The following is a 57004-nucleotide window of genomic DNA, read 5'->3' on the forward strand; positions in this document are numbered from 1 at the left end:
ACCCATGACCGCTACTTCCTCGACAACGCCGCCGAGTGGATCCTCGAACTCGACCGCGGTCGCGGTATTCCCTGGAAGGGCAACTACAGCGAGTGGCTGGTCCAGAAGGAAGAGCGCCTCAAGCAGGAAGAGAACCAGGAGAAGGCCCGCCAGAAGGCGATCGCCCGCGAGCTCGAGTGGGCGCGGCAGAACGCCAAGGGCGGCCGCAGCAAGGGCAAGGCGCGTCTGGCCAAGCTCGACGAGCTGCAGTCGGTCGATTACCAGAAGCGCCAGGAGACGAACGAGATCTTCATCCCGCCGGGCGAGCGCCTGGGGAACTCGGTGATGGAGTTCAAGAACGTCACCAAGAGCTTCGGCGACCGCGTGCTGATCGAAAACCTGAGCTTCATCGTGCCGCCCGGCGCCATCGTCGGCATCATCGGCCCGAACGGCGCCGGCAAGTCGACCCTGTTCAAGATGATCACCGGCCAGGAGAAGCCCGACTCCGGCACGATCACCACCGGTCCGACCGTCAAGCTGGCCTATGTCGACCAGAGCCGCGACAAGCTCGAGGGCGACCACAACGTGTTCCAGGAAGTCTCGGGCGGCTCGGACATCCTCAACATCAACGGCATCGAGATCCAGTCGCGCGCCTACATCGGCCGCTTCAACTTCAAGGGCCAGGACCAGCAGAAGCTGGTCGGCACCCTGTCCGGCGGTGAACGCGGTCGCCTGCATCTGGCCAAGACCCTGCTGCAGGGCGGCAACGTGCTGCTGCTCGACGAACCCTCGAACGACCTCGACATCGAAACCCTGCGTGCGCTGGAAGACGCCATCCTGGAGTTCCCGGGCAACGTCTTCGTGATCAGCCACGACCGCTGGTTCCTCGACCGCATCGCCACCCACATCCTCGCCTTCGAAGGCGACTCGCACGTGGAGTTCTTCCAGGGCAACTACCGCGAGTACGAGGAAGACAAGAAGCGCCGCCTCGGCGAGGAAGGGGCGAAGCCCAAGCGGGTGCGGTTCAAGAAGTTGGTTTGAGAGCTGGGATTCGGGATTTGAGATTCGGGATTCGTTAAAGCCGGTTCCCGCGAGAGTGAAGGCCCCCGCCCTGTGCGGGGGCTTTTCTTTTTGTGAGCCACAGGTTGAGGCGGCCTGAGTTCGTGAGGCGCACTGCACCTCGCCGCCTGCGAATCCCGAATCCCAAATCCCGAATCCCGGAGGAAGCGACACGCTTCCTCCTAACGCCGCGAGGCGTTTCCCGCTAGTCTTGACGCCCTCTCAACGCCTGCCCACGCCCATGTCGCACCGCCCCGTTCCGACCAGCCAACGCCTTGAACAGGTCCGTTATGAGATCCGTGGTGAGCTGGCGCGGCGAGCCCGGGAGCTGGAGCAGGCCGGACGCAAGCTCTACAAGCTCAACATCGGCAACCCCGGCGCCTTTGGCCTGCATGCGCCCGCGCACATCCAGCAGGCGATCGTCGAGCACATCGCCGACAGCGATCCCTACTGCCACCAGCAGGGCCTGCCGCAGGCCCGCGAGGCCGTCGCGGCACTGCATGTCGCGCGCGGCAGCAGCGGCGTCACCCCGAACGACGTGTTCCTCGGCAACGGCGTCAGCGAGCTGATCGACATCGCCCTGCGCGCGCTGCTGAATCCCGGCGAGGAAGTGCTGCTGCCGAGTCCCGACTACCCGCTGTGGAGCGCAGCCACCCTGCTCAACGGCGGCAACCCGCGCTACTACCACTGCCGGCCCGAGCACGGCTTCCTGCCCGATCCCGAGCAGATCGAGGCGCTCGTCACCGCGCGCACCCGCGCGCTGGTGCTGATCAACCCGAACAACCCGACCGGTGCGGTCTACCCGCGCGAACTGCTGCAGCAGATCGTCGCGATCGCCGAGCGCCATCGCCTGGTGCTGATGGTCGATGAGATCTACGACGGTCTGACCTACGACGGTGCGGAGTTCGTGCCGCTGGCGCCGCTGTGCGGCGACGTCCCCTGCCTGTCCTTCGGCGGCCTGTCCAAGGTCTACCGCGGCTGCGGCTTCCGCGCCGGCTGGGTGGTGCTGTCCGGCCACCGCGGGCGACTGTCCGAGTACCACCACGCCTTCGACCTGCTCGGCGCGCTGCGCCTGTGCGCCAATGTGCCCGCGCAGTGGGCGATTCCGGCGGCACTGAACGGCCCCGACACCGCCAGCGCGCTGACCGCGCCGGGCGGGCGTTTGCACGCGGCGCGGCAGGCGGTGATCGACGCCTGTGCGGCGAGCCCGCGGCTGTCGGTGGTCGCACCCGGCGGCTCGATGTTCGCGTTCCCGGGGGTCGACACCCGCGACCTGCCGGGCTTCGACGACTACCGCTTCGCGCTGGAGCTGCTGGAGCAGGACGGCGTGCTGATCGTGCCGGGTTCGAGCTTCAACGTCGCCTACCGCAACCATTTCCGCGTGACCCTGCTGCCCGAGCCCGCCGACATCGCCGAGGTGTTCCGGCGCATCGATGGCGCATTGGAGCGGCAGGCGCAGGCGATCAAGCGGGCGGTCGCATGATGGGCCGCAAGTTCCTTGCGCTGGGCGACTCCTACACCATCGGCGAAGCGGTCGCCGCCGACCAGCGCTGGCCGGTGCAGCTGGTCGACCTGCTGAACCGCCGCGAATTCCGCTTCGACCCGCCGGAAATCATCGCCACCACCGGCTGGACCACCGACGAGCTGGCGGCGGCGATGGATGCGAAGTACCCGGTTGGCACACGCGCCGATTTCGATCTGGTCAGCCTGCTGATCGGCGTCAACAACCAGTACCGCGGGCGCCCGCTCGACGAGTACCGCGAGCAGTTCAGCGCCTTGCTCGATCGCGCTCTGGCGCTGGCCGGCGATGACCCGCAGCGGGTGATCGTGCTGGCCATTCCCGACTGGGGCGTGACGCCGTTCGGTGCGAAGAGCGGCCGCGACACCGCGCAGATCGCCCGCGAGCTGGACGCCTTCAACGCCACGGCCGCGGAGGTCGCGCAGGGCCGCGGCGTGCGCTTCGTCGACACCAGCGCGGTCTCGCGCGAGCGCGGCGCCGAGTGGGTCGCGGAAGACGGCCTGCATCCGAGCGCTGAGCTGTACGCCGCCTGGGCGAAAGCCTCCGAGCTCGCCCTGCTCGGCGCATAGGGTGGGCCCCGGCCCACCGTGAGCTTCACGTTCGCCCGGTTCCCGCTGCGCTGTCGTGCGATGCCGGGCTTCAACAGCGCTGCGGGCTTTGACCGGGATCGAGCCGGCACGGCGTCCGCACCCGCTTCGGTCAAGCCAGGGCATCTCTCGCACCCGCTGGCGGATGCGCTGCGCTTATCCGCCCTACGACATCGAATGACGCCTTGCCTGCACCGGAGCGACAAACCGCTGTGCGCGTAGGGCACACAAGCGAAGCGCATGTGCCAGAACATCGCTGCGGGCTTCGGTCCTGTCCGCGCTGCAAGCGCCAGTAGCGGCCCATCAGATTCCCGCGACCTGCCCGGCCGCGCTCAATGGAAATCGCGTGAGCCCGTCTGCAGCCCGCCCAGCAGGGGGCTCAGGTCGTGCAGGTCGCTGGCGATCACGTGGCCGACGCCGTCGGCGTATTCCCAGCGCCCGCGCACGGCCAGCAGGCGGGCGCTGAGCACCGCCTTGCGGCGGCGCTGCGAGACATGCGACCAGACCACCACGTTGACGCTGCCGTGCTCGTCCTCAAGGCTGACGAACAGGGTGCCCTTGGCCGTGCCCGGGCGCTGCCGCTGGGTCACGATGCCGGCCACGTGCACGCCGCGGCCGTGCGGGGTGGCGCGCAGCTGGCGCGAGTCCAGCACCCGCAGCCGCTGCAGCTTCTCGCGCAGCAGGCTCAGCGGATGCGCCTGCAGGCTCAGGCCCTGGCTGGCGTAGTCGGACAGCAGGTCCTCGGCCAGCGTGGGCGCCGGCAGCACGACGATGGCTTCTTCCGGGCTGTCGGGCAGCAGGGGCCGCTGCTGCTCGATGCCGGCCATCGCCCAGCGCGCGCTGTGGCGATGGCCCACCAGGGCCTGCAGGGCGCCGCCCTCGGCCAGGGCCTTGCGGGCTTTCTCGTCCAGGCCGGCGCGCTGGCAGAGGTCCTGCACGTCGGCGAAGGGCCGCTGCCTGCGCGCGGCAACGATGGCCTCGCCGCGTTCGGCGGACAGGCCCTTGAGCTGGCGCAGGCCCAGGCGCAGGGCCGGCTGCACGCCGGCGTCGTCGCCCCGTCGCGGGCGCCCGCCTTCGAGGCGGTTGTCCCAGTCGCTGTGCTGCACGTCGACCGGCAGCAGCTCCAGCGCCGCGCGCCCCGTCGCACCCGGCCGGCGCGCGTCGCGGACGATTTCGCCGGGTGAGTAGAAACCCATCGGCTGCGCGTTCAGCAGGCCGCAGGCGAAGGCGGCCGGCTCGTGCCGCTTCAGCCAGCAGCTGATGTAGACCAGCTTGGCGAACGAGGCGGCGTGGCTCTGCGGAAAGCCATAGGAGCCGAAGCCCTTGATCTGCTCGAAGATCTTGTCGATGAAGTCGGAGGCATAGCCCTTGTCTTCCATCAGCGCGCGGATGCGCAGCCGGTGCGGCTCCATGTCGCCGCCGCGGCCCCAGGCCGCCATCGAGCGGCGCAATGCATCCGCCTGGGCGGGCGTGTAGCCGGCATGGATCACCAGCTCCATCACCTGCTCCTGGAACAGCGGGATGCCCAGGGTCTTGCCCAGGATTTCCTCGATGCCCGGCGAGGGGTAGCGGATCGCCTCCTGGCCCTGCCGGCGACGCAGGTAGGGATGCACCATGCCGCCCTGGATCGGCCCCGGGCGCACGATCGCCACTTCCACCACGAGGTCGAAGAAGTCCTTGGGCTTCAGCCGCGGCAGCATGCTCATCTGCGCGCGCGATTCGATCTGGAACACGCCGACCACGTCGGCGGCCTGGATCATGGCGTAGGTGTCGGGGTCGCCCGGCGGGATGCGCGCGAGGTCGACGCGGTAGCCGCGATGGCGCTCGATCAGCTCGAGCGTGCGGCGGATGCAGCTCAGCATGCCGAGCGCCAGGCAGTCGACCTTGAGCAGCTTCATCGTCTCGAGGTCGTCCTTGTCCCACTGGATGATGGTGCGGCCCGGCATGGCCGCGTTCTCGACCGGCACCACGCTCGACAGCGGTGCGTCGCTGATGATGAAGCCGCCGACATGCTGCGAGAGATGCCGCGGATGCCCGCGCAGCTGTTCGGTCACCGCGAGGATGCGCGCGATCAGCGGGTTGTCGGCATCGAAGCCGGACTCGCGCAGGCGCTGCGCCATCGGCGTGTCGCCATTGCCCCAACCATGGCACTCGGCCAGCAGGGCGATCTGGTCCGGCGGCAGGCCGAAGGCCTTGGCGACGTCGCGCACCGCGCTCTTGCCGCGGTAGCGGATCACCGTCGCCGCCAGCGCCGCGCGCTCGCGGCCGTACTTGGCGTAGACGTACTGCAGCACTTCCTCGCGCCGCTCGTGCTCGAAGTCGACGTCGATGTCGGGCGGCTCGTCGCGCTCCTTCGACAGGAAGCGCGCCATCAGCAGGCGGCTCTCGGTCGGATCGACCACGGTGATGCCCAGCACGTAGCAGACCGCCGAGTTGGCCGAGGAGCCGCGGCCCTGGCAGAGGATGCCGCGCGCGCGGGCGAAGCGGACGATGTCCTCGACGGTCAGGAAGAAGGCCTCGTAGCCCAGCTCGGCGATCAGGGCCAGCTCGTCCTCGATCTGCGCGACCACCGCCGGCGGCGTGCCTTGCGGCCAGCGCTGGCGCATGCCTTCGAAGGTGAGCTCGCGCAGCCAGCTGGTCGGCGTATGCCCGGCCGGCACCAGTTCTGCCGGGTAGCGATAGCGCAGCTCGTCGAGACGGAAATGGCAGCGCCGTGCCAGCGCGACGCTGGCCTGCAGCAGTTGGCCGGGATAGATGTTGGCAAGCGCGCGCCGGCTGCGCAGATGGCGCTCGCCGTTGCGGAACAGGTGGGCGCCGCAGTCGGCCAGGGTGAGGCCATGGCGGATCGCGGTCATCGTGTCCTGCAGCACGCGCCGGCGGCGCAGGTCCATGTGCACGTCGCCGGCGGCCAGCGCCGTCAGGCCGAGGGCTTCGGCCAGGTCCAGCAGCTGGCGCAGGCGCGCGGCATCGTTCTCTTCGCGAAGCAGCTCGACGGCGAGGAAGGCGCGCTCGCCGAAGCAGCTGCGCAGCCAGCGGCCTTCCTCAGGATCGGGCCGGGTCGCCGGCAGCCACAGCGCGAACAGGCCGCAATCCTCGACCGGGAGGCCGGCCAGCAGCTGCTCCAGGTCGGCCCGCAGCAGCCGGTAGCGGCCCTTGTCGGCGGCGCGGCGGGCGCGGCTGATCAGCTCGCAGAGGCGGCCATAGCCGGCCAGCGTTTCCACCAGCAGCACGCACTTCAAGCCGCAGTCGAAGCGGAACTCGCTGCCGACGATCAGCTTCAGGCCCGTCGCGCGCGAGGCCTCCAGCGCGCGCACGATGCCCGCCAGCGAGCATTCGTCGGTGATCGCCAGCGCCTCGTAGCCGCAGCGCTGGGCGCGCTCGAACAGGGCCTCGGCGCTGGCCGCCCCGCGCAGGAAGGAGAAGTCGGACAGGCAATGCAGCTCGGCATAGGCCGGCAGGTCGGCCGCGCTGTCGTCATTGGCGGCAGCAGCGTGCAGGCGCTGCGCCACCTGCCAGGCGCGCGGCGGCGGCCCGGCCGGGCCGTCGGCGTTGCGGTCCTGCTCGCTCACGCGAACCAGCCGTGCAGCATCCAGCCGCCCTGCTCGCCTGCCGGCGCGAAGGCCCAGGCGCGCTGGCCCTGCGAGGTTTCCAGCACGTAGTAGTCGCGGCGCGCATCGGCGCCGTCCCACCAGCCGCTCTCAAGCCGCTCGGGGCCTTCGAGCACGCGCAGGCAGGGGTCGCGCAGGGGGATCGGATGCGGCAGCAGCCACAGCGGCCGCGGCGGTCGCGCAGGCGCTTCGCCGATCCGCGCGGCATCGCCCTGCAGGCGCCGCCAGGCGTGCTCGGGGCGCGGGTCGGCCGCCGGCGCGATGCGGTAGACCGCGGCATCACCCAGGCGCGCGCGCAGGCGCTCGCGCAGCTGCGGCCAGGGCAGCTGCTGCTGTTCGCGGCGGTCGAACAGGTCGCGGGTGGCCGGCACGAAGGGCGGCAGCTCGCGGGCCAGGAGGCGCAGGGCCAGCACCGGCGCCGCAATCCGCGCCCGCTCCATCCGGCTGCGGCTGAACTCGAACAGCCGCGCGGCTTCGCGCTCGGCCGACAGCAGGCCGACCTCGACCTCGGTGAAAGCCGAGCCCTCGTGCTCCAGCCGCAGCAGGAAGCGCTGCACGCCGCCGTCGCGGATCGAGAGATAGGTGGCGAGGTCGTTGACCAGCCGGCGCAGCGGAAACAGCAGGGCGCCGTGGTTCTCGACCTCGAAGCCGAGCTCGACGCGCATGTCGAAGTGATCGGGCGGCGCGTAGTAGGGCAGTGCCTCCTCGGCCTGCCCGTACAGGCGATCGAGGTGCTCCAGCAGGGCCAGCCCGAAGCGCCGGCGCAGGCTGTCGCGCGGCAGCTGGCGCAGGCTGCCGAGCTCGCGGATGCCCATCCGCTGCAGGCGCTCGCCGGCCTCGTCGGGCAGCCGCGCCTGCCGCACCGGCACCCGGTCCAGCAGGTCGGCCATGGCCTGCGGCTGCAGCAGGGCGAGGCCATCGCGCAGGCCGGCGAACACATGCGCGGCGCGGGCGGTCGGCGCCAGCGCGATCCGATGGGCGAAGCCCAGCGCCTGCAGCTCCTCGCGCAGGCGCGCCTCGATCCGCGGCCAGGGCCCCAGCAGGCTGAAGCTGCCGCGCACCTCCAGCACCAGGCAGCCCGGCCACTGCGCGCATACGAGCGAGCTGTAGCGGTAGGCCCAGGCCGCCAGGAAGCGCTGCGCCTGGGCCTCGTGTTCGGGCTGGTATTCGGCCAAGGCAAGCTCAGGCAGCAGGGCATGCGCGGCGGTGAGCCGCATGCCCGCATGCAGGCCAGCCTGCGCCGCCGCCGCATTCACCGCCTGCAGGCTGCGCAGCTGCGCCGGCCCGGTGACCAGGGCGAGGGCGCGCTCAGGCCCGGGCAGGCGCCGCTGGACGGCATCCAGCGCCAGTTGCGGCAGCAGTACGCAGGCCCACAGCATGGCGGCGGCTCAGCACGCCGCCAGCACGAACGGCTGCGCGGGTACCGGGCCGCCCCGGCATTTGCGCACGTGCCAGGCTCCGCGCGACTGCTCCAGGCGCAGGGCGGCCGGCGAAGGGTTGGCGGCATGCCGGCGATCGCGCAGGGCGAAGCCCAGGCAGGCACCACTGTCGGCCGCCACCTGCAGGCGCCGCAGGGCGGCCGCGTCGGCTCGCTGCGGCCAGCCGATCACCGCCGCACAGGCGCCGCTGCGCAGCCCCTGCTCGAAGGCCCAGAGGGCATCGACGGGTGCGGCCTCGACGATGTCGAGCGCGGCCAGATCGACCCCGGCCTGCTGCCAGGCCGGCGCATAGGGCAGATAGGGCGGCGCGATCAGCAGCACCCGCTCGCCGGCCTGGCTGAGGCGCGCCAGGGTGGGCATCAGCAGGGACAGCTCGCCGACGCCGTCGGCCGGCAGCAGCAGCTCGGTGAGGGCGCGGCGCGGCCAGCCCTGCTGCGGCAGCAGAGCGTCCAGCCCGGGCAGCCCGGTCGGTTCGCCCTCGACCGTGGCCAGCGCACGCCGCCCGGCATGCCAGAGGGTCTGGGCCTGCAGCAGGGCATCGAGACTGGCGGCGGCCATCTCAGGCGCACCGCACCAGGCCGCAGTACAGGCCTTCGATGGCGAAGTCCTGGCCGGGCTCGACCACGATCGGCGCATGCGCGGGATTGCGCGGCAGCAGCAGGATGCGGCGGCGCTCGCGCTGCAGGCGCTTGATGGTCAGCTCGCCGTCGACGCGGGCGATCACGATCTGCCCGTCGCGGGCATCGGCGCCGCGCTGCACGCCGACCAGATCGCCGTCGAGGATGCCGTCGTCGATCATCGAATCGCCCTGCACGCGCAGCAGGTAGTCCGGGCTCGGACTGAACAGGCGGCGGTCCAGCCAGCGCTGCTGGTCGAGCCCGATGTCGGCGCCGATCGGCACGCCCGCCGCGACCCGTCCCAGCACCGGCAGTTCCAGCAGGTCGGCGCTGCCGCCGGGCAGGCGCAGACCGCGCTTGCGGCCCGGATCCTGCTCGAGCAGGCCTTCGGCCAGCAGGGCCTGCACGTGCTTCTGCGCGGCATTGCGCGAGGCGAAGCCGAAGGCCTCGGCGATCTCGGCTAGGCTGGGCGCCCGCCCCGCCGCCAGCTCGCGGCGCAGGAAGGCCAATACGGCGGCGCGCTGGGGCGGCAGGTCGGGCGGCGGCAGCGAAGGATCGACGGGGCTCATAGGTGTACATTTGTACACCCTCTCTGGGCCGGAATCGAGCCCCCGCGAGGACGCGCAGCGAGGCCGCATGCCAAGGATCCCGCCATGCGCCTCGCGCGATCGGGCGCCTTGTGATACGGGTCCACCATTCACCCGGGCAGTGCGTGTACGGTCGCGCGTCTTGAGGCGACACGGATCAAGTCCCTCCTGGCCTTGATCCGTGGTCGCGAGTCCGGCACGTATCCGGACTCGCTTGCGCTGGATCCTGCACTGGCGTGCTCGATCCGCGGGCGCGCCCTCCATGGCGCGCGACAGCGCTGAATTCTTCAGCGTTGTCCTAAGGGAGTGCCGATGAGCTTCGACCCGCAATCCGTGGCGCTGATTGCCCTGCTGATCTGCCTCGCCTTCGGGACCAGCCTGATCGGACTGTCGCGCCACCACGGCGCTGCCCGCGCCCTGCCGCTGCAGATCTGGTCGCGCGCCCTGATCCTCGCACCGCTGGGCTGGCTGGTGCTGGAGCTGTCGCGCAGCTACGGGCCGCTGTGGCTGGCGGTGCCGGGCAAGGCCCTGATCATGGCCGGCTTCGTCGAATACTGGCGAGCCCTGCGCGCCTTCTGCGGGCGCCCCGCCGGCGCCGCCAGCTTCGTCCTGCCGGTCGCCCTCGTCGCGCTGGCCAGCCTGGCCTGGCTGCTGCTGCGGCCGGGCGAGCCGATGAGCACGCGCACCCTGCTGCTGCTCAGCGCCGGCTACGCGATCGCCGCCGGCCTGCTGGCCCTGCGCCTGGCGCAGCCGACGCGCTCGATGCAGGCGCTGCTGGTCGCCTTCAGCCTGCTCGGCGCCGGCCTGCTGCTGGGGCTGCGGGTGGTGCTGATGCTGGTCGCGGACTGGACCCCCGGGCTGGACTGGATCCGCGCGCCGCAGTCGCACAGCCTGCTGCTGGGCATCGCCCTGATGGCGCCGGCCCTGGCCACGCTCGGCTTCGCCCTGCTCGACAGCGAGCGCAATCTCGATGACCTGAAGCGCCACGCCAACGTCGACGGCCTGACCGGGCTGCTGAACCGGAGCGCCTTCCTGCGCGAGGCGGGCCAGCGGCTGGAGGCCTGCAAGGCCAGCGGCAGCGCCTGCGCCCTGCTCATGCTCGACGTCGACCACTTCAAGCGCGTCAACGACGACTACGGCCACGAAACCGGTGACCGCGCGCTGCGCCTGGTCGCGGACGCCATGGCCGCCCCGCTGCCGGCCGATGCCCTGCTCGCCCGCTGCGGCGGCGAGGAATTCGTCGCCCTCATCGCCGGCGGCGACGCGACGACCGCCCAAGACCTGGCCAACCGCATCCGTCTTGCGGTCAAGCAGGCGACGCTACTCGTCAACGGCACGCCGCTGGAGCTCAGCGTCTCGGTCGGCGTGGCCCAGCTCAGCGACTCCAGCGACGACCTCTCGCTGCTGATGCGGCGCGCCGACCAGGCGATGTATCGCGCCAAGCAGAGCGGCCGCGACCAGGTGCGGCTGCACCTGCTGGGGTAGACGCGTTCGGCATCGCGGGGGAGACGCCGGCACCTGGCGATCGATCCAGCGGCCCCCGCCCTCCGAGTACGCAGCGCACGCCGCACCGGGCCCTTGCCACATTGATCCGGCGCTTGCGCAGTTCGCGAGCGCACGGCTAGACTGACAACAGTTAACTAATTCACTAACTCTCCATGAGCATCGATCGCGTGTTCGCCGCCCTGGCCTCCACCCCGCGCCGCAAGATCCTCGCCTATCTCAACGGAGGCGAGTTGACCGCCGGCGAGATCGGAGAGCGCTTCGAGTTCAGCAAGCCCGCGCTGTCCGGACACCTGCGGATCCTGGAGGACGCCGGGCTGATCCGCCGCGAGAAGCGCGGCCAGTTCGTGTTCTTCCAGCTGGTGCCCGAACGCCTGACCAACACGGTCTTCGCCTGGGCCGCGGAAGTCTGCCCGGTGGCACGCCCGCTGAAGCGCGAGTCCGCCGCACGCTCGGCCCGGAACCCCAAGTAGGAGCGCATGACCATGCACGCCACGCACGAGGTGAGGAAGGGTTTCCCGACCCTGCGCATCGCCACCGGAGAAGCTTCGCAGCCGATCGAGGTGCATCTGATCGCACAGCTGGCGCCGGGCAGCGGCGACGCCCTGTTGGCGCAGGCCACCGAGCGGCAGCGCGAACACCCCGGGTTCCTCGACGCGCTCGACGAGCCTTCGGTTCGCCTGGCCGGCATGCACCTCGCCCATGGCGATCCTTCCTCGCTCTACAGCTTCAGCGTGGGGCCCACTGGCCACCCCTTCCATCGCCACGCCAGCGCGCGGATCTTCACGGCGATCGCCGGCAGCGCCGGGGCACGGCTGCGGTTCTCCTGCGCAAGCGATGCCGAGATCGCGGTCGATCCGTGCAGCTTCGTACGCAAGCTGCATGACGTCCACATGCCTGCCGACAGCCTGTTCACGGTGCGCTTCGGCGGCGGCGTCTGGCACCAGTTCCTGCCGGCCCGGCAAGATGGCGGGCACGGCGCGCTGTTCGCGCTGTCCTGCCATCCCGATGAGCTGGGCGGCAGCCTCGATGCCGCAGCGCGGGCCCGCGTCCTCGCCAACGAGGCCAGCATTCCAGGCCTGACCGAGACCCTGCCGGACTCGGTGCTTCCGCTCATCAGCACCAGTACCCCGGCGCAGGCGAACCACTACCTCGGCGTCCAAGACGGGCCCGATGGCCTGCTGCAGGGTCTATGCGCCCGCGTGCGACGAGCCGCAGGCCGACTGCGCAGCCGACTGCGCCTCGGTCACCGCGCTGCCGGCTTCGTGAGCACGGCGATCACCCCGCTGCGTGCGCGCCACGAACCCGCCCTGCCCGCCCGCAGTCGACTGCCCGAGGCGCTTGCGACAGGCCACGACGACTGCGTCGTGCTTGAGCTCGCTGCCGGGCGCTGGCCGGCGACCTCGGCCCGCGGTCTCCTGCTGCAGGTACTCGCGGGCTTCGTCGAGAATCCACCCACCAGCGTTGGCCTGCTGATGAGGCTGCGCAATCGGCTGGTGGGCCCACTCGGGCTGAGGACCGCAGAACTTGGCTGTCCCGTCTCGTCCCTGCAGGCCAAGGACTGCGCCCAGCGGTTCGGGGGACGTTTTCCGGTGCTTGCCCGCCATGTCGACGAGGACGACCGCTGGGCGGAGGTGATTCTCGGCGCCGATGATCGACACCTCGTGTTCCGCTCGAGTGTCAGCGTCTGCCTCACGCCGGAAGGCAGCTGGCAGATCCGTCTGGCCTCGCGCGTCCAGACCCGCAACCTGTTCGGGGCGTTCTACATGTTCGCGATCCGCCCCGTGCATGAGCGCCACGTGGCACCCACCATGCTCGAGTTCGCCGTTCGCCACGCGCTGGGAGAAACGCACGCGACGCAGCTCCAAGCGGCGGGCGCGTGAGGCAGAGCGGTGCGCCACGGGCGCACCCTACGCCGAGGTCACGCATTCCAGGCACACCCTTGCGGGCAGAAGGGTCGGAAGCCTGCGCTGCATCCGGCGCATTCGAGCCCCTCAACGCGCCCTCGGCATGCCGCGCAGCTCGATCGTGAACTCGACGCCGCTGCCGTCGGCGAGGTTGGCCGCACGCGCGCTGCCGGCATGGCGCTCCGCCACCAGCCTCACGATGTGCAGTCCGAGGCCGAGATGCGGCGCGCTGCCGGCGGCCGCACCGCGCGGACGCTGGCTGACCAGGGCGTCGAACAGCTTCTCGTGGCGGCCTGGCGCCAGCGTCGGGCCGGTGTTGGCGACGGCGAGGCGCGGGCCCTGCACGCCGCCACCCAGCTCGATGCGGATCTCGCCCTCGGGCGGACAGAAGCTGCGCGCATTGTCGACCAGTTTGTCGAGGGCCTGAACGATCAGGTCGGGCGCGCCATGGAAGGGCACAGACTGGGCCGGCACCCGCACCGCGAGCAGGCGCGGCGCCAGCAGCTCGCGATAGCCCTCGCCGCAGGCGCGCACCAGCGCGGCGAGGTCGAAGTCCTCCGGCTCGGCGCTGGTGATGGCGCGCTCGATGCGCGAGCTTTCGCCCATCGCGCGCACGATCGCCGCCAGCCGCTCGCTGCCGGCGCGGGCGCGGTCGAGATAGACGCGGCTCGCTTCAGGCAGGCCCTGGGCTTCGAGGTTGTCGAGCGAGCCGCGCACCACCGCCAGCGGCGTGTGCAGTTCATGCGACAGGGTGCCGGCCAGGCTGCGCAGGTAGGCGGTGTAGCCGGCGACCTCGTCGAGCAGGGTGCCGAAGCTGCGCGAGAGCTCGCCGAGCTCGTCGACCGCAGCGCTGCGCTCGAAGCCGCGCGCGGCATCGGCACCACCGCGGGCCAGCGCTGCCTCAGCCTGCTGCGAGAGGCGGCGGATGCGGGCCGACAGCCGCCCGGCGAACACGTAGAGCAGGCCCGCCAACAGCAGGATCACGGCCAGGCTGACGGCGAGCACGCGCAGCAGGGCGCGGTCGGCCAGCAGCAGGGCTGCGCTGGCCTGGCGCAGCACCAGCACGCCGCGCGCCTCGGCCTCGATCTGCAGGCGCGCCCGCGTCGACAGCTGCAGCCGGTTGCCGTCCTCGATTGCGCGCCAGCGCGCGGACGCAGCCCCCTCTGCGCCGTCCATGACGGCCTCCGTGTCGATCGGCTCGATGCCGCCGACCACGGCGGTGAACAGGCGTCGCCAGCCGGACACCTGGCCGGCGTCGGCGGCGAGTTCACCGACCTGCAGCAGACCCTGGCCTTCGGCGTCCTGAAGCTCGCAGACGTGGGCCAGCGGGCACAGCGCCGCCAGCAGTTCGCCCAGCGCGGGCTCGGGCTCGCGCAGCGGCCGCAGCAGGCCGTCGCCGAGCCGCTGGCCGGCCTCGCCGGGACGCGCGTGGTCGATCGCCTGCACGCCCAGCGCCAGCGGCCGCAGCCCCGGCGGCAGGCGCAGCTCGATGCGGTAGCCGCGCGCGTCCTCCTGCCAGTAGCCGCTGAGGCGCGGCGCAGGGCCGCCCAGGCCCTGTACCGACAGCGCGCCAGGAGCGCTGTTGGCAAGCCGCAGGCGCGCCCTGCCCTCGGGCGTATCGAGATCCAGCTCGACGCGGTCCGAGTACTGCGCCTCCGGCTGGGTCGCCTCGGCGCGCACGCGGCTGGCGTCGTCGACCTCGATCAGCAGGTGCAGGGCCTGCTCGCTGCGCGCGGCCCGCAGGCGCAGGCGCCCGCCGCCGTCGAGCACGCGCGCCGCGGCCGCCGGCTGCGTCCATTCGCTGTCGTAGCCGTCGATCTCGATCGGACCTGCATGCGCCGGCACGTTGAGGCCGCCGGGCGCCAGCGGCAGCAGGCCGGGGTCGCGCAGCAGGGCGCGCTCGATGGCGCTGCCCATCACTTCGAGGGTGGCGGTCTGCTGGGCTTCCTGGCCGCGGCGCAGCTGCGCTTCCAGCTCGCGCACCAGCACCCAGCCGGCGGCCGGCAGGGCCAGCGCGGCGGCGGCGAGCAGCACCAGCTGCTGGCGCAGGCGCATGGTTCAGGCGCGGAACGTGTGGACCATCACGGCCGCCAGCGGTAGCCGGCGCCGTGCACGGTGTCGACCTCGTCGAACTTCGCGTCGATGGCCTCGAACTTCTTGCGGATGCGCTTGATGTGCGAGGTGATCGTGGCCTCGTCGACCACGACCTCGGCCTCGCGCATCAGCTGCTCGCGCGAGCGCACGTGGCCGGGGTGGCGGGCCAGCGCGTGCACGATCCAGAACTCGGTGACGGTGAGCGGCACCGACTCCCCGTTCCAGCTGACCTGCATGCGCTCCAGCTCAAGACGCAGACCGCGCAGAGTGAACACGGTGTCGCGCGCGGCCGGCGAGCGCATCGCGTCGATGCGGCGGAACAGCGCAGCGACGCGGGCGGTGAGCTGCGGCAGCGAGATGTCCTTGCTGAGGTAGTCGTCGGCGCCCAGGCGCAAGCCGGAGATCACGTCGATATCGGCATCGCGCGCGGTCAGGAACAGGATCGGCAGGGTCGGCGCGCGGGTGCGCAGCTCGCGGCAGAGCTCGAAGCCACCCTCGGGCTCGTCGCCGAGGCCGACGTCGATCAGCACCAGGTCCGGCAGCTTGAGCGCGAAGGCGGCACGCGCCTCCGGACGGCTGGCGAAACCGTGCACCTGATAGCCGTAGCGGCTCAGCGCGTCGATGTAGTTGGCGCGGATGGCCGGCTCATCCTCGACGATGGCGATGGTGCGCGACATGGGCGGCGTCCTTGCGTGGCCTTCAGTGCAGCGCGTCGGGCGCGCCGTGGCACTTCTTGTACTTCTTGCCGCTGCCGCAGGGGCAGGGATCGTTGCGCCCGATCTCGGACTCGCGGCGCGCCGGCTGCGGCTTCAGCTCCTCCAGGCGCACGAAGTGCAGTGTCTGCAGCACACCCGGCAGGTCCATGATCAGCTGCAGGCGTTCGGCCGGGGTCAGCGGCGCCAGCATCTCCTCGTCATCGAAGGTTCCGTCGTCGAAGTCCTCGTCGTCGAAGTCCTCATCCTCGGAATCGGGCTCGGCCATGACCTCGCGCAGCGAGGCGTCGATGCCTTCGCGGGTGATCGGGCTGCCCGGCACCGGATCACCGCCGCGCACCACGTTGAGGATCTCGTCCAGCGCCGCGCGCACCTGGGTGTCGGGTACGCCGGCCTGCTCGATCAGGCGCGCGGTGCGCGCCAGCTCGGGATCGCGCATCGCCGCTTCGAAATCCTCGGGCGACAGCGCTTCGAGTTCCTTGGCCTGCGTCTCGCCTTCAAGCGCGTCGACGTCCTCGAAATCATCGTCTTCGAGATCATCCTCGAGGTCGGCCTCGTCGAACTCCTCGTCCCCGGGCTCGGTCAGGGCGAAGATCACGCTGAGCGCTTCCTCGAGATCGGGGTCGGCCTCCAGGCGCGCGTCCCAGGCCTCCTGCTGCAGGTACATGCCGTACTCGAAGCCGGCGGCCCAGTCGGCGCCGTAGGGCGTGTCGTCTTCCAACGTGTCCAGACGGCTCTCGCTGACCGCCTCGAACAGCGCCTCGCTCAGCTGGATGGCGGGGATGTGCGCGCTGGCGTCGTCGAGATCGGTCTGCGCGATACGGCGCCCGACCGAACGCCAGAAGGCCAGCAGCAGGCTGCGCAGCTCTTCGTTGCGGGCGGCGTCCTCGAAGGGCGCATCGCCACCGCCCCAGATGCCCGGCAGCACCTCCTCGATGTCGACCGCGACCGGCGACACGAACAGCGCGCTGAAGAAGCCATCGACCGCTTCCAGGTTCATGCCGTCGCGCGGCACCGCCCCATCCCACAGCAGATCATCCAGGCGCTCGAAGTCGGCGTCGGAGAACGGCGCGTTGGGCGGCGTGATCGAGGGCATGGTGTCGGCCTTTGGAATGCTGGGGTCGACATGGTAACGCCGCAGGCGCCTGGCGGCGTCTGCGGCGTGGGATTCGAGATTGGGGATTCGGGATTCGTTAGGAGCCGGTCGACTCAACACTGTGAGCAGGCGAAGCCTGCGCAAGGTTGAGCGCATCGATACGAACAGCTCTGTACTTCAACCCACGGCAGGCATTGCAGCCAGCACCCCCTCGGTCAAGATCGCGCGAGCGGATGAAGCATCGACGCAGAATGGAATCCTCGGCTCTTACGAATCCCCAATCCCGAATCCCGAATCCCGGCTCAATACGCATACTCCCGGAACAGCGGATCCACCGAGCCGCCCCACTCGCCGTGGAAGCGTTCGAGCTTGCGCTCGGCGGCGGTCTGGCCGCTGTCGACGATCTCGATCAGGGATTCGAGATAGATGCGCTCGTCGACGCCGTTGCAGTTGAGACGCGCGCGGCGCTGCAGGCCGTGGGCGGCGATCTTCAGCGACTCGCGGGCGAGCTCCAGCAGGTTGGAATTGCGGAAGGGCAGCTTCAGCGCCTGCCGCGGCACGCCGTCGCGCAGGGCGTTGCGCTCCTCCATGCTGAAGTCGCGGACCAGGTCCCAGGCGGCATCCAGCGCGGTGTCGTCGTACAGCAGGCCGGTCCAGAACGCCGGCAGCGCGCACAGCCGGCTCCAGGGGCCGGCGTCGGCGCCGCGCATTTCCAGGTAGCGCTTCAGTCGCACTTCCGGAAACGCGGTGGTGAGGTGATCGCCCCAGTCGCTCAGGGTTGGCTTCTCGCCCGGCAACACGCTGAGTTCGCCGCGCAGGAAGTCGCGGAAGCTCAGGCCCGCAGCGTCGATGTAGCGGCCCTCGCGGTAGACGAAGTACATCGGCACATCGAGCAGGTAGTCGACGTAGCGCTCGAAGCCGAAGCCGTCCTCGAACACGAAGTCGAGCATGCCGGTGCGATCGGGATCGGTGTCGGTCCAGATGTGCGAGCGGTAGCTCAGGAAACCGTTGGGCTGGCCCTCGCGGAAGGGCGAGTCGGCGAACAGCGCGGTGGCGATCGGCTGCAGCGCCAGCGAGACCCGGAACTTCTTGACCATGTCAGCTTCGGAAGCGAAGTCGAGGTTGACCTGCACGGTGCAGGTGCGGGTCATCATGTCGAGACCGAGGCCGCCCACTTTCGGCATGTACTCGCGCATGATCTTGTAGCGGCCCTTGGGCATCCAGGGCATGTCCTCGCGGGTCCACTTCGGCTGGAAACCCATGCCGAAGAAGCCGATGCCGAGGCGATCGGACACGATCTTCAACTCACCGAGATGGCCGGCGGTTTCGCGACAGGTCTGGTGCAGGTTCTCCAGCGGCGCACCGGACAGTTCAAGCTGGCCGGCGGGCTCCAGCGTCACCGAGGCGCCGTCCTTCTTCAGCGCGATCAGGTGCCCGCCTTCGAGCACCGGCGTCCAGCCGAACTGGGCCAGGCCCTCGAGCACGGCGCGGATGCCCTGCGGGCCCTCGTAGGTGGGCGGGCGCAGGTCGGAGAGGCGGAAGCCGAACTTCTCGTGCTCGGTGCCGATGCGCCAGGCCTCGCGCGGCTTGTTGCCGGCGGCGAGGTCGTCGATGAGCTGCTGCTTGGATTCGATCCGTGAACCGTGCGCGCTGCTGGGGCTGGACACGCGGGACTCCTTGGGTGCGATGGGCCCCGGCACATGGCCGAGGCGGTGGCGGGCGCACTGCGTCCGCCGAATGCTGGCAGGTGGGGCCGGCCGGGCCGCCGCACAAGCGGCGCGCACACTGCGCGCGGCTGCGTGAAGCGGCAGCGAGGCCGCCTGCGCTTCAGCCGCCCAGCTTCTGCCAGAGCTGCCCCAGCGCCAGGCCGCCCGCACCGATCAGCACGCCGAAGTAGATCACGGTGGCGATCTGGGCGACATGGCCGATCAGGATGGCCAGGCCATCGCGCTGGATCAGGCCGACCGCATAGAACAGCAGGGCCAGCGCCGGCAGGGTATTGCTGAAGGGCACGAAGCCGAAGGGCGCCATCAGCAGCAGGGCCGCGCTGATGAAGGCGAGGTTGTTGAGCAGGTGCATGCCGCGGCCGTCGGCGATCCTGCCCAGGCGATGCGGGCGGCTGATGCGCTCCAGCCGATGCACCCAGACCAGGCCCGAGCTCAAACCGGCGCGCACGCGCTCGGCCGGCAGCTGGCGCTGCTTCAGCCGCGCCGGAATCCACAGCGGCCGGCCCGACAGCCGGCTCAGGCCCACCAGCAGGATGGCCGCGCCGAACACCGTGCTGACGCCGGGGATCGACACCGGGATCAGGAACACCAGCACCAGCAGCAGGCTGAGCAGCAGCAGGCCTTCGTCGCCGACCGCATCCAGCAGCACGCCGAGCGCGAGGCCCTCGTCGGGCAGGCCATCGATCAGGGCCTGCAGCTGTTCGGCGAGGCTGGCGGAATCATCGGCGACTGTGGAGGAAGAAGTCGGACTCAAGGGAATGCCATCATGCGCAGCGCGCGGAAGATCGCGCGGGGCCGCGAGCTTAGCAGCCCCTCATGGAAGCCTCCCGACCTCGCCGATGCGCCCACCCCGCTCCTGCATTGCTGCCTTCGCCCTGCTGCTCGCCTGGGCCCTGCCCGCTCGCGCCGCGCAGGCCGTGGCCGCGGAGACGCTGGAGCGCGGCAATGGCCCCGAGCCTTCGACGCTGGACGCCCATCGCTGCCAGGAGATTGCCTGCGCCAACGTGCTGCGCGATCTGTACGAGGGCCTGGTCGCGGAAGACGCGCAGGGCGCCCTGATCCCCGGCCTCGCCGAGATCTGGCAGCGCAGCGAGGATGGGCTCGCGTGGACCTTCACCCTGCGCGAGCACGCGCGCTGGAGCGATGGCCAGGCCATTGATGCCGCGCAGGTGGCTTCCAGCTTCCGCCGCGCCTTCGATCCGGCCACCGCCGCGCCGCTGGCGCCGCTGCTGTACGCGATCGAGAACGCCGCCGAGGTGCAGTCAGGCCGGGCGCCGCCGGACGCGCTCGGCGTCGAGGCCCTCGACGCGCGGACCCTGCGCATCCGCCTGCAGGAACCCATCGACCTGCTGCCGCGCCTGACCCTGCCGATCGCGTTTCCGCTGCGCATCGACGCCGTCGAGGCCCACGGCAGCGGCCACACCCAGCCGGGCCGGCTGATCGGCAACGGCGCCTACGCTCTCGAAGCATGGCGGCCGCAGTCGATGATCACGCTCACGCGCAATCCGCACTTCCACACGCCCGCAGCCATCGAGCGCGTGCGCTTCCACGTCACCGAGGATGCTGCCAGCGAACTCAAGCGCTACGCCGCCGGTGATCTGCACATCACCGAGACGGTGCCGCCGGGCCGGCTGGACCGGCTGCGCGCGCGCTTCGGCGACGAGCTTCGCATCAGCCCCTACCTCGGCGTGTTCTTTCTGGGCCTGAACATCGAGCGCGCGCCTCTCGATTCCAAAGCTCTGCGCGAAGCGCTGAACCTCAGCCTCGACCGCGAGCTGCTGGTGCGCGCAGTGACGGGCATGGGCGAAGCGCCCGCCTACACCCTGGTGCCGCCGGGCGTGCGCGGGCACAGCCCCGTCGAGCCCGAGTGGACGCGGTGGACGCCCCAACAGCGGCTTGAGCGCGCCCGTGCGGCCTATGCAGAGGCCGGCTACTCGGCGGAGAACCCGGCGCGACTCACGCTGCGCTACAACACCTCGACCGTGCATCGCCGCGTCGCGCTGGCGGTGGCGGCGATGTGGCGCGAGCAGCTCGGGGTGATCACCGAATTGCGCAACGAGGAGTGGAAGGTGTTCGTGGCCAATCGCCGGCAGCGCCGCGTGACCGAGGTCTTCCGCGGCGGCTGGATCGCCGACTACGACGACGCCGGCAGCTTCCTCGACCTGTTCGCCCCCGGCAGCCCGCTGAACTGGAGCGGCTATGCCGACGCCGGGTACGAGCGCCTGCTCGGCGCGGCGCGCGCGGCCAGCGATCCGGATGCGCGCGCACGCCTGCGCGGCGAAGCCGAGGCGCGTCTGCTCGACGCCTATCCGATCGTGCCGCTGTACTTCTACACCTCGAAGCATCTGGTCAGCCCGCGCCTGCGCGGCTTCGAGCCGAACCCGCTGGACCGCCAACCCAGCCGCTTCCTGCGCTTCGCCGAATGAAGCTGCCGCGCCTCGCCTCACGCCTCCTGGAAGCCGCGCTGACCCTGTGGCTGCTGCTCAGTCTGTGCTTCGTGCTGCTGCGGCTGGCGCCGGGCGGGCCCTTCGACGGCGAGCGCGCGGCACCGCCCGAGATCGAAGCCGCACTGGCCCAGGCCTATCGGCTCGATGCGCCGCTGTGGCAACAGTACGTCGACTGGTTCGGCGGCCTGCTGCGCGGCGATCTGGGGCCGAGCTTCACCTATCCCGACCAGCAAGTCGGCGACCTGATCCTGCAGGCCCTGCCGGTGACACTGATCACCGGCGGCCTCGCCCTGCTGCTGGCGATCGCACTGGCCCTGCCGCTGGGCTGGCTGGCAGCGCGGGCGCACGGGCGCTGGCCGGATCGCCTGCTGATGGGCGTATCGGGTCTTGGCCTCGCGCTACCGAAGTACGTGGTCGCGCCGCTGCTGGTGCTGCTGTTCGCCGTGCTGCTGAAGTTGCTGCCGGCCGGTGGCTGGGGGCGAATCGATCAACTGGTGTTGCCGGTGCTGGCGCTCAGCCTGCCCAACCTCGCCTACGCGGCGCGGCTGGTGCGTGCGGGCCTGCTCGAAGCCTGGGAGTCCGACTGGTACCGCGCGGCGCGGGCACGCGGCCTGCCCTCGTCGAGCCTTCTGCTGCGGCACGCAGCGCCGGTGGCCCTGCTGCCGCTGCTGGCCTGGATCGCGCCGGCGGCGATCAACCTGCTGAGCGGCTCGGCGGTGGTCGAGCAGATCTTCGGCCTGCCGGGGCTGGGGCGCTATTTCGTGCAGGGCGCCCTCAATCGCGACTACACCCTGGTGCTGGGCGTGGTGGCGACGGTCGGCGTCGGTATCGTGCTGGTCAACGCAGCGGTCGACGGCCTGCGTGCGCGCATCGAACAGCGCGAGTCATAGGGTGCGCCCTGGCCCACCACAAGCTCGGCCGACACAAAACGCTTGCGCGCACGCACTTCGGTGCAACGGTGGGCCAGGGCTCGCGGTATGGCAGCCGCGATTCGGCTGCCCGCGCGGCTGAGCGCACGCTCATGTTCTTCGCTTCGAGCAACGCAGCGAATTGGCGAAACCGAGGCGAGGGTGGAGCCCATGGTGGCCCAGGGCCCACCCTATGAGAGGGCGTTGACTCAGGGCGACGTGGCGCCGAGCCGGTCCTAGCCCTGAGCGGGGGGTTCAAGCGGCCAGCGCAGCAGGTGCTCCTCCTGCGGTCGGGCGAACAGGTAGCCCTGGCCGGCGTCGCAGCCGAGCGCGCGCAGCACTGCGGCTTCCTCGTGGGTTTCGACGCCCTCGGCGACAGTGGCGAGGCCGAACTCCTCGGCCAGCGCGAGGATCGCCTTGACCACGCCCTGGCTGGTGACCGAGCGGCCCATGCCGCGCACGAAGCTCTGGTCGATCTTGAGGCGGTCCGGCCGCAGCCGACCCAGGTAGGCCAGCGATGAGAAGCCGGTGCCGAAGTCGTCGATGGCGAGCTTCAGGCCGCGTGCGCGCAGGCGATCGAGACGCCGCAGCACGGCCTCGGCATGGTCCATCAGCACCGACTCGGTGAGCTCCAGCTCCAGCGCTTCCGCCGCCAGGCCGCTGTCGCTGAGCACGGCCTCGACCGTCGCCTCGAAATCCTCGCGCTTGAACTGCAGGGTCGAGACATTGACCGACACCGGCACCGCCGGCAGGCCGCTCGCGCGCAGGCGCATCGCCGCGGCACAGGCCTCGCGCAGCACGAATTCCCCCAGCGGCACGATCAGGCCGGTGTCTTCCGCCAGCGGGATGAACTCGGCCGGCGAGATCAGGCCGCGCTGGGGATGCCGCCAGCGCACCAGCGCCTCATAGCCGGCCAGTGCATCCGTGCGCAGATCGATCTGCGCCTGGTAGACCACGAAGAACTCGCCGCGCTGCAGGCCGGCGCGCATCTCGGATTCGAGCGTCAGCGCCTGCAGGCTGCGCCCGGTGAACTCGCTGCGGAAGGCCTGCACCAGGTTGCGCCCGGCCATCTGTGCAGCGCCGAGCGCGAGCTCTGCGGCGCGGGCCAGGCCCTCGGCATCGGCGCTGTCCTGGGGACCGAGGGCGAAGCCGAGGCTGATGCCAAGCACCAGCTCACGGCCATCGACCTCGATCGGCTCGCACAGGGCGGCGTGGACCCGCATGGCCAGCGCCTGCGCATCCACGGATCCAGCGGCCGGCGCCAGCACCAGGAACTCGTCGGCGCTGATCCGCGACACCCAGGCTTCGGCGGGCAGCACGCGCGCCAGCCGGGTCGGCACCGCCCGCAGCAGCAGGTCGCCGGCGGCATAGCCCAGCGACTCGTTGATCTGGCGGAAGCGGTCGATGTCGACGTGCATCAGCACCACGCCCGAGCCACCGGACTGCAGCTCCGCCTGCAGCGCCTGCATCAGCCGCTCGCGGCGCGGCAGTCCGGTCAGCAGGTCGTGGGCGCCGAGATACTCGATCCGCGATTCGAAGGCCTTGCGGTCCGAGGTCTCGACGAACTGGCCGATGTAGTGCAGCGGCTGGCCTTCGGCGTCGTCGACGCGGGTGATGGTCAACCACTGCGGATACACGCTGCCGTCGGCGCGGCGGTTCCAGATCTCGCCGTCCCAGCGGCCGCGCACGCGCAGCTCGGTCCACATCGCACGGTAGAAGTCCGGCGGATGCTGGCCAGACGAGAGCAGCTTGGGCGAGCGCCCCAGCACCTGCTCACGCGGGTAGCCGGTGATGCTCTCGAAGGCGGCGTTGACATCGATGATCAGGCCGTCGGCGCTGCAGATCAGGATGCCGAGCTGGCTGCTTTCGAAGACCTCGCTGGCGAGCCGCAGCGCCGACTCCGCGCGCTTGCGCGCATCGATGTCGATCAGCACGCCGGCCAGCGCGCGGGGGTGGCCTGCGGCATCGCGTTCGACCACGGTGCCGCGACCGAGCAGCCAGCGGTAGCCGCCTTCGCTGCCGACGCGGAACTCCTCGTCGAGCAGGCTGGGACAGGGCTCGCCGGGGCGCAGGCGGCTGCGCAGTCGCTGCGCGTCATCGGGGTGCAGCAGGCGTTCCAGCAGGAACAGTGGGTCCGGACTGCCGTCGCGCGACTGCCCGAACTCGATGCTGGCGCTGGCGGCCGCGTGGCCGTCAATGAGGGCGGGCAGGTCCAGCTCGCTCGCACCCAGCATGCTCGCCGCCCGCGCCGACAGGCGAACCCGCGGCGGCGCCAGCTCCAGCTGCCAGGCCCCAAGTTCGGCTGCGTCCATCGCCAGCCGCTCGCGGCGCTCGGCGCCGCGCCGGGCGTGCTCGGCGCGCAGCCGCGCGATCTGCTGCTCCAGGTCGCGCGCCAGCACTTCGAGCGCCGGCTTCCAGTCGTGCTCGCCGTGTCCGGCCTCGCTGGGCCAGGCCTCAAGCGTGGCGGGCTCCAAGGAATCGCCGATGCTGAAGACCTGCATCGGGAAGCGCCAGACCTCGTTGCCCGGGCCCGGCAGCTGGCCGGCGCCGAACAGCGGCGTGGCTGCGGGATCCTCGGCAAGGATGCGCGCCGCATGGAAAGCCTTGCTTTGCACCAGCAGCTCGCAGACGGTCTGCAGGCGCTCGGGCAGCGGCCGCTCCTCGACCAGGCAACGACTGCTGGCCAGGGCGAGCTGCTGGATCGATTGATGACGGCGAAGGCGGGCGAAGCCGGCGTCCAAGGCACGGCCGATGGCGCCCAGCTCATCGCGACCACCGACCTCGGACGACAGGGGCACGTGGCCGCTGCGCAGGGCCTCGGCGGCGGACTGCAGGCGCGCGCTGCGGTCGAGCAGCTGCAGTCGCAGCCACCACCAGGCGAAGATCGCCGCGACGCCGAGGATCAGCGCCTCGGTGCGGAACACCCGGCGCAGGTTCCAGTGCGCTTCGGCCTCGGCCGCCGCGCTGTCGCCAATCAGCACGAGCAGACCGCGCTCGGGCGGATCGCTGCGCACCAGCACCGGCTCGACCTGCAGGCGCAGGGTGCCGTGCACCTGGCTGGCGCCCTGGTCCAGTCTCGCCGCATCCCATCCGGACAGCAGGGTGAGCAGCGGATCGGGCAGGCGCTGCCGCACCTCTTCGAAGGGTCGACCGGTATCGGAGCGACGCAGGCTGTGCACCACCCGGCCGGACGCATCCAGCTGCCAGGCTTCGACCACCAGCGCATACAGGCCGAGGCGGGTGACGATGCCGCGCGCGCCGCCGTTGTCGCCGAGCTCGGCGTAGCTGTCCAGGCGGCGTGCGGTGAGGTTGGCGAGCTCGCCGAGGTCCTGCCGCATCTCGGCGCGGGCGTGCTGCGTGGCCTGTCCGCTGCGCAGGTTGAACATCAGCAGCAGCGCGACCGCACACAGCGCGCTCAGCACCAGCGGCAGGCTGAAGCGTGCCGGCCAATGGCTCAGCAGGCGACGCAGTCCGCGCTCAGCGACCATCGCGCGAGGTCCCGGTCGACTGCGGCTGCACGCCTGGCATCAGCAGACCGCCCGCCTGCGGCGTCGACGGAGCCTGCGGCAGCTGCAGCAGCGTCGCGAACCGTGGCAGCAGTCGCTGCAGGGCGGTATCCGCGCCGGACAGCAGGGCCTGGCTGCGCGCTGCCGCAAGAAAGTCGATGCCATCCAGGGCCCGCCGGTACTCGTTCTCGCTCAAGCCCGTGCCGGGCACCAGCCGATCCAGCGGCAGCGCATCGCCTGCAGCAAACGGCGCCACCGCCTGATCCCAGGCCACCAGCAGCTGCCGCAGCTCGCGCTCACGTTCAAGCAGGACGGCTTCGCGCACGACCAGCACGTCGTAGACCAGGCCGGTGAGTTCGCGCGTGCTGTGCAGCAGGATGTGGCCCTCGCCAACCAGACGGCTGAGCAGGGGCTCATAGGCAACGATGGCATCGACATCGGCATCGGCCCAGCGCCGCGCCAGATGCTGTGCGCGCACCTCGACCGGCCGCACCTGCCTCGCGTCCAGACCCTCGGCCTTGAGGGCCGCCGCCAGCACCAGGCCTCCGACCGCACTGTCCTCCACCAGGATCCGCCGCCCCGCAAGGCCGACGGCAGGATCGAGACCCGCGCGCAGGACCACGCCATCGGCACCGCGCGATTCCGAGAGCACCGCGATCACCCGCAGGTCGTGCAGGCGCGCGCGCAGGCGCAGGGCTTCGTCGAGGGTGACGGCAGCGGCATCGACGCGGCCATCGCCGAGCGCGCCGAGGGTGTCGGTGGCCGAAGGCAGCTCGACCAGACGCATGCCAGGCGGCAGGCGCTCCTGTTCGCGCAACAGGACCAGCGGGTCGTAGCCCAGCCACGGCCCCACGGCCACCACCAGCGGCGGATGCGGGGGTGGTGCGCTGGCGACCACGGCCAGCAGCCCGACGATGCCGAGGACGGCCAGGGTCGCCAGCAGGCCGATCCGGCGCTCGCGCCGCTGCGGCGCGAGCGGCGGGTCGGGCTGGTGGTGGGAGCGGGACTCGCGCACGCCGCGGACTTCCGGGTTCGGGAAAGCCTGCCGAGGTGCAAGCCACATGCCGCAAATTTCCGCAGCGGCGTTGCATCCGTGCATGCCGGGCGCGCTGCTCCGCGGGCGTCGGCGCGCAGGCCGCACGACGGTACAGGACTTGCTTTCCGACCACACCGCCCCAGCGCGGCAAGGCCGAACGTCGGCCGCCCGTCCATCGATCCAGCCGTCCATCGATCCAGGAGTCGTGACATGAGTGCACCCGCCGAGCCCCGCGGCACCCGCGTGCGGATCCCCGACCCGAACTGGGACAAGATGCGCGAGACGGTGCTGATGATGGAGCTCGCGGTCGGCCAGATCGAAGGCGCGATGCGCGACAGCGACAGCTCGGTCGAGGTGCTCACCGACACCTTCACCATCATGGCCAAGCACATGGGCGTGATCGCGGAAGACGCGAGCCGGCTGCCGGAAGACGGCGAGCTCGGCGAGATCCGGCGTCGGATGTCCGGCGCCGCCTCGCAGGTGACCGGCATGGTCCACCAGTCGATCATCGCCTTCCAGTTCTACGACCGCCTGGTGCAGCGGCTCAGCCACGTCAGCCACAGCCTGGAGTGGCTGGCCGAGGTGGTCAGCGACGAGCAGCGCGCGACGACGCCCGACCAGTGGGTGGCGCTGCAGGAGAAGATCCGCGCCCGCTACTCGATGCCGGAAGAGGTCGAGATGTTCGAGGCGGTGCTGCTGCACGGCAAGAGCGTGCAGCAGGCGCTGGCGGACTTCATGGAGAAGATGAAGAACAAGGGCGACGACATCGAGCTGTTCTGAGGCGTGCTGGGGCAAGACTGATCAAGTCCCTCCTGGCCTTGACCAGGGGTCGCGTGTCCGGCACATGTCCGGACTCGCTTGCGCTGGATCAAGCGCATACGCGCTCGATCCGCGGGCGCGCCCTCCATGGCGCGCGGCAACGCTGAATTCTTCAGCGTTGCCCTAGCCCTTGAAGCGCAGGCGCATCACCCGTCCCGGCAGCATCTGCGCGCGCTCACGCCGCAGGTCGATGGGCGCATCCAGTTCGACGGTGAACCCGAGCGCCTCCGCCTGGCGGGCCAGTACGCGGGCGCTGTGGCCATAGCGGCCGGTCGACTGCAAGGCGAATCCGCCCGCCTCCGCGTCCGCCGCCACCTCGATCGAGAACAGCAGCCAGCCGCCGGGCCGCAGGGCGCGCGCGGCCGCCGCGAACACCGGCTCCAACGCGCCGACGTAGACGAACACGTCCGCTGCCAGCAGCAGGTCCCAGCACGCCGCCTCGCGCGCCAGCAGGTCCTGTAGCGAAGCCTGGTGCAGGGCATCGTAGAGGCCGCGCGCCGCCGCCTGCCGCAGCATGTTCGACGACAGGTCCGCACCCTCCAGACGACGCGCCAGCGGCCGCAGCGCAGGCGCCGCGAGCCCGGTGCCGCAGCCAAGGTCGAGCACGTCGAGGCCGGTCGCCTCGGGCAGATAGCGCGCCAGCTGCTCGGGCAAGCGGTAGCCGAGGGTGTCCACCAGCCAGTGGTCGAACGCCCCGGCCATGCCGTCGAACAGATCGCGGACGTAGGCATCCGGTGGACGCGCCGGCTGGGCGCCACGCAGGGTGTCGAGCTTGAAGGCCAGCGCGGCGGACTGCGGCTCAAGCTGCAACGCCCTTGCGTAGGCTTCGGCTGCAGCAGTGACGTCGCCCTGCAGCTGGTGGGCATCGCCAAGGTTCTGCCAGGCCGCGGCCTGGCTGGCATCAAGGTTCAGCGCCCGCCGCAGGGCCTCGATCGCCGGCCCGGGCTGGCGGACCCGCAGCAGGCTGCGGCCGAGCGTGGCCCAGCCGATCGCAAACCCAGGGGCCGCGGCAAGGACGCCCTGCATGAGCGCGATGGCTTCCTGTTCAGCGGAGCGCTCGCACAGCAGGTTGGCGAGATTGTTGGCGGCCGCCAGCAGGCGCGGCTGGGCCCGCAGCGCCGCCCGATAGCTGGCTTCGGCCGCGGCGAAGTCGCCCAGCCCGGCTTCGATCACGCCGAGGTTGTAGTGGGCCTCAGCCCAGGCGGGGGCAGCGCGCGCGGCGGCGGCGAAGTCCTCGCGTGCCGCGTGCAGCTTGCCGTCGGCCTGGGCGAACACGGCGCGCTGGAAGCGCCCGCCGGGATGGTCCGGCGCCAGCGCAAGGCAGTGCGCCAGCGCCGGCTCGGCACGATCGCGACGTCCGCACTTGGCAGCGGCCACCGCGTGGAAATAGGCGAGATCGGCGTCGAAGTCACCCAGCGGCAAGTCGCTGAGCTCCTCCAGCAGCCGCTGCGCTTGCCCGCTGGCGAGCAGTTGCTGCGCGCGCACCCGCCGCGCGGAAGCGTCCACGGATGCCACCTCAGCCGCCGAGCTGCAGCCAGCCGGCCAGACGCTCGCGCGCTTCCTCAACGCCGAGACCGCTGGAAGCGGAGAACAGCTGCACGCTCTGGCCCTCGGACAGCTCCGCCCGCACCTGCCGCAAGGTCTGCGCCTGGGCGCCGCGGCCCAGCTTGTCGGCCTTGGTCAGCAGCACGTGGCAGGGCAGGCCGCGTGCCTCGCCGAAGCCGAGCATCTGCTGGTCGAACTCGCGCAACGGATGGCGTATGTCCATCACCACCACCAGGCCGGCGAGCGCGCGCCGGCTCTGGAAGTAGCCTTCGATCAGGCCGCGCCAGTGATCGCGCAGCTCCGGCGGGACCTTGGCATAGCCATAGCCCGGCAGGTCGACCAGGAAGCGCTGCGGCGCCAGCTGGAAGTACACGAGCTGCTGCGTGCGGCCGGGCGTCTTGCTGGTGCGGGCGAGCCCGGTCTGGCTGCAGATCTTGTTGATCGCGCTGGACTTTCCGGCATTCGATCGGCCGGAGATCGCGACCTCGAGGCCATCATCCGCGGGCAGCTGTCGGGGGTTGTGCACGCTCAGCAGGTAGCTGGCGGCACGGAAGGGGTGGTGCTCGGACATCAGAGGATCCAGTGCGGACGGCGAAGCTGCGCGCTTCAGCTTCGTTGACCCGTCATGGGCGGGCTGGAATAATCCCGCGATTCCCGCGCCCTGCCGCTGCCTGCGGTGGTGCCAGCGGTCGAAACAGCATTCCAGTTCGGAGCAAGTGTATGAGTTTTCGCCGCTTCCTTGGGCTGGCGGGCCTGCTGGCCGCCTCTTCCGTTCTCGCGCAGAACGCCGCCGAAGTCACCGCCGCGCCCGAACAGGCGGCGGCCGAGGTCGCCAGCCTGGCCGATGACACGGCCGCCGTCGTCCCCGGCAATGCCGAGGCCGGCCAGGGCAAGGCTGCGGTCTGCGCCGCCTGCCACGGCATGGATGGCAACTCCGCCGATCCGCAGTACCCCAAGCTGGCCGGGCAGCACGAGCGCTACATCGCCCGCCACCTCGCCCTGTACAAGAGCGGTGAGCGCAACAACGCGATCATGCTCGGCTTCGCGGCGATGCTGTCGCCGCAGGACATGCGCGACATCGGCGCCTACTTCGCCGGCCAGACCGCCCGCGCCGGCCTCGCCGACGAGACCGTGATCAGCAGCGGCCCGAACGAGGGCCTCAAGTTCTACGAAGTCGGCGAGAAGCTCTACCGCGGTGGCGACCTGGAGCGCGGCATTCCCGCCTGCAGCGCCTGCCACGGCCCGGCCGGCGACGGCAACCCGGGCCCGGCCTATCCGCACCTCGCCGGCCAGCACGCCGGCTACACCGCAGCCCAGCTGAACCTGTTCCGCGACGGCACCGTGCACGGCCGCGGCGACAACGCCAATGCGGTGATGGCGGGCGTGGCCCGCTACCTGACCGACGAAGAGATCCAGGCGCTGGCGACCTACATCGAAGGTCTGCACGAAGCGCAGTAGTTGCGGGGAACCTGCGGCTCCGAACGGGGTCGCAGGGCGGCTGCGCAGGCTCCGCCCGCGCGCCGTGACCCGATGTTCAGACTGGCCCGCCTAAGCTCGGCGGGCCTTCACTTATCTGGAGACCCCACATGCTGATGCGCCTGTTCGCCGCTGCCGCCCTGCTGGCTTCCGCCGTCGCCTGTTCGGCGCAGGCGCCCGCCGCCGCCAACCTCACCGCCGGTACCGACTACCAGCTGATCAATCCGCCGGTGCCGACCAGCGCAGCGGCCGGCAAGGTCGAGGTCATCGAAGTGTTCGGCTACAGCTGCGTGCATTGCGCCACCCTGCAGCCGATCGTCAACGACTGGAAGAAGGGCCTGCCCGAGCACGTGCAGTTCAACTACATGCCGGCGGTGTTCGGTGGCGCCTGGGAGGTCTATGCGCGCGCCTACTACGCGGCCGAAACCATGGGCATCCTCGACAGGTCGCACGACGCGATCTTCAAGGCCCTGCACACCGACCGCAAGCCGATCCAGAGCATCGAGGACGTGGCCGACCTGTACACCGAGTACGGCGTGAGCCGCGAGGAGTTCATGGCCAGCATGCAGAGCTTCGCGGTCAACGCCAAGATCGCCCGCGCCCAGCAGACCGTGCAGCGCTACGGCGTCGACGGCACGCCCTCGATGATCGTCAACGGCAAGTACCGCGTGATGTCGCCGCGCGAAGGCGGCTTCCCGCGCATGCTGGAGATCGTCGACGCGCTGGTCGCGCAGGAGCACGCGGCCGCCGCTGGCCGCTGAAGCCGCCCGGCTTCACCCGTGCGCACGTCCCCTGCCCCGGCCCCGGTCGCGCCCGCGCCCGGGGCCGCTGCGTCTCAGGCGCCGGCCTCGACGCGACTGACCGTGCTGAGCGCCAACATCCAGGCCGGCGCGCGCACCGATCGCTACATGGACTACGTGTCGCGACCCTGGAACCACGTGCTGCCGCACCGCGACAAGCGTGGCAACCTCGATGCCCTGGCCGGCATGGCGCGCGGCTTCGACCTGGTGGGGCTGCAGGAGACCGACCCCGGCTCGCTGCGCTCGGGCTTCATCAACCAGACCCACTACCTCGCCGAACGCGGCCGCTTCCCGTTCTGGAGCCACCAGCCGAACCGACGCATGGGCGGCATCGCCACCAGCGCGAACGCGCTGCTGAGCCGACTGGAGCCGCAGGAAGTGATCGACCACCCGCTGCCCGGCCGCATTCCCGGCCGCGGCGCCCTGCTGGCGCGCTACGGCCAGGGCAGCGATGCGCTGGTGGTGGTGGTGGCGCACCTCTCGCTGGGCGTGAAGTCGCGGCTGGCCCAGCTCAGCTTCATCGCCGAGTTGGTCGAAGACGCCCCGCGCGCCCTGCTCATGGGCGACTTCAACTGCGAGCCGCTGTGCGCGGAAATGCAGTCGCTGTACCGCCGCACGCGCCTGCTGCCGCCCGAGCAGATGCTGCCCAGTTTCCCCAGCTGGCGACCGAAGCGTGCGATCGACCACATCCTCGTCAGCGAAGGCATCCGGGTGCAGCGCCGCTGGCTGCTGGAGGGCGCGCCGGCCGATCACCTGCCGGTGGCGGCCGAGATCGAGGTGCCTGGCGCGCTTTAGGCACGCTTCGGCGCTGGAGTCGGAACTCCGCCCCTGGCTCCGGGTCGCAGCCGGCCCTGTGGGGATGATCCCCGTCGCCGGAGCTGCACCATGTCGATGCGCCTTCCTGTCCTGCTGCTGGCGTTGTTCGCCGCCGCGCTCACGCTGCGTCCGGCCGCGGCTGCGGACGCGCTGCAGCCCGGGCGCGACTACACGCTGATCGAACCGGCCGTGGCCACGACGGCCCCGCCCGGCAGCATCGAGGTGGTGGAAGTGTTCGGCTACAGCTGCGGCGCCTGCGCGGCCCTGCAGCCGCACATCGACGCCTGGAAGCCGGGCCTGCCCGACGACGTGGTGTTCCGCTATCAGCCGGCGGCCTTCGGCGGCGCCTGGGACCTCTACGCCCGCGCCTACTTCGCGGCCGAGGCCCTGGGCGTGCTCGAAGCAGCGCATGCCCCCGTGTTCGTCGCCGTGCATAGCGAACGCCGGTCGATCGAGAGCGTCGAAGACATCGCCGCACTCTTCGCCGAGCACGGTGCGGACCCCCAGGAGTTCCTGGCGGCGATGAACGCGATGTCGACCCATGCCAGGCTGGCGCGCGCGAAGCAGACCGTGCAGGCCTACGGCAGCACCGGCACGCCGGAACTGGTCATCAACGGACGCTATCGGATCGGCGCACGCCAAGCCGGCGGTCACGCCCGGATGCTGGAGATCGCGAACCAGCTGATCCAGCGCGAGCGCGCAGCGGCTGCTGCGCGCTGAGCCCTCGCCCATGTCGCTTCAGCAAGGGCGCAGATCGACGTCACCCACTTGGAGCGGGCCAGCCTGTGCTGGCCCGCTCCAAGTGCACAGCGGCGCTCGCCGAAAAGCGCCTCCGGCGAGCGTCACACCCGCTTCGACTAGAACCGCAGTTCAGCGCGCCCGTAGAAGAAGCGGCTGCCCGGCAGGTCGTAGGTCGAGGCGTCATAGCCGTTCAGCGTGCACGACAGGCAGATCGGCGGCTCCTTCGAGAAGGCGTTGTTCACGCCCAGCACGAAGCGGGTCGACTCGCCCCAGGGGGCCTTCCAGCCCAGCTGGAGGTCATGATAGGTGGTCGAACCCAGACGGTTGGTGCTGGCGGTGGCCGGCGTGCGGCGATCGCTGCAGACTTCGAAGCTGGCGGCGTTGCCGCAGCGCTCGGTGAGGTCGCTGACGTAGCGCATCGTCCACGAGGCGTCGAAATCGCCGTAGCCCCAGCCCAGGGCGAGGTTCGAGCTCAGCTCGGGAATCGCGCTGTTCGACACCTCGATCCCGACGCCCTGCGGCTGGCGCACGCCGTTGGCACCGACCGCCTCGTAGTCGTCGACAAAGGTGTTGCGCCAATCGACGCTGAAGCGACCGAGGTCGCCGCCGTCGACAACCCAGGACAGGTCGAGATCGTAGCCGCGGGTATCCACTTCTCCGATATTCGTCAGGAAGTTGCTGAAGCCGCTGATCGCACCGAGCGCATTGCGGGTGATGCCGCTGCACAGCGTCGGGCTCAGCGTGTTCACGCAGGCGTTGAGCTGGGTCTGGGCGTCGATCGCCTGGATGCCGCCCTCCACGCGATGGCGGTACCAGGACAGACCGATGTCCAGACGTTCGGAGAACCCGCCGGTGGCGAACGCCGGGCTCCAGACGAAACCGGCCGTGCTGCTGCGCGCGGTCTCAGGCTGCAGCTCGCGGTTGCCACCGGTCTGCACCGAGATCTGCGGGTTGGGCTGGACATAGCCGGCCGGCACGCCGAGCGCGTTGCAGTTGGCGTTGCGGCCGCCGGGCGCATTCGCCGAGCACGGATCGGTCAGCACGGCATCGAAGCCGCTGACCGAACCGAACAGCTCACCGATGTTGGGCGCACGGAAACCTTCCGCGAAGGTGCCGCGCAGCAGCAGCTGCTCGTTGACCTGGAAGCGCAGGCCGGCCTTGCCGGTGGTCTCACCGCCGAAGGTCGAGTAGTCCGAGTAGCGCCCGGCCAGCGACAGGTCGAGGCGACGCACGCCATCGGCCGAAGCCAGCAGCGGCACGTTGAACTCGGTGTAGAACTCGTCGACTTCGTAGCTGCCGGTGGTCGGCCTCGACACCACGCCGTTGTACTCGCCGGCCACGGTCAGGCCATCGGGACGGTAGGAGCCCTTGAGCTTGCGCTGCTCGAAGCCTGCGGCATAGCTCAGGCTGCCCGCGGGCAGGTCGAACAGATCGCCGGTGAGGTTGCTGGACCACAGGCTGAGGGTGTTGCGGCTGGTGTCGCGAAGCACCGGCTGGATGAAGGCCAGCATCTGCGGGGTCAGGCTGCCGGGGCCGAACACGTCGATCGGCACGCAGCCCGGCGTCGCCGCGCAGGCCGCAGCGGGGCCGAGGCCCAGGGCGAGCCGGCGGGCGTTGTAGCTGCCGAAGTTGGTCTGCTGGGCCTTGTTGACGCCGCGCGCGAAGTTGAAGTCCCACAGGTGGGTGCGGCCACCCAGGTCGAAACTGCCCTCGAGCCCGGTGCCGAAGTGGAAGGTGTCCACGTCCTGCAGGAAGCGGCGCGGGCCGCCTTCCAGCGGCCGGTAGCCGCCCAGCGAGAAGTTCTGCCCCGACACCAGGTCGAAGCCGAAGGGGTTGAAGGGGTTGCTGGCCGAGATGACGGCGGTGTCCGCCCAGAAGTTCGAGGGCGAGGCCGGGCCGAGGAAGAAGGGCTCGGCGGCGGCCTGGTTGGTCGACTTGCGGTTGTTGTAGAGCGCGCGCACGTACCAGGTGGTCGCCTCGCCCAGCTGGATCCGTGCCTGGCTGTACACGCCGGCGCGCTTGCTCGGTGTCTGCAGCAGGTTGAACTGGGCGAAGTTGAAGCGATCCGCGTTGGTGAAGCAGCGGAAGTCGTCGGTGCGGGTGCAGCCGGTCTCGGCCGGGTTGTAGCGCGGCACGCCGCTGACCGCGTTCGGCACCAGGTCAAGGTTGGCGCCGGTGTTGGGGTCACGGAAGATGAAGCGACCGGCGGGGATCGCCGAGCTGCCCAGGGCGACACCGGTGCCGGGCACCGGAAAGCTCGACTGCGCGCGATCCTTCGAGAACACCGTGTCCTGCTCGTTGAAGCTGGCGCCGAGGAAGTAGCTGACGCGCTCGCTCTCGCCGCCGAAGGCGAGGTCCGCCGTGGTGGTGCCGCCGTCGCCTTCGCTGAACTCGCCGTAGCTCGCGCTCAGCGACACGCCCTCGAAGCTGCGGCGGGTGATGATGTTGACCACGCCGGCGATGGCGTCGGAGCCGTAGATCGACGAAGCGCCGTCTTCCAGCACCTCGATGCGCTCGACGATGGCCAGGGGAATGGTGTTCAGGTCGACCACACCACCCACGCCCGAGGCCGAGCTCTCGTTGACCCAGCGGATGCCGTCGACCAGCACCAGCACGCGCTTGGAACCCAGGTGCCGCAGATCCACGGTGGCCGCGCCCGCGCCCACGCCGCCGCCGTCCGGCGGAAAGCCGAAATTGCCGCTGGAGTTAAACTTCGTGTTCAGCGCCGAGCCCGAGCCGGTGGTCTGCTGCAGCAGATCGCCGATCGAGGTCAGGCCGCTGCGCTCGATCTGCTCGCGGCTGATGACCTGCACGGGCGTCTGCCCTTCGATCTCGGCCTTCTTGATGCGCGAGCCGGTGACTTCGATGCGGTCGAGTTCGCGGGCATCGTCCTGGGCCACCGCGAGCGCGGGCAGCAGCAGAACGGGCAGGGCACAGCGGATCGCCGCCGCCAGGCGGTGACGGATGGTGTTCATGATTCCCCTCATGAATGAAGCGCCCGTGGGCGCGGAATGGCGCCGGTCGGCTCCCCCGAGTCCGCCGGCGCGCGGAGTGTGAACGCGGCGCCCGGGGCGTGACAAGAGCGCACGCAGCACAGCTGATCCGTCGGCGCACAGTTCAAGACGCCGGGTATTCCGCCTATCGGAACAGCAGGCTCAGACCCACGAGGTAGAGGAATCCGGCGAACACCCGCTTCAGTGAGGGCCCGCTCAGGCGATGCGCCAGTCGGGTGCCGAGCGGGGCCATCAGCACCGAGGCCAGCGCGATGCCCAGCGCTGCCGGAACGTAGACATAGCCCAGCGAACCGGGCAGGTTCGGCGCTGGCGGCGACAGCCAGGCGTAGCTGCTGGCGCTGGCGACGGCGATCGCCACGCCGCAGGCGCTGGAGGTGCCGACCGCGCGCACCGGCGGCACGCCGAGCCAGACCAGCAGGGGCACGGTCAGACTGCCGCCGCCGATGCCAACCACCGCGGACAGGCCACCGATGCCGAGTCCAGCCGCAGCCAAGGCCGGCGAACGCGGCGCATCGCTGCGTTCGCGCTCGGCGCGCGGCGTGCCGAAGGCGAGCTGGCTGCCTGCCAGCAGGCAGAACCCGGCCACGCACCAGCGCAGGGTGTCGCTCTCCAGGCCGGTGGCGAACAGGGCGCCGCCCACGCCGCCCAGCATCAGGCCGGGCACGAGCGTCCACACGCTGGGCCAGAGCACGCTGCCGCGGCGCGCATGCGAACGGGCCGAGGAGAGACCGGTCAGGATGATGCTCGCCAGCGACGTCGCCAGCGCCACCTGCATCACCTGCGTGGCCGGCACGCCCTGCAGTGGCAGCAGCCAGGCCAGGGCGGCCACGATGACCAGACCGCCGCCAACGCCGAGCAGGCCGGCAAGCAGGCCGGCACACGCGCCCAGCGCCAGATAGATCAGCAGAAGACTCATGGGTGGCTGCCACCTGTGGGTTCAAGGCGCGCGGGCCTGTGGAAGAATGGTCATGCGCGGTGCGACGCGCCGCCACCGCCGGCCCGCGTGTCCCGGGCACCTTCGGGCCGTGCGATTGTCCCACAGAGCCCCGCGTCGGCCCGACGCGACAGACGCCCCCGACGACACGGAATGTTGAAGCCCCTGCTCACCACCCTGCCCTTGCTGCTTGCGCTGGCTCTGTTGCCCGCCGTGCACGCCGAGGATCTGCTGCCAGCCGACCGCGATCGGCTCGCGCGCCTGCGCACTGCCATGGCCGAGGCACCGCGAGCCAACGCGACTGTGTTTCGCGAACTTGGCCGTGCGCTCGACGGGGATCCGCTGTGGCCCTGGATCGAGCAGCAGCACCTGCGCGGTCGCGGCGGACGCATCGACGTCGACGCGGTGATCGACTTCCTCGATCGCCACGGCGACACCCCGCCCGCCCGCCTGCTGCGACGGGCGACGCTGCGCCAGCTGGGCGAGCGCGGCGAGTGGATGGCCTTCCGGCGGATCGGCCTGCAAGAGGGCGACGACGCCGACCCGGACCTGCGCTGCCATGCGCTGAGCGCGCGCTTTGCCCAAGGCGACGATCCCGGCGTGATCGATGCCGCGCTCGCCGAATGGGACCGCGGCGACAGCCTGCCCAAGGCCTGCGACCCGGTGATCGCGACCCTGCGCCGCATCGGCCGCCTGGACGCCGCGCGCATTCTGCAGCGCATCGAAGCGGCCGCGGAGCGCGGCAATGGCGGCCTGATGCGCCATCTCGCGCGCGATCTGGACGCCTCCCTGCGCGCGCGCGTCGAAGCCGAGGCGAGTTTCATCGACACGCCTACGGCGGCCGCCACGGGCTGGCCATCGACCCCTCGCACACGTGCCGCGGTCGAGGCGGGGCTGGTCGCGCTGGCGCGGCGCGACCCCGGCGCGGCCGAAGCCCTGCTCGATACGTTGGCCTCAGCGCTGGGCCTGGAAGGTGAGCGCATCGGCCGCCTGCGCCACGCGATCGCCCTGTGGAGCGCCGCCAGCTATCTGCCGGAGGCCGCCGCCCGCTTCGCCCGCGTACCGGCCGATGCCTTCGACGCGCGTCTGCACGAATGGCGGGTACGCGAGGCGATCGCGCGTCGGCAGCCCCGCGAAGCCCTCGACGCACTGTCGGCGATGCCTGCCGAGCTGCGCGAGCGCGCGCGCTGGCAGCTGATCGAAGCGCGTCTGCGCGCCGCGGTCGGCGACACTGACGCTGCCGCCGAGCTGCTCGCGAAGGCAGCACGCGAGCCCAACTTCCACGGCTTCCTCGCGGCCGATCTCGGCGGCCGCGACTACGCCCTGTGCCCGCTGCCGGCCGCCAGCGGGCGCGCCGACCGCCGCGTGCTGGTGCGTAGTGGGGTAGCGCGCGCGCTCGACCTGTACACGCTCGATCGTCCCGGCTGGGCCCACCAGGAGTGGATGTCCGCGATCGACGGGCTGCCCCTGCCGCAACAGGCGCTGGCGGTGGAGGCGGCGCTTCAGCGCGGCTGGTACGACCGCGCCTCGCAGACCCTCGGCAGCGGCGAAGGCATGCGCTACTACGCCCAGCGTTTCCCGCTGCCGCACGAGCGCGCGCTGCGGCGCGAGGCGCGAAAGCAGGGTCTGCCGCCGGCCTGGGTCGCCGGCCTGATCCGCGCAGAAAGCAGCTGGATGCCGTCGGCCCGCTCGCCGGCCGACGCGCGCGGCCTGATGCAGCTGCTGCCGGGCACCGGACGCGACACCGCGCGCCGCCTGGGGCTGAGCTTCAGCGGCCCGCAGGCGCTGTACCAGCCCGAGTTCAACATCGAGCTCGGCAGCGCCTATCTGCGGCAGATGCTCGATGCCCATGGCGGCCGTCCAGACTTGGCGACCGCGGCCTACAACGCCGGCCCGGCCGCTGTCGGTCGCTGGCTGGCGGCGCGGCCACCGACCGCACCGCTGCTCGACGACCGCCTGCTGTGGCTGGAGACCATTCCCTTCCACGAGACCCGCGAATACGTCGCGCGGGTGATGGCCTTCAGCCTGATCTACGACTGGCGGCTGCAGGGGCGCGCCGGCTCGCTGCAGGCGCGGCTGGCAGGGCGCCCGGAAGGCGCGCTGCGCGGCTTCACCTGCCCGCAGGCGGCGGACGGCTGAGCGCGCCCGCCTCGATCAGGGCGCGGCAGCGTCCTCGATCACCCGCAGGCTGGGCGCACGCATGTGCAGCTCGCCATCGCGGGTCAGCTGCAGGGCCAGCTTGAGCTCGAGCTCGCGCCCCTCAGGCACCACGAAGCGGACCGCATAGCGCTGGCGCGCCACCGGACCGGTGGACAGCGATGGCTCGCTGGACTGGGTCAGCAGATGCCGCGCGCCCATCATCGGCAGGTCGTGCGGGCCGAAGCCCATCACCGTGACCGCGAGTCCGGTGGCGTCGAAGGCCTCGCCGCGGGCTTCACCCAGCTCACCCCACAGCTCGGCCGACCACTCGAGGGTCTTGCCGACCAGGGCATCCGCCGGCATCGCCTGCTCGATCGTGCCCCAGGGTTCGACGCCGATCCGCCGCAGGCTGACCTCGTTGCCTTCCACGCGCATCTCGAACGAGGCCTCGCCCGCGTGCTGGTAGAGCTTCCAGTGCTGCAGCGGGACATTGACGCCGGCGATCTCGAAGCGCGGATCGGCGATCAGGCCCGGATCGACCTGCTCCGCTGCGGGACCAGCGGCTGCAGCGGGCGCGCTCGACTCGGCGGTGACCGCAGGGGCTTCGGAATCGGACGCGGTGGAGCAGGCCGCCAGCGCCAGTGAAGCCAGCAGCAGGCCGGACAGACAGGGGATGCGCGCGTTCAAGAACGTCTCCATGCACTGCGGCAAACGGCCGCGCGGTCGTGGAGTGTACGCAATCACGGCCAGCGGACAGCAGCCTGCGCGCACCGCGCCGGCCTGAGACACAGCCACGCCTGTCGCTGCGTCTCAGGCCAGCGAGTAGCCGACCCGGAAACCGCCCCAGTGGCGACCCCTGACCCGGATCGGCACCGACATGTCGAACATGATCTGGCCGGTGTCGCGGCGATAGACCTGCAGCCGGAAGGGATCGGTGTGCGCACCCACCGTGCGGCCGACCCGGTCGGCAAAGATCCGCTTGGTGCGGTTGTGGACGAGGTCGTGCTTGGGGTCGCCGGTCAGCGGCTGGCAGAAGCGGTCGTTGTGGGTCGGGACGTAGCCGTCGCGGTTGGCGCTGATCGCATAGACCACCCAGGCTTCGGCGCCGGCCAGGGGTTCCTGGAACTCGGGCATCAGCGCGTCGCAGAGCTCGTCGAAGGCGGTCGAATGCTTCTGAGGTTCGGTCCGCGGGATCGGCCGGTACTCGCGCGAGAACAGCGCGTCCTCGGCGAGGCGACGCGCGGCCAGGGCAGCCTCAAGAGCGCGCCCGGCCTGGTCCGCACCGTTGCGCGCGAGCTCCAGCGCACGCGCGTGGCGGGGCTCCGCCAGCGGGTCAGCGCTCAGCCGGAACAGTCCGACGCAGTCTTCAAGCGTGCCGATCCCGCTGGCGATGCCGGCGCTGGCGGTGAGCATGGACTCCACCGCGGCGAGGTTGTCGCGGGCATGGCCGGAGACGTCGCCCAACAGCGACTGCAGGCCCGCCACCGCCTGCACCTGGGCACCGACCCGGCTGCTGCCATCGCGCATGGCCTCGCCGGCGCGCTGCATCAGGCCGACCACGCGGTCGAGCACCGCGCGGGTGTCGGAGGCCTGGCGCAGTCCGTCGCCCATCCGCGAATGGATGTCGTCCAGCGTGCCGCGGACATCGCGGGCGGCGCCGGCGGTGCGCTCCGACAGCGCGCGGATCTCGCGGGCGACCACGGCGAAGCCGCGCCCGGCGTCGCCGGCACGCGCGGCCTCGATGCCCGCGTTGATCGACAGGATATTGGTCTGCAGGGCGACGCTGTCGATCATCTCGATGATCGAATCGGCGCGGCGGGTGCTGTTCTCGACCGCCTGCATGGTCTGCTGGAAGGACTGCGCCGTCGCCGATCCGCTGCCCGCCAGCTGACCGGCCTCGTCGGAGAGGCCGCGCACCGCGGCCAGCGCGTCACCGGCCTCGCGCAGCCCGCTGGCCAGCGCTTCGGCCGCGGCCAGCGCGTGTTCGACCTCCTGCACCTGCTGGCCCGAAGCCTCGCGCACCTGGGCATTGCCGTGATTGAGGGCAGGTACGGCCGCCGCCACCTCGCGCACCAGCAGGACGGCCTGGCGCAAGGCTTCGGACAGGTTGCCGAAACCGGACTTCAAGGCCGGCAGGCGGGGGTCTGCACCGACGTCAGCGGGCAATTCGGGCAGGCTGAGGTCGCAGGCCTGCAGCTGGGTGGCTGCCAACGTGAGCAGATCCTGGCGCGCGGCGGGAGCCAGTGCCAGCAGCCAGCCGTCCTGGAACGGGCTCAGTCGCAGCGTCTGGCCGTGCAGCTGCAGCGGATGCTCATGGCCAGCGAAGGCGGCGTCCGACAGGCCGAGCGTAGCGGCAGCGAGCGGCAGCGCCGCCTGCGGCGTGAGGCCGAGCAGACGCCCCATGGCTGGGCTGCAGACGCTCAGTCTGCGCTCGGCGTCGAACCAGGCGATCGGCAGGGGTAGCGACTGCAGGGCAGTCGGTTCGATCGACTCACTCATGTCGCGCTCCGGTATTGGACAGGTGCAGACCGCCCGGCCTGCAAGTCGTGGGCCTGTGAAGGCGGACTGTGGCGCTGGCGCGGCCCGCCGCACATTCGACCTCGGTCTAGGTCCGCCGCCGGGCTCAGCCGCGGGAACACGCGTCGCCAACCCTCGTCGCGGGTCCGATCGGATTGCGCCCGTCCTGGCCCTGTCCTTGCCGCCGCCCTGCTCACCGGCCCCGCAAACGCGAACGCCGGCCTGAAGGGCCGGCGTTCGGGTGCCGCATGCGCGATGCCGACGACCGCGCTGGTCAGCCGCCGTATTCGCCCAGTGCAGCCAGGCCGTTGGCGCGGGCGCGCTCGAACACGGTGTTCTGCGCGGCCGCCAGGTTGCCGGCCATGTCCTGGGCCCAGGTCTTCAGCGCGGCCTGCTGCATGGCGCGGCCGTAGCTGAAGGACAGCGGCCATGGCCGGTGGCCGAGCTGGTTCATCGCGTTCAGATGCTGGGTCGCGGCCTCGTCGCTCTGGCCACCGGACAGGAACACAATGCCCGGCAGGTTGGCGGGCACCGAGGCGCGCAGGCAACGCAGGGTGGCGAGCGCCACTTCCTCGACCGAAGCCTGCTCCGCACAGTCCTTGCCGGAGACGACCATGCTGGCCTTGAGGATGGTGCCCTCGATCAGCACGTTCTGCTCGTACAGCGCACCGAACAGCGAACGCAGGGTGGCTTCGGTGACTTCGTAGCAGGTCTCGATGTCGTGGGCGCCATCCATCAGCACCTCGGGCTCGACCATCGGCACGATGCCCTGCTCCTGGCACAGCGCGGCATAGCGCGCCAGGGCGTGGGTGTTGGCCTCGATGCAGCTGCCCGAGGGCGTGTCGTCGGAAATGGTGATCACCGCGCGCCACTTGGCGAACTTGGCGCCGAGACGGGCGTACTCCTTCAGGCGGTCGCGCAGGCCGTCGAGGCCTTCGGTGACCAGCTCGCCCGGGAAGCCGGCCAGCGGCACCGTGCCCTTGTCGACCTTGATGCCCGGCAGGATGCCGTTCTTCGCCATGTACTCGGCGAACGGAACGCCGCTGCGGGTCGCCTGGCGCAGGGTTTCGTCGTACAGGATCGCGCCGGAGATGTGCTGCGACAGATTCGGCGTGGTCAGCAGCATCTCGCGGTAGGCGCGACGGTGCTCCTCGGTGTTCTCCACGCCAACCGCCTCGAAGCGCTTCTTGATGGTGTTGGTCGATTCGTCGATCGCGATGATGCCCTTGCCCGGGGCCACCATGGCCTGGGCGATGTCTTCCAGCTGTTCGATGCTCATAGCGGCTCCAATGACGGCGACCGGCGACGGACCGGACGCCTGCGGGACGGGTGGCGACGGGCGCGCAGGGCGCACGTGCAGGCGAGGACACTCGAAGCGCCCCCACGATCAAGCCGTGGCGGCGATCACGGAAGTATAGCGGCACCGGCTGCAGTCCCGAAGCGCCGGGCGTAGCCGCGTCCGAGAGGTCGCAGGCCGGCAACCCCGTTTGCCGACGCACTGCGTACAGGGCTTCGCCTGGCCCTTCCGCCGCCAGGGGGAGCGCGTTCCATGTCTGTCCAATCCAAGCCACAGCAGGGCTTCTCGGTCATGCGCTGCCTGGGCATGACCACCACCCTGAGCCTGCATCTGGCTGCCGGCCTGATGCTGTTTGTCGGCGCCAAGCCCATCGAGACCGCAGTGGCCGATGCCGAGCCCCCGCCCTCGCCTCCGCTCATCGAGTTCATCAAGCGGCCGCCTCCACCCCCGCCGCCACCGCCACCGCCTCCGCCCCCTCCCAAGCCCCGCCCGCCGGTGCCAACCCCCCCGCCGCTGGCGGTCGCGGCACCGCCGCCGGTGGAAATTCCCGAGCCGAACGCGATGTCGGTGTTTGTGCCCCCGGTGGAGGCGCCGCCCAGCCTGCCCAGCGCCTACGTCGACCCGGGGCCAGCGGTCGACGACGGGCCCTACGAGGTCAGCCAGCTGGCCTATGCGCGGCCGCCTGGATCGCCGACCTATCCCGGGCCGGCGCTGCGCGCCCGCCAGGAAGGGCTGGTGCTGCTGCGCATCCACGTCGACGCCCAAGGCGTGCCGACCCATGTCGAGGTCGAGCGCTCCAGCGGACACCGCGTGCTCGATCGCGCCGCCGTCGACTACGCGCTGAAGCGCCTGCGCTTCAAGCCGGCCGAGCGCGATGGTCGGCCGGTCTCCGCCATTGCCCGGGTGCCCGTCGATTTCCGCCTGCCCGGTCGGGCCTGAACCGCACCGTGGAGCCGTCGCCGGGTCGCGGCGCCGGCTCCGCGCGCGAATGCGCTCGATACTCCGGCGCGGGGCTGGCGCCAGCAGCCTGTTGAAAAGCAGCCTGCTGGACCGGCCATGGATGGCCGGAGCGACTCATCGAGCGCGTGAGCGCCTGATTCGTCGTGAGGCGGTACGGACCTGTGCCGGACCGCCGACGAGAAAAACGCCCGGGAAGGGCGTTCTGCAAAAAAGCTGCTAGAGCTCTCCGCCGGCGAAGAAGCCGCGAATGCCGGCGACCCCCTGCGCGCCGGCCATGCGTGCAGCAGCGAGATCGGCGGGGCCGACCCCACCCAGCGCGTACACCGGCAGGGCGGTGAAAGCGCGCAGGGCGCTGAAGCCTGGCCAGCCCAGGGCGGGGGCCCCCGGATGGCTGCGCGTGGGCAGAACCGGCGAGAGCAGGGCGAAGTCGCAGCCGAGCGACTCGGCTCGCCGCAGTGAAACCGGGTCGTGGCAGGACGCGCCGACTCGGGGCAGCGGCGGCCGCCCGGCGAGCCGCATCAGCAGGGTGCGGCTCAGCTGGACGCCGCAGCCCAGCGCAGCGGCGAGTTGGAGGTCTTCATCGCCGCGCGCGTTCAGCAGCAGCTCGATACCCAGCGCCCGCGCGCGCTCGGCGGCGCGGCGCGCCAGCTCCGCGCGCGCTTCCGCGCCGAGAGCCGGCACCCGCAGCTGCAGGCGCTGGGCTCCGGCTGCGTGGGCGGCAGCGAACCAGGCCTCGAATGCAGCCGGCTGCGCGACCGCCTCCGGGCTGATCCAGTACAGCGCGGGCTGGCGCAGGCAGGCGAGGATCGGGCGATCGGCCGCCGGCAGCGCTGCGGGATCGATGTCTTCCGGACGCACCCAGCGCAGGGCCTGTCCCTCAAGTCCGCGCGGCTCACCGCGCCACTCGCGAACCTCGATCGCCTCCAGCCACAAGAGGCGTCGCGATTGCCGCTGCGGCACGCGGATCAGCGGCTCACCGCCCCTGATGTCGATATCCAGCTCTTCGGACAGCTCGCGCCGCAGGGCTTGGTATGCGGTCTCACCCGCTTCGAGCTTGCCGCCGGGGAACTCCCACAGCCCGGCATCCTCGCGCCCATGGGGCCGCTGCGCCAGCAGCACCCGGTCGCCGGAATCGAACAGCAGGCCGGCGGCGACACGCAGCTCGGGCAGGGCCTCGGTCATGCTGGATCGGTCCTGGGGCCTTGCCTGCCCGCACAGCAGCGGGGCCGCTTTCGCGGCCCCGTTGCGTGCTCTCAGGCCAGCTGGCCGTGGCAGTGCTTGTACTTCTTCCCCGAACCGCAGGGGCAGGGATCGTTGCGGCCGACCTTGGGATCGACGCGCACTGGCGCCTGGGCCTGCGCCTGCTGGACCTGGGCGGCCTCTTCATCGGCGCCGTAGCCACCCGCGCTTTCGTGCTGGAACTGCATGCGCTTGGCCTCGGCCTCGGCGCGGCGGCGATCTTCCGCTTCCAGGCGCTCGACTTCGTCCTCGGAGCGGATGCGCACCCGCGCCAGCATGGTCGTCACTTCGCGCTTGACCTTCTCGAGCAGTTCGGAGAACAGCTCGAAGGCCTCGCGCTTGTACTCCTGCTTGGGCTGCTTCTGCGCGTAGCCGCGCAGGTGGATGCCCTGGCGCAGGTAGTCCATGCGCGCCAGATGCTCCTTCCAGCTGCCGTCCAGCACGGTCAGCATCACGTGCTTCTCGAGTGCGCGCATCAGCTCCGGCCCGACCTGCGCCTCCTTCTCGGCGAACATCGCGTCGGCCGCCTCGACCACGTGCTGGGCGATGTTTTCCGCGGTCAGCTCCTCGCGCTCCTCGACCAGCTTCTTGAGGTCGACCTGCAGACCGAAATCGGCGGCAAGCACCTTCTCCAGGCCTTCGATGTCCCACTGCGCGTCGATCGAGCCGGCCGGCACGTGCTGGTGCGTGACCTCGGTGAACACATCGGCGCGGATGCTGGCGACGGTGTCCTTGACGTCTTCGACTTCCAGCAGCTCGTTGCGCTGCTCGTAGATGACCTTGCGCTGGTCGTTGTTGACGTCGTCGAAGTCGAGCAGGTTCTTGCGGATGTCGAAGTTGTGCGCCTCGACCTTGCGCTGCGCCTTCTCGATCTGGCGGCTGACCAGGCGGTCCTCGATGGCGTCGTCTTCCTTCATGCCGAGGAAGGCCATGGCCTTCTGCACCCAGTCGGCGGCGAAGATGCGCATCAGGTTGTCTTCGAGGCTGAGGTAGAAGCGCGAGCTGCCCGGGTCGCCCTGGCGACCGGAGCGGCCACGCAGCTGGTTGTCGATGCGGCGGCTCTCGTGGCGCTCGGTGCCGATGATGTGCAGGCCACCGGCCTGCAGCACCTGCTCGTGGCGGGCTTGCCACTCCCCGCGCACGCGCTCGCGATCGGCTTCGGCCGCGTCTTCGCCCAGCGCCTGCAGCTCGGCTTCCAGCGAGCCGCCCAGCACGATGTCGGTACCGCGGCCGGCCATGTTGGTGGCGATGGTCACCGCACCCGGGCGACCTGCCTGGGCGACGATGTGGGCCTCGCGCTCGTGCTGCTTGGCGTTCAGCACCTCGTGCGGGATCTTCTGCTTCTTGAGCAGGTTCGACAGCAGCTCCGAGGTCTCGATCGAGGTGGTGCCGACCAGCACCGGCTGGCCGCGCTCGTGGCAGGCCTTGATGTCCTCGCTGATCGCCTTGTACTTCGCTTCCTTCTTGAGGAACACGAGGTCCGGCATGTCCTTGCGAACCATCGGCCGGTGGGTCGGGATGACCGTGACCTCCAGCCCGTAGATGCTCTGGAACTCGTAAGCTTCCGTGTCGGCCGTGCCGGTCATGCCGGACAGCTTCTTGTACATGCGGAAGTAGTTCTGGAAGGTGATCGAGGCCAGCGTCTGGTTCTCGCGCTGGATCGGCACGCCTTCCTTGGCCTCGACCGCCTGGTGCAGGCCGTCCGACCAGCGCCGGCCCGGCAGGGTGCGGCCGGTGAACTCGTCGACGATGATGACCTCGCCATCGCGCACGATGTAGTCGACGTCGCGCTGGAACAGCGCGTGTGCGCGCACCGCGGCATTCAGGTGATGGACGACCGCGAGGTTGTGGGCGGCATACAGGTCTTCGTCGCCCTTGAGGATGCCGGCCTCGCGCAGCAGCTGCTCGGCGTGCTCCATGCCGGCTTCCGACAGATGGACCTGCTTGCCCTTCTCGTCGACCCAGTAGTCGCCTTCGCCCTTCTCGTCGCTCTGCCGCGACAGCTTCGGCACCAGCTTGTTGACGCGCACGTAGAGCTCGGGGGAATCGTCGGCCGGGCCGGAGATGATCAGCGGCGTGCGCGCCTCGTCGATGAGGATCGAGTCGACCTCGTCGACGATGGCGTAGTGCAGGCCGCGCTGGAAGCGGTCCTCGAAGCGCAGCGCCATGTTGTCGCGCAGGTAGTCGAAGCCGTACTCGTTGTTGGTGCCGTAGGTGATGTCGGCGGCATAGGCCGCCTTTTTGTCGCCGTGCGGCATGCCCGGATAAACCACGCCGACCGACAGGCCCAGCCAGTTGTAGACGCGGCCCATCCAGGCGGCGTCGCGCTTGGCCAGGTAGTCGTTGACGGTGACCACGTGCACGCCCTTGCCTTCCAGAGCGTTGAGGTAGACCGGCAGGGTCGCCATCAGGGTCTTGCCCTCACCGGTGCGCATCTCGGCGATGCGGCCGGAGTTCAACACCATGCCGCCGATCAGCTGGACGTCGTAATGGCGCATGCCCAGCACCCGGCGGGCGGCTTCGCGCATCACCGCGAAGGCCTCGGGGAGCAGCTGGTCGACCGTCTCGCCCTTGCCGAGGCGCTCGCGGAACTCGCCCGTCTTGGCCTGCAGGGCGGCATCGTCGAGAGCCTGCATCGCCGGCTCCAGCGCATTGATACGGCCGACGGACTTGGTGAACTGCCGCACCAGGCGCTCGTTGCGGCTGCCGAAGATGCGGGTCAGAAGGGCGTTGAACATGGGCGGTTCCGGGTCGCGGCGCGAGGCCGGCGTGTGGGGTGGAGGGAGCGTTGCGGGTCGCCAACGAAAAAGGCCGCGTCGCAGCGGCCTTGTCGGGCGCTCGGACGCCGCAGCGCCCGGCATTCTAACCTGTGGGTGAATTCGCGCGAATCAAGCGTCAGCGCCGGAGGAAACGCAGCACACGCTGGACGCGCGAGGGCAGCGGGATTCAGCCCCGCGCCGGAGCCTGCCGCGCCTGGCGCAGGAAGGGATGCGGATTCACCGTGCGACCGTTGTGGATCACCTCGATATGCACATGCGAGCCGGTCGAGCGGCCGGTCGAGCCCATCTTGGCGATCAGCTCGCCGGCACGGACGCGGTCGCCCTCCTCCACCAGGTTCTCCTGGTTGTGCGCATAGCGGGTGACATAGCCGTTGCCGTGGTCGATGTCGACCATGTTGCCGTAGCCGGGGTGGCGCCCCGAGAAGACCACGACGCCGTCGGCCACCGAAAGGATGTCGCTGCCGCGCGGTCCGTTGAAGTCCACGCCCGAGTGGAAATGGCTGCGGCCAGTGAAGGGATCGATGCGGGTGCCGTAGGTGGAGGAGGCGTAGCCGGAGCGGACCGGGCTGCCGGTCGGCAGCATCGCCTGCTCCAACTCGCGGTCGAGCAGCAGGCTTTCGAGAACCCCCAGCTGGTCGCCCTGCTGGGCCAGCTGCTCGGCCAGGCGATCAAGCGAATCGACCAGCTCGCGCTTGCTGCGGTTGGACACCGCGCCCATGTCCTCCGGGCCGCCGAGCGCGGGGGGCTCGGAGAAATCGAACTCGCCGTCTTCGAGGCGACCGACCTGGGTCAGGCGCTCACCCAAAGCGTTCAGGCGGTTGGCCTGGGCCTGCAGCTGGCCCAGGCGCGCGGCCATGGCATTCAGCTCTTCCTCGGCCTCGGTGCGGGCGACTTCGATGGCGTCGCGCTGTTCGACCAGTTCCTGATTGAGCGTTTCCAGCTGCTTCAACGCGAGCGTCTCGCTCGAGCGCAGGGCCCAGCCAAGCCCGAATCCACTGCCGACCAGCAGCGCGAGTGCGGCAAGGCTGCCGCCGATCAGGCGCGGGTCAAGCAGGTTCAGCTTGCGCGGCGCCTTCAGGAAACTCGCTACGATGATGATGTTCATGGCACTCCGGTCGTTCGTTCGCCCATGCAGACTTTCTCCAAGAGCTCCTTCCAGCCGCTGCTGGCGGCCAAGGAAGGTTCGTCTCTCGACAGCCTGATCGATCGCGCCCGTGCCCTGGGTGCGCTCGACAAGCGTCTGCGTCAGTCCCTGCCCGACGCGCTGGCCGGCCAGTGTCGACTGGCCAACGTGCGCGAAGGCAGGCTTGTCTTTCTGGCGAGCTCTCCGCTGTGGCGCAACAGGCTCCGGCTGGAATCGGAGGCCCTGCTGGCCGCCGCCGCCGAAGCCGGGGTGCCGGCTTTCGAACTCACCGTGAAAGTGGCGCCGATGCTGACCGTTCCCCCGGAGCAGGCATCGCACTCACCCGTCACACCGGCGGCTGCAGCGGCGCTGCGGGAAGCGGCCTTCCAGGCCACCGATCCCGAACTCCGCCAGCAGCTGCTGGCTTTGGCCTCCCTGGCCGATCCCGCTTCCTGAAGGGGCGAACACCCCAAGGCCGCCAAGACGGCAGCCAATTCGGAACTTCAATGATTCAGGCGATCGCCTGCGCCGGATGCGCGTAGGAAATCGGCGCGGTCGCCTCGTCCTCGAAGGTGACCTCTTCCCAGGCCGAGGCATCGGCCAGCATGGCGCGCAGCAGCTGGTTGTTCAGGCCGTGACCCGACTTGTAGCCGTAGAAGGCGCCGATCAGGCTGTGACCGAGCAGGTAGAGGTCGCCGATGGCGTCGAGGATCTTGTGCTTGACGAATTCGTCCTCGTAGCGCAGGCCATCCTCGTTGAGGACACGGTAGTCATCCAGCACGATGGCGTTGTCCATCGAACCGCCGAGCACCAGGTTGCGCTCGCGCAGCATCTCGATGTCCTTCATGAAGCCGAAGGTGCGGGCGCGGCTGACTTCCTTGACGAAACTGGTGGTCGAGAAGTCGATCTCGGCGCTGGAGGTGCTCTTCGAGAACACCGGGTGCTTGAAGTCGATGGTGAAACCGACCTTGAAGCCCTCGAAGGGCTCGAAGCGGGCCCACTTGTCGCCGTCCTTGACGGTGACCGTCTTCTTGATGCGGATGAACTTCTTGGCGGCGTGCTGCTCTTCGATGCCGGCGCTCTGCACCAGGAACACGAAGGGGCCGGCCGAGCCGTCCATGATCGGCACTTCCGCGGCCGACAGGTCGATGTAGCAGTTGTCGATGCCCAGCCCGGCCAGCGCCGACAGCAGATGCTCGACCGTGGACACCTTGACGCCATCCTTGTTGACCAGGGTGCTGGCCATGCTGGTCTCGCCCACGCAGTGCGCGCAGGCCTTGATTTCGGCGGGCTCGGCCAGGTCGGTGCGACGGAACACGATGCCGGTGTTGACCGCGGCCGGGCGCAGGGTCATGTACACCTTGTCACCCGAATGGATGCCCACGCCGGTGGCGCGGATGGCATTGCGGAGCGTGCGTTGGCGGATCATGCGCGGGCGGCGTCCCTACGGAGTGCGTGACAAAACGTGCCGGAGGATGGCACGCGACCCGCCGTCACGCAAGCGTAGCAATCGGCAGAAACCCCACAATCCGTCGCGAAAAAACGACAGATCCACGAAAACCGTGACCGCGTTCCGGGAACGGACGGAACGCGGTCGGCGGCGATTCAGCCCCGCGGCCGGGGCGGAATCCGGTGCAACACGATCAGTCCGCCTGGCGCCGCAGGAAGGCCGGAATGTCGAGGTAGTCCATCGGCAGGTCAGCGGTGGCGACGCGGCCTTCGCTGCGGGCGGCCGCCCGCGGCGCGGAGGCGGCAACCGGGTCGATGGCCATGCCGGTGGTCGCATCGCGCAGGCCGGCCACCGGGCGCAGGCGCGGCGTCTCGATCTTCTCGATGCGCTCGCTGCGCGGCTGCGGACGCGCCGCCACGCCGCGGTTCAGGCCGGTGGCGACCACGGTGACGCGGACCTCGTCCTGCATCTCGTGATCGAGCACGGTGCCGATCACCACCGTCGCGTCTTCCGAGGCGAACTCCTCGATGGTGCGGCCGACCTCGTCGAACTCGCGCATGGTGAAGTCGGGGCCGGCGGTGATGTTGACCAGGATGCCGCAGGCGCCGGACAGGTTGATGTCGTCCAGCAGCGGGTTGCTGATCGCCTTTTCGGCGGCCTCCATGGCGCGCTCTTCGCCGCGGGCGCAGCCCGAGCCCATCATCGCCATGCCCATCTCGCTCATCACCGTGCGCACATCGGCGAAGTCGACGTTGATCAGGCCCGGCCGGACGATCAGATCGGCGATGCCCTGCACCGCGCCCTGCAGCACGTCGTTGGCGGCGCGGAAGGCGTGCACCATGGTGGCGTCACGGCCGAGCACGGTGATCAGCTTCTCGTTGGGGATGGTGATCAGCGAGTCGCAGTGGCTCGACAGCTCCTCGATGCCCTTCAGCGCGACCTGCATGCGGCGGCGGCCCTCGAAGGGGAAGGGCTTGGTGACCACGGCCACAGTCAGGATGCCCATCTCTTTGGCCAGCTGGGCGATCACCGGTGCCGCACCGGTGCCGGTGCCACCGCCCATGCCGGCGGTGATGAACACCATGTCGGCGCCCGAGATCGCCTCGACGATGCGCTCGCGATCCTCGAGAGCGGCCTGCCGACCGACTTCGGGATTCGCGCCCGCACCGAGGCCCTTGGTCACGCCCGAGCCCAGCTGCAGGATGTGCTTGGCGCCGGTGCCCCGGATCGCCTGCGAGTCGGTGTTGGCGCAGATGAACTCCACGCCTTCCAGGCTGGAATTCACCATGTGCGCGACAGCGTTGCCGCCGCCGCCGCCCACTCCGACCACCTTGATGACCGCATTCGGCGCGGCCCGCTCCACCAGTTCAAACATCATGCTCTCCTTCCGTTCCTTGTGACGCAGCTGCTTGATGACCCCTGATTGATTCCGCCGGCGCCAACGCGCCCGCGGCTCTAGAACTCGCCCCTGAACCAGTTGCGCAGGCGCCCGAAGGCGCTGCCGACCTTGCCCGGCACCACCGGCGCGCGGCGCGGACGCTCCTGCTGGCTGCCCCACAGCAGCAGACCGACGCCGGTCGCATGCACGGGGTTACCGACCACTTCGCCCAGGCCACCGACGTACTGCGGGATGCCGATGCGCACCGGCATGTGCAGCATTTCTTCTGCCAGTTCCGCCACGCCCTCCATGCGCGAGGCGCCACCGGTCAGCACCAGGCCCGCGCGCACCAGCTCCTCGAAGCCGGAGCGGCGAAGCTCGGCCTGCACCATCTCGAAGATTTCCTCGTAGCGGTTCTGCACCGCCTCGGCCAGCGCCTGTCGCGCCAGCCGCCGCGGCGGGCGATCGCCGACGCTGGGCACCTGGATGCTCTCCTCCGCGGTCGCCAGCTGGGCCAGCGCGCAGGCGTAACGCACCTTGATCTCTTCGGCGTGCGGCGTCGGCGTGCGCAGCAGATGGGCGATGTCGCTGGTGACCTGATCGCCGGCGATCGGCAGCGAAGCGGTATGGCGGATCGCGCCCTGCGCGAACACCGCGATGTCGGTGGTGCCGGCGCCGATGTCGACCAGCGCCACACCCAGTTCCTTCTCGTCCGAGGTCAGCACCGCCTGCGAGCTGGCGAGGCCGGCCAGGATCAGGTCGTCGACCTGCAGGCCACAGCGCTGCACGCACTTCATGATGTTCTGCGCCGCCGACTGCGCGCCGACCACCAGATGCGCGCGCACTTCCAGGCGCACGCCGGACATGCCGACCGGATGGCGGATGCCCTCCTGCGAGTTGTCGACGATGTACTCCTGCGGGATCGCGTGCAGGATCTTCTGGTCCGATGGAATCGCCACCGCCTTGGCGGCTTCGAGCACGCGCTCCATGTCGCCGTAGCTGACCTCGCCCTCGCGGATCGGCACGATGCCCGGCGAGTTCTTGCACTGGGTGTGGCTGCCGGAGATCGAGGCGTAGACCGAGCGGATCTCGCAGCCGGCCATGACTTCGGCCTCCTCGATCGCGCGCTGGATCGAATGCACGGTGGACTCGATGTCGACCACCACGCCGCGGCGCAGGCCGGTCGAACTGTGGCTGCCGATGCCGATGACCTCCAGCGGCTCATCGGGCGTGTACTCGCCGACCAGGGCCACCACCTTGGAGGTGCCGATGTCGAGGCCGACGATCAGGGATTTGTCGCCTTTGCGGTTCATGTGTTCCGTCTCGGTGCAGCGGGGGTGCCGGCCTCGACGGCCGGGGGCTCGGCCCACAGCAGGGCGAAGCCGTTGGCGTAGCGCAGGTCGGCACGAAGCAGGGGGCGCGCTTCGGCGCGCTTGAGTTCAGGCAGGGCGGCGACGAAGCGCTCAAGACGCGGCAGGGGCTGGCTGCGGCCCAGCACCAGCTCGGTGCCGCTGGCGAGCAGCAGGGTCCAGGCGCCGCGCGGCGACAGCTGCAGGTGCTGCGGCGCGTCGCCCACCAGGGTCAGCAGGGGCTGGGTGCGCGCGTACATCTGCATTACTTCGTCGATCTGGCTGTCGGCCGCCTCGAAGCGCGGCAGGCCCTGCAGGGTTTCCAGGTCGGGCACTTCGAACAGCTGGCCGCGATCGGACAGCAGGCGCGACTCGCCCCAGCGGGCCAGCGCGCGGTGCTCGACCAAAGCGATCTCCAGGGTGTCGGGCCAGAGCTTGCGCACCGCCACCTGCTCCACCCAGGGCAGGGCCGCGAGCGAGGCGCGCACGCCCTCCAGGTCGACCGCAAAGAAGCCGCGGTCGAGATGCGGCCGCACCGCCGCCTGCACCTGCTCGGCGCTGACCCGCTGGAATTCGGCGGACACGCGCAGCTGCCCCAGCGGCCAGCGATCGGACGCGAACCAGCCGTTCAGCACCGCGACCACGGGCAGGGTGACGACCGTCAGTGCGAACAACCAGGCGAACAGGCGGACCAGGGCGTTCATGCGGGCTCGCGAACCTCAAGCGTCTGGGCGAGGATGGCAAGACAAAGGTCCTCGTAGGACTGCCCCGTCTGGCGCGCGGCCTTGGGCACCAGCGAGTGGCTGGTCATGCCCGGTGCGGTGTTCACTTCCAACAGCCAGTTGCGGCCCTCGCGGTCGCGCATCACATCGACCCGGCCCCAGCCGCGGCAGCCCAGCGCCTCGAAGGCGCGCAGCGCAAGCGCGCCGAGCTCGGCCTCGGCAGGGCCATCAAGTCCCGGACAGAGATACTGCGTTTCCTCCGACTGGTACTTCGCCTCGTAGTCGTACCAGGCCCCCTTGGGCACGATGTGGATGCTCGGCAGCGCACGTCCGGCAATGATGCCGACAGTGAAATCGCCCCCTTCGATCAGCTGCTCCATCAGCAGCTCGCCGGGATAGCGCGCGGCCAGTTCGATCGCGGCATCGAGGTCGGCTTCACTGAACACGCGGCTGACGCCGACGCTGGAGCCCTCGCAGGCCGGCTTGACGATCACCGGCAGGCCAAGCGTGCGGGCCGCGGCCTGCACGTCGTCGCCCTTCTTCAGACGCACATAGCGCGGCGTCGGCAGGCCCAGCGCCAGCCAGACCTGCTTGCTGCGGATCTTGTCCATCGACAGCGCCGAGCCGAGCACGTCGGAGCCGGTGTAGGGCACACCGAAGGCTTCGAGCAGGCCCTGCACCACGCCGTCCTCGCCGCCGCCGTGGTGGCCGTGGAGGATATTGAAGACGCGATCCACCGTTCCTTTCGCAAGCGACTCGCGCAGGGCGGGAATGCCGTCGACGGCGAAGGCTTCGACGCCGCGCACGCGCAGCGCTTCCAGCACGTTGCGGCCGGAGTCGAGGCTGACCTCGCGCTCGCTGGAGCTGCCGCCCAGCAGGACGGCGACGCGACCGAAGGTCTTGGGATCGAGTGTGTTCATGCTCATGCGGCCCCGTCCGTGTGGGCAGAAAAGTCGAGTCCGGTCGCGGCCAGGGCCTGGCTGCTGCGGCCGATGTCACCGGCGCCGGAAAGAATCAGAAGGTCACCATCGACCAGCAGGTCGGGCAGGGTTGCGGCGAGCTCGCGCGGATGCGCGACCAGCACCGGGTCGATGCGGCCGCGGGCGCGGATGGCGCGGGCCAGGGCGCGCGCGTCGGCACCCGGGATCGGCGCCTCTCCGGCCGGGTAGACCTCGGTCAGTACCAGCACGTCGACCTCGCTCAGCACCGCAGCGAAGTCGTCCAGCAGGTCGCGGGTGCGGCTGTAGCGGTGCGGCTGGAAGGCCAGCACCAGGCGCTTGTCGGGCCAGCCGCCGCGGGCCGCGGCAATGGTGGCGGCCAGCTCGCGCGGGTGATGCCCGTAGTCGTCGACCAGCTCGGCGGCGCCCTCGCGCAGGGCGACCGCGCCGAGGCGGTTGAAGCGCCGGCCCACGCCCTGGAAGCCGCCCAGCGCGCGGATGATGGCAGCGCCGTCCACGCCCAGCTGCCAGCCGACGGCGGCTGCAGCGAGCGCGTTCTGCACGTTGTGCCGGCCCGGCAGGTTCAGCGTCACCGGCAGCGCCGGCTCGCCCGGCAGGTGCAGGTCGAAGTGCATCTGCGCGCCGTCCTGGCGGACCGCGCTGGCGCGCACGTCGGCATCCTCGGCGAAGCCATAGGTGACCAGATGACGCGGCATCTCCTCGGCCAGCGCGCGCACTTCGGGGTCGTCGATGCACAGTACGGCGAGCCCGTAGAAGGGCAGGCGATGCAGGAACTCGGAGAAGGCCGCCTGCACGCGGGCGAAGTCGCCGCCGTAGTTCTCGAGGTGGTCGACGTCGATATTGGTGACCACCGCGATCAGCGGGGTGAGGCGCAGGAAGCTGCCGTCGCTCTCGTCGGCCTCGGCGACCAGCCAATCGCCCTGCCCCAGCCCCGCATTGGCGCCGGCCGACAGCAGCTTGCCGCCGATCACGAAGGTCGGGTCGAGCGCGCCTTCCGACAGCACGCTGGCGGTCAGGCTGGTCGTGGTGGTCTTGCCGTGGGTGCCGGCGATGGCGATGCCGCGGCGGAAGCGCATCAGCTCGGCCAGCATCTCGGCGCGCGGCACGATCGGCACGCGCTCGGCGCGCGCGGCGACCAGCTCGGGGTTGTCGGCGCGGACCGCGCTCGACACCACCACCACGTCGGCCTCGCGCAGGTTCTCGGCGCGATGGCCGATCTCCACGCGCACGCCCTGCTCGCGCAGTCGCGCCGTGGCCGCGCCCTCGGTGAGGTCCGAGCCCGACACGGTGTAGCCCAGCGTGCACAGCACCTCGGCAATACCGCTCATGCCGACGCCGCCGATGCCGACGAAATGGACGCGGCGGAAGGCGGTGGCGATGTCGCCGTGGTCGGACAGTCGCCTCATCGGCTGGACTCCTCGATGCAGATGTCGGCGACGCGCTCGGCGGCATCGGTGCGCGCAAGCCGGCGCGCGGCGATCGCCATGTCTAGGGCCCGGCCCGCGTCGCCCGCCAATGCGTGCAGTGCGTCGGCGAGGCGATGAGTGAAGCCCTCGCCTTCCACGACCTTCAGCGCCGCGCCGGCCTCGACCAGCCAGTCGGCATTGCGGCTCTGGTGGTCATCGGCGGCGGTGGGCAGGGGCACCAGCACGGCGGGCAGACCAACCGCGCAGAGTTCGGCCAGGGTCGAGGCGCCTGCACGGCAGACCACGAGGTCCGCCCAGCGGTAGGCCTCAGGCATCTCCTCGATGAAGGCCGTGGTGTCGGCGCGCAGGCCGGCCTCGGCGTAGCGCTGCGCGGTCGCCTCCAGCGCCGTGGTGCCGGTCTGGTGGCGGATCTCGCAGCAGACGCCCGACAGGCGCAGGGCCTCGGGCAGGTTCTGGTTCAAGGCTCGTGCGCCCTGGCTGCCGCCGATCACCAGCAGGCGCAGCGGGCCCGGCGCGCGTTCGCGCAGCTCGGGTGCGGGCAGTTCGGCGATCGCGGCGCGCACCGGATTGCCGACGACTTCCTCGTGCACAAACGTGCCGGGCATGCCGACCAGGCAGCGGCGCGCGAAGCGCGCCAGCAGCCGATTGGTCAGGCCCGGCGCGCGGTTGGATTCATGCAGCAGCAGCGGACGCCGCAGCAGCCAGGCCGCCAACCCGCCGGGGCCGGCGGCGAATCCGCCGAAACTCAGCACGCAGCGCGGCTTGAGCCGATGCAGCAGGCGCAGCGCGCCCAGCAGCGCGCGCAGCAGCATGAAGGGCGCGGTCAGACGCCGCAGCAGGCCGCCGCCGCGTAGCCCGCGAACCGGCAGGGTGTGCAGGCTGATGCCGGCCGCCGGCACCAGCCGCGTCTCCATCGCGCCCTCGGCGCCCAGCCATTCGACAGGCACGGCGCGCGCGGACAGTGCACGCGCCACCGCCAGGCCCGGAAAGATGTGCCCGCCGGTGCCGCCGGCAAGAATCAGCACGGGCCCGCTCATGGCAGGGCTCCAATGCCCGGCTCGATGCGCGCGCGCGCCGGGCCAGGGCGGAACACCGGGCTCGGCACCTCGATCCTGTTCGGCGCGGTCGGCGCCGGTCGCTGCAGCAGCTCGGCCGGATCCTGCAGGTCTTCACCGCGCAGGCGGCCG

The 57004-nt window shown here is 70.7% G+C and carries 45 protein-coding genes (1 of these 45 cut by a window edge); 16 read left to right on the forward strand and 29 right to left on the reverse strand.

Annotation, left to right across the window (positions count from 1 at the left end):
* The 3 genes from ettA to Q0654_RS16050 all read left to right on the forward strand — a co-directional run.
* A partial coding sequence (gene ettA, locus Q0654_RS16040; protein ID WP_298855749.1) for an energy-dependent translational throttle protein EttA occupies window positions 1-1020 on the forward strand: 1020 nt, incomplete at its 5' end.
* Between the two features lie 259 nt (window positions 1021-1279).
* On the forward strand, window positions 1280-2521 hold the full coding sequence (locus Q0654_RS16045) for an aminotransferase class I/II-fold pyridoxal phosphate-dependent enzyme (RefSeq protein ID WP_298855751.1): 1242 nt from the start codon (window positions 1280-1282) through the stop codon (window positions 2519-2521).
* Window positions 2521-3126, forward strand: a complete 606-nt coding sequence (locus tag Q0654_RS16050) for a GDSL-type esterase/lipase family protein (RefSeq protein ID WP_298855753.1) — start codon at window positions 2521-2523, stop codon at window positions 3124-3126. Before Q0654_RS16045 ends, Q0654_RS16050 begins: the two co-directional genes overlap by 1 nt.
* 350 nt (window positions 3127-3476) lie before the next feature.
* Here the strand turns inward: Q0654_RS16050 and Q0654_RS16055 are convergent, their stop codons facing one another.
* Genes Q0654_RS16055 through lexA form a run of 4 tightly spaced genes read right to left on the reverse strand, consistent with a single transcriptional unit; the run spans window position 3477 to window position 9377 of the window.
* The gene (locus tag Q0654_RS16055) at window positions 3477-6713 is read right to left on the reverse strand and encodes an error-prone DNA polymerase (protein WP_298855755.1); all 3237 of its coding nucleotides are present in this window, start codon (window positions 6711-6713) and stop codon (window positions 3477-3479) included.
* Entirely contained in the window at window positions 6710-8131 is a 1422-nt protein-coding gene (locus Q0654_RS16060; RefSeq protein ID WP_298855757.1) for a DNA polymerase Y family protein, read from the reverse strand. The genes Q0654_RS16055 and Q0654_RS16060 overlap by 4 nt, the downstream gene beginning before the upstream one ends.
* Before the next feature lie 9 nt (window positions 8132-8140).
* Entirely contained in the window at window positions 8141-8749 is a 609-nt protein-coding gene (gene imuA, locus Q0654_RS16065) for a translesion DNA synthesis-associated protein ImuA (RefSeq protein ID WP_298855758.1), read from the reverse strand.
* 1 nt (window position 8750) lies between these two features.
* Window positions 8751-9377 (reverse strand): transcriptional repressor LexA, encoded by a 627-nt coding sequence (gene lexA / locus Q0654_RS16070; protein ID WP_298855760.1) that lies wholly within the window; start codon window positions 9375-9377, stop codon window positions 8751-8753.
* A gap of 330 nt (window positions 9378-9707) precedes the next feature.
* On the opposite strand from lexA, the gene Q0654_RS16075 reads away from it, so the two are divergent.
* From Q0654_RS16075 to Q0654_RS16085, 3 genes are all read left to right on the forward strand, one after another.
* Window positions 9708-10880, forward strand: a complete 1173-nt coding sequence (locus Q0654_RS16075) for a diguanylate cyclase (RefSeq protein WP_298855761.1) — start codon at window positions 9708-9710, stop codon at window positions 10878-10880.
* Between the two features lie 173 nt (window positions 10881-11053).
* Window positions 11054-11371, forward strand: coding sequence for a metalloregulator ArsR/SmtB family transcription factor (locus tag Q0654_RS16080; protein ID WP_298855762.1), 318 nt, complete (start codon window positions 11054-11056; stop codon window positions 11369-11371).
* 12 nt (window positions 11372-11383) lie between these two features.
* Window positions 11384-12781 carry a DUF2867 domain-containing protein gene (locus Q0654_RS16085; RefSeq protein WP_298855763.1) on the forward strand — a complete coding sequence of 466 codons (1398 nt, stop codon included), beginning with the start codon at window positions 11384-11386 and terminating at the stop codon, window positions 12779-12781.
* Window positions 12782-12892: 111 nt separating this feature from the next.
* On the opposite strand, the gene Q0654_RS16090 is transcribed toward Q0654_RS16085, so the two are convergent.
* The 5 genes from Q0654_RS16090 to Q0654_RS16110 form a co-directional block, all read right to left on the reverse strand.
* Window positions 12893-14860, reverse strand: a complete 1968-nt coding sequence (locus tag Q0654_RS16090) for an ATP-binding protein (protein ID WP_298855764.1) — start codon at window positions 14858-14860, stop codon at window positions 12893-12895.
* Window positions 14861-14886: 26 nt separating this feature from the next.
* Entirely contained in the window at window positions 14887-15576 is a 690-nt protein-coding gene (gene pdsR / locus Q0654_RS16095; protein ID WP_091244017.1) for a proteobacterial dedicated sortase system response regulator, read from the reverse strand.
* A 22-nt stretch (window positions 15577-15598) separates the two neighbouring features.
* Window positions 15599-16708, reverse strand: coding sequence for a UPF0149 family protein (locus Q0654_RS16100; RefSeq protein ID WP_298855766.1), 1110 nt, complete (start codon window positions 16706-16708; stop codon window positions 15599-15601).
* A 302-nt stretch (window positions 16709-17010) separates the two neighbouring features.
* The gene (locus Q0654_RS16105; RefSeq protein WP_298855768.1) at window positions 17011-18375 is read right to left on the reverse strand and encodes a glutamate--cysteine ligase; all 1365 of its coding nucleotides are present in this window, start codon (window positions 18373-18375) and stop codon (window positions 17011-17013) included.
* A gap of 160 nt (window positions 18376-18535) precedes the next feature.
* Window positions 18536-19189, reverse strand: a complete 654-nt coding sequence (locus tag Q0654_RS16110; protein ID WP_298855770.1) for an exopolysaccharide biosynthesis protein — start codon at window positions 19187-19189, stop codon at window positions 18536-18538.
* Between the two features lie 85 nt (window positions 19190-19274).
* Here Q0654_RS16110 and Q0654_RS16115 point away from each other — a divergent pair, with 85 nt between their 5' ends.
* Window positions 19275-20861, forward strand: coding sequence for a peptide ABC transporter substrate-binding protein (locus tag Q0654_RS16115; RefSeq protein WP_298855772.1), 1587 nt, complete (start codon window positions 19275-19277; stop codon window positions 20859-20861).
* Entirely contained in the window at window positions 20858-21772 is a 915-nt protein-coding gene (locus Q0654_RS16120) for an ABC transporter permease subunit (RefSeq protein ID WP_298855774.1), read from the forward strand. Before Q0654_RS16115 ends, Q0654_RS16120 begins: the two co-directional genes overlap by 4 nt.
* A gap of 254 nt (window positions 21773-22026) precedes the next feature.
* On the opposite strand, the gene Q0654_RS16125 is transcribed toward Q0654_RS16120, so the two are convergent.
* Window positions 22027-25278, reverse strand: a complete 3252-nt coding sequence (locus Q0654_RS16125) for a GGDEF domain-containing phosphodiesterase (protein ID WP_298855777.1) — start codon at window positions 25276-25278, stop codon at window positions 22027-22029.
* Window positions 25268-26359, reverse strand: coding sequence for an ABC transporter substrate-binding protein (locus tag Q0654_RS16130; protein ID WP_298855779.1), 1092 nt, complete (start codon window positions 26357-26359; stop codon window positions 25268-25270). The genes Q0654_RS16125 and Q0654_RS16130 overlap by 11 nt, the downstream gene beginning before the upstream one ends.
* Window positions 26360-26542: 183 nt before the next feature.
* Between Q0654_RS16130 and Q0654_RS16135 the strand changes: the two genes are divergently transcribed.
* Window positions 26543-27112, forward strand: coding sequence for a hypothetical protein (locus Q0654_RS16135; RefSeq protein WP_298855781.1), 570 nt, complete (start codon window positions 26543-26545; stop codon window positions 27110-27112).
* Between the two features lie 162 nt (window positions 27113-27274).
* Here the strand turns inward: Q0654_RS16135 and Q0654_RS16140 are convergent, their stop codons facing one another.
* Both Q0654_RS16140 and yihA read right to left on the reverse strand, forming a co-directional pair.
* Window positions 27275-28657, reverse strand: coding sequence for a tetratricopeptide repeat protein (locus Q0654_RS16140; RefSeq protein ID WP_298855784.1), 1383 nt, complete (start codon window positions 28655-28657; stop codon window positions 27275-27277).
* Between the two features lie 10 nt (window positions 28658-28667).
* Complete coding sequence (gene yihA / locus Q0654_RS16145) at window positions 28668-29267, reverse strand: ribosome biogenesis GTP-binding protein YihA/YsxC (RefSeq protein WP_298855787.1); 600 nt, start codon at window positions 29265-29267, stop codon at window positions 28668-28670.
* 149 nt (window positions 29268-29416) lie between these two features.
* On the opposite strand from yihA, the gene Q0654_RS16150 reads away from it, so the two are divergent.
* The 4 genes from Q0654_RS16150 (at window position 29417) to Q0654_RS16165 (ending at window position 32508) form a co-directional block, all read left to right on the forward strand.
* Complete coding sequence (locus Q0654_RS16150) at window positions 29417-30154, forward strand: c-type cytochrome (protein WP_298855789.1); 738 nt, start codon at window positions 29417-29419, stop codon at window positions 30152-30154.
* A gap of 128 nt (window positions 30155-30282) precedes the next feature.
* Window positions 30283-30933, forward strand: coding sequence for a thiol:disulfide interchange protein DsbA/DsbL (locus Q0654_RS16155; protein WP_298855791.1), 651 nt, complete (start codon window positions 30283-30285; stop codon window positions 30931-30933).
* Window positions 30934-31035: 102 nt separating this feature from the next.
* The gene (locus Q0654_RS16160; RefSeq protein WP_298855898.1) at window positions 31036-31767 is read left to right on the forward strand and encodes an endonuclease/exonuclease/phosphatase family protein; all 732 of its coding nucleotides are present in this window, start codon (window positions 31036-31038) and stop codon (window positions 31765-31767) included.
* 90 nt (window positions 31768-31857) lie between these two features.
* The gene (locus Q0654_RS16165; protein ID WP_298855793.1) at window positions 31858-32508 is read left to right on the forward strand and encodes a thiol:disulfide interchange protein DsbA/DsbL; all 651 of its coding nucleotides are present in this window, start codon (window positions 31858-31860) and stop codon (window positions 32506-32508) included.
* A gap of 137 nt (window positions 32509-32645) precedes the next feature.
* On the opposite strand, the gene Q0654_RS16170 is transcribed toward Q0654_RS16165, so the two are convergent.
* Together Q0654_RS16170 and Q0654_RS16175 are read right to left on the reverse strand one after the other, a co-directional pair.
* Window positions 32646-35504, reverse strand: a complete 2859-nt coding sequence (locus Q0654_RS16170) for a TonB-dependent receptor (RefSeq protein WP_298855795.1) — start codon at window positions 35502-35504, stop codon at window positions 32646-32648.
* Window positions 35505-35667: 163 nt separating this feature from the next.
* Window positions 35668-36459 carry a sulfite exporter TauE/SafE family protein gene (locus Q0654_RS16175; RefSeq protein ID WP_298855798.1) on the reverse strand — a complete coding sequence of 264 codons (792 nt, stop codon included), beginning with the start codon at window positions 36457-36459 and terminating at the stop codon, window positions 35668-35670.
* Window positions 36460-36630: 171 nt separating this feature from the next.
* Between Q0654_RS16175 and Q0654_RS16180 the strand changes: the two genes are divergently transcribed.
* Entirely contained in the window at window positions 36631-38616 is a 1986-nt protein-coding gene (locus Q0654_RS16180; protein WP_298855800.1) for a lytic transglycosylase domain-containing protein, read from the forward strand.
* A gap of 15 nt (window positions 38617-38631) precedes the next feature.
* On the opposite strand, the gene Q0654_RS16185 is transcribed toward Q0654_RS16180, so the two are convergent.
* From Q0654_RS16185 to Q0654_RS16195, 3 genes are all read right to left on the reverse strand, one after another.
* Window positions 38632-39303: a hypothetical protein gene (locus tag Q0654_RS16185; protein ID WP_298855802.1), complete on the reverse strand. Its 672-nt coding sequence runs from the start codon at window positions 39301-39303 to the stop codon at window positions 38632-38634.
* Window positions 39304-39426: 123 nt separating this feature from the next.
* A complete protein-coding gene (locus tag Q0654_RS16190; RefSeq protein WP_298855804.1) occupies window positions 39427-41115 on the reverse strand; it encodes a methyl-accepting chemotaxis protein in 1689 nt (562 codons plus the stop codon).
* 292 nt (window positions 41116-41407) lie between these two features.
* Complete coding sequence (locus Q0654_RS16195; RefSeq protein WP_298855808.1) at window positions 41408-42412, reverse strand: class I fructose-bisphosphate aldolase; 1005 nt, start codon at window positions 42410-42412, stop codon at window positions 41408-41410.
* Between the two features lie 270 nt (window positions 42413-42682).
* Here Q0654_RS16195 and Q0654_RS16200 point away from each other — a divergent pair, with 270 nt between their 5' ends.
* Window positions 42683-43369, forward strand: a complete 687-nt coding sequence (locus Q0654_RS16200) for an energy transducer TonB (RefSeq protein WP_298855810.1) — start codon at window positions 42683-42685, stop codon at window positions 43367-43369.
* A 237-nt stretch (window positions 43370-43606) separates the two neighbouring features.
* Here Q0654_RS16200 and Q0654_RS16205 read toward each other — a convergent pair whose 3' ends face one another.
* The 3 genes from Q0654_RS16205 to Q0654_RS16215 all read right to left on the reverse strand — a co-directional run bounded on the left by Q0654_RS16205 (window position 43607) and on the right by Q0654_RS16215 (window position 48514).
* Window positions 43607-44572 (reverse strand): Nudix family hydrolase, encoded by a 966-nt coding sequence (locus Q0654_RS16205; protein WP_298855812.1) that lies wholly within the window; start codon window positions 44570-44572, stop codon window positions 43607-43609.
* 71 nt (window positions 44573-44643) lie between these two features.
* Window positions 44644-47367, reverse strand: a complete 2724-nt coding sequence (gene secA / locus Q0654_RS16210) for a preprotein translocase subunit SecA (RefSeq protein ID WP_298855814.1) — start codon at window positions 47365-47367, stop codon at window positions 44644-44646.
* 208 nt (window positions 47368-47575) lie between these two features.
* Window positions 47576-48514 (reverse strand): M23 family metallopeptidase, encoded by a 939-nt coding sequence (locus Q0654_RS16215; RefSeq protein ID WP_298855816.1) that lies wholly within the window; start codon window positions 48512-48514, stop codon window positions 47576-47578.
* A 24-nt stretch (window positions 48515-48538) separates the two neighbouring features.
* Here Q0654_RS16215 and Q0654_RS16220 point away from each other — a divergent pair, with 24 nt between their 5' ends.
* A complete protein-coding gene (locus tag Q0654_RS16220; RefSeq protein ID WP_298855818.1) occupies window positions 48539-48988 on the forward strand; it encodes a DciA family protein in 450 nt (149 codons plus the stop codon).
* A 55-nt stretch (window positions 48989-49043) separates the two neighbouring features.
* Here the strand turns inward: Q0654_RS16220 and lpxC are convergent, their stop codons facing one another.
* From lpxC to ftsW, 8 genes are all read right to left on the reverse strand, one after another.
* Entirely contained in the window at window positions 49044-49961 is a 918-nt protein-coding gene (gene lpxC / locus Q0654_RS16225; protein WP_298855820.1) for a UDP-3-O-acyl-N-acetylglucosamine deacetylase, read from the reverse strand.
* 214 nt (window positions 49962-50175) lie between these two features.
* Window positions 50176-51357 (reverse strand): cell division protein FtsZ, encoded by a 1182-nt coding sequence (gene ftsZ, locus Q0654_RS16230; protein WP_298855822.1) that lies wholly within the window; start codon window positions 51355-51357, stop codon window positions 50176-50178.
* Window positions 51358-51437: 80 nt separating this feature from the next.
* Complete coding sequence (gene ftsA / locus Q0654_RS16235) at window positions 51438-52673, reverse strand: cell division protein FtsA (RefSeq protein ID WP_091244075.1); 1236 nt, start codon at window positions 52671-52673, stop codon at window positions 51438-51440.
* Window positions 52670-53413, reverse strand: a complete 744-nt coding sequence (locus Q0654_RS16240) for a cell division protein FtsQ/DivIB (protein WP_298855826.1) — start codon at window positions 53411-53413, stop codon at window positions 52670-52672. The genes ftsA and Q0654_RS16240 overlap by 4 nt, the downstream gene beginning before the upstream one ends.
* Window positions 53410-54357 carry a D-alanine--D-alanine ligase gene (locus tag Q0654_RS16245; RefSeq protein ID WP_298855827.1) on the reverse strand — a complete coding sequence of 316 codons (948 nt, stop codon included), beginning with the start codon at window positions 54355-54357 and terminating at the stop codon, window positions 53410-53412. Before Q0654_RS16245 ends, Q0654_RS16240 begins: the two co-directional genes overlap by 4 nt.
* Window positions 54354-55796, reverse strand: a complete 1443-nt coding sequence (gene murC, locus Q0654_RS16250) for a UDP-N-acetylmuramate--L-alanine ligase (RefSeq protein ID WP_298855828.1) — start codon at window positions 55794-55796, stop codon at window positions 54354-54356. Before murC ends, Q0654_RS16245 begins: the two co-directional genes overlap by 4 nt.
* A complete protein-coding gene (murG, locus tag Q0654_RS16255; RefSeq protein ID WP_298855829.1) occupies window positions 55793-56854 on the reverse strand; it encodes an undecaprenyldiphospho-muramoylpentapeptide beta-N-acetylglucosaminyltransferase in 1062 nt (353 codons plus the stop codon). Before murG ends, murC begins: the two co-directional genes overlap by 4 nt.
* A protein-coding gene (gene ftsW / locus Q0654_RS16260; RefSeq protein ID WP_298855830.1) for a putative lipid II flippase FtsW crosses the window boundary here: on the reverse strand, window positions 56851-57004 show its 3' end. It continues 1154 nt past the right edge of the window; the window shows 154 of its 1308 coding nt (coding positions 1155-1308); the start codon falls outside the window, past its right edge — the gene reads right to left on this strand; its stop codon occupies window positions 56851-56853. Before ftsW ends, murG begins: the two co-directional genes overlap by 4 nt.

The organism is uncultured Aquimonas sp. (genome assembly GCF_937888285.1).
Classification (GTDB): domain Bacteria; phylum Pseudomonadota; class Gammaproteobacteria; order Xanthomonadales; family Xanthomonadaceae; genus Aquimonas.

What these genes read in the sequence shown, in the direction of transcription:
- Q0654_RS16175 (WP_298855798.1), bottom strand. Translation starts at nt 36,459, where the DNA reads ATGAGTCTTCTGCTGATCTATCTGGCGCTGGGCGCGTGTGCCGGCCTG.
- Q0654_RS16165 (WP_298855793.1), top strand. Translation starts at nt 31,858, where the DNA reads ATGTCGATGCGCCTTCCTGTCCTGCTGCTGGCGTTGTTCGCCGCCGCG.
- imuA (WP_298855758.1), bottom strand. Translation starts at nt 8,749, where the DNA reads ATGGCCGCCGCCAGTCTCGATGCCCTGCTGCAGGCCCAGACCCTCTGG.
- Q0654_RS16085 (WP_298855763.1), top strand. Translation starts at nt 11,384, where the DNA reads ATGCACGCCACGCACGAGGTGAGGAAGGGTTTCCCGACCCTGCGCATC.
- murC (WP_298855828.1), bottom strand. Translation starts at nt 55,796, where the DNA reads ATGAGGCGACTGTCCGACCACGGCGACATCGCCACCGCCTTCCGCCGC.
- Q0654_RS16130 (WP_298855779.1), bottom strand. Translation starts at nt 26,359, where the DNA reads ATGTGGCTTGCACCTCGGCAGGCTTTCCCGAACCCGGAAGTCCGCGGC.
- Q0654_RS16170 (WP_298855795.1), bottom strand. Translation starts at nt 35,504, where the DNA reads ATGAACACCATCCGTCACCGCCTGGCGGCGGCGATCCGCTGTGCCCTG.
- Q0654_RS16080 (WP_298855762.1), top strand. Translation starts at nt 11,054, where the DNA reads ATGAGCATCGATCGCGTGTTCGCCGCCCTGGCCTCCACCCCGCGCCGC.
- Q0654_RS16155 (WP_298855791.1), top strand. Translation starts at nt 30,283, where the DNA reads ATGCTGATGCGCCTGTTCGCCGCTGCCGCCCTGCTGGCTTCCGCCGTC.
- Q0654_RS16050 (WP_298855753.1), top strand. Translation starts at nt 2,521, where the DNA reads ATGGGCCGCAAGTTCCTTGCGCTGGGCGACTCCTACACCATCGGCGAA.
- Q0654_RS16240 (WP_298855826.1), bottom strand. Translation starts at nt 53,413, where the DNA reads ATGAACGCCCTGGTCCGCCTGTTCGCCTGGTTGTTCGCACTGACGGTC.
- Q0654_RS16075 (WP_298855761.1), top strand. Translation starts at nt 9,708, where the DNA reads ATGAGCTTCGACCCGCAATCCGTGGCGCTGATTGCCCTGCTGATCTGC.
- secA (WP_298855814.1), bottom strand. Translation starts at nt 47,367, where the DNA reads ATGTTCAACGCCCTTCTGACCCGCATCTTCGGCAGCCGCAACGAGCGC.
- Q0654_RS16135 (WP_298855781.1), top strand. Translation starts at nt 26,543, where the DNA reads ATGAGTGCACCCGCCGAGCCCCGCGGCACCCGCGTGCGGATCCCCGAC.
- Q0654_RS16190 (WP_298855804.1), bottom strand. Translation starts at nt 41,115, where the DNA reads ATGAGTGAGTCGATCGAACCGACTGCCCTGCAGTCGCTACCCCTGCCG.
- Q0654_RS16100 (WP_298855766.1), bottom strand. Translation starts at nt 16,708, where the DNA reads ATGCCCTCGATCACGCCGCCCAACGCGCCGTTCTCCGACGCCGACTTC.
- Q0654_RS16245 (WP_298855827.1), bottom strand. Translation starts at nt 54,357, where the DNA reads ATGAGCATGAACACACTCGATCCCAAGACCTTCGGTCGCGTCGCCGTC.
- lexA (WP_298855760.1), bottom strand. Translation starts at nt 9,377, where the DNA reads ATGAGCCCCGTCGATCCTTCGCTGCCGCCGCCCGACCTGCCGCCCCAG.
- Q0654_RS16060 (WP_298855757.1), bottom strand. Translation starts at nt 8,131, where the DNA reads ATGCTGTGGGCCTGCGTACTGCTGCCGCAACTGGCGCTGGATGCCGTC.
- Q0654_RS16090 (WP_298855764.1), bottom strand. Translation starts at nt 14,860, where the DNA reads ATGCGCCTGCGCCAGCAGCTGGTGCTGCTCGCCGCCGCCGCGCTGGCC.
- murG (WP_298855829.1), bottom strand. Translation starts at nt 56,854, where the DNA reads ATGAGCGGGCCCGTGCTGATTCTTGCCGGCGGCACCGGCGGGCACATC.
- Q0654_RS16195 (WP_298855808.1), bottom strand. Translation starts at nt 42,412, where the DNA reads ATGAGCATCGAACAGCTGGAAGACATCGCCCAGGCCATGGTGGCCCCG.
- Q0654_RS16205 (WP_298855812.1), bottom strand. Translation starts at nt 44,572, where the DNA reads ATGACCGAGGCCCTGCCCGAGCTGCGTGTCGCCGCCGGCCTGCTGTTC.
- Q0654_RS16180 (WP_298855800.1), top strand. Translation starts at nt 36,631, where the DNA reads ATGTTGAAGCCCCTGCTCACCACCCTGCCCTTGCTGCTTGCGCTGGCT.
- Q0654_RS16200 (WP_298855810.1), top strand. Translation starts at nt 42,683, where the DNA reads ATGTCTGTCCAATCCAAGCCACAGCAGGGCTTCTCGGTCATGCGCTGC.
- ftsZ (WP_298855822.1), bottom strand. Translation starts at nt 51,357, where the DNA reads ATGTTTGAACTGGTGGAGCGGGCCGCGCCGAATGCGGTCATCAAGGTG.
- Q0654_RS16125 (WP_298855777.1), bottom strand. Translation starts at nt 25,278, where the DNA reads ATGGTCGCTGAGCGCGGACTGCGTCGCCTGCTGAGCCATTGGCCGGCA.
- lpxC (WP_298855820.1), bottom strand. Translation starts at nt 49,961, where the DNA reads ATGATCCGCCAACGCACGCTCCGCAATGCCATCCGCGCCACCGGCGTG.
- Q0654_RS16115 (WP_298855772.1), top strand. Translation starts at nt 19,275, where the DNA reads ATGCGCCCACCCCGCTCCTGCATTGCTGCCTTCGCCCTGCTGCTCGCC.
- Q0654_RS16220 (WP_298855818.1), top strand. Translation starts at nt 48,539, where the DNA reads ATGCAGACTTTCTCCAAGAGCTCCTTCCAGCCGCTGCTGGCGGCCAAG.
- Q0654_RS16045 (WP_298855751.1), top strand. Translation starts at nt 1,280, where the DNA reads ATGTCGCACCGCCCCGTTCCGACCAGCCAACGCCTTGAACAGGTCCGT.
- Q0654_RS16150 (WP_298855789.1), top strand. Translation starts at nt 29,417, where the DNA reads ATGAGTTTTCGCCGCTTCCTTGGGCTGGCGGGCCTGCTGGCCGCCTCT.
- ftsA (WP_091244075.1), bottom strand. Translation starts at nt 52,673, where the DNA reads ATGAACCGCAAAGGCGACAAATCCCTGATCGTCGGCCTCGACATCGGC.
- Q0654_RS16120 (WP_298855774.1), top strand. Translation starts at nt 20,858, where the DNA reads ATGAAGCTGCCGCGCCTCGCCTCACGCCTCCTGGAAGCCGCGCTGACC.
- yihA (WP_298855787.1), bottom strand. Translation starts at nt 29,267, where the DNA reads ATGTCCGAGCACCACCCCTTCCGTGCCGCCAGCTACCTGCTGAGCGTG.
- pdsR (WP_091244017.1), bottom strand. Translation starts at nt 15,576, where the DNA reads ATGTCGCGCACCATCGCCATCGTCGAGGATGAGCCGGCCATCCGCGCC.
- Q0654_RS16215 (WP_298855816.1), bottom strand. Translation starts at nt 48,514, where the DNA reads ATGAACATCATCATCGTAGCGAGTTTCCTGAAGGCGCCGCGCAAGCTG.